This is a genomic window from Nitrospira sp. MA-1, assembly GCA_032139905.1.
Lineage (GTDB): Bacteria > Nitrospirota > Nitrospiria > Nitrospirales > UBA8639 > Nitrospira_E.
In genome coordinates this window covers 1-57,671 of the sequence record JAQJDB010000006.1, presented here as the reverse complement: position 1 = coordinate 57,671, position 57,671 = coordinate 1, and the positions used below count along the sequence as shown (strand labels likewise).

Annotated in this window: 55 protein-coding genes and 1 tRNA gene; 37 read left to right on the top strand and 19 right to left on the bottom strand. The window is 50.2% G+C overall.

Features of this window, described 5'->3' with window-relative positions; translation table 11 throughout:
* Positions 1–436: 436 nt before the first annotated feature.
* Both PJI16_07700 and PJI16_07695 read left to right on the top strand, forming a co-directional pair.
* A complete protein-coding gene (locus PJI16_07700) occupies positions 437–1,291 on the top strand; it encodes a shikimate dehydrogenase (protein MDT3777442.1) in 855 nt (284 codons plus the stop codon).
* A 246-nt stretch (positions 1,292–1,537) separates the two neighbouring features.
* Positions 1,538–2,044 (top strand): shikimate kinase, encoded by a 507-nt coding sequence (locus PJI16_07695; protein MDT3777441.1) that lies wholly within the window; start codon positions 1,538–1,540, stop codon positions 2,042–2,044.
* A 237-nt stretch (positions 2,045–2,281) separates the two neighbouring features.
* On the opposite strand, the gene PJI16_07690 is transcribed toward PJI16_07695, so the two are convergent.
* Positions 2,282–2,548, bottom strand: a complete 267-nt coding sequence (locus PJI16_07690; GenBank protein MDT3777440.1) for a hypothetical protein — start codon at positions 2,546–2,548, stop codon at positions 2,282–2,284.
* 489 nt (positions 2,549–3,037) lie between these two features.
* Between PJI16_07690 and PJI16_07685 the strand changes: the two genes are divergently transcribed.
* The 11 genes from PJI16_07685 (at position 3,038) to PJI16_07635 (ending at position 12,711) form a co-directional block, all read left to right on the top strand.
* Positions 3,038–3,535: an MEKHLA domain-containing protein gene (locus tag PJI16_07685; GenBank protein MDT3777439.1), complete on the top strand. Its 498-nt coding sequence runs from the start codon at positions 3,038–3,040 to the stop codon at positions 3,533–3,535.
* A 166-nt stretch (positions 3,536–3,701) separates the two neighbouring features.
* Positions 3,702–4,763, top strand: coding sequence for a glucokinase (gene glk / locus PJI16_07680; GenBank protein ID MDT3777438.1), 1,062 nt, complete (start codon positions 3,702–3,704; stop codon positions 4,761–4,763).
* Positions 4,764–4,918: 155 nt separating this feature from the next.
* Positions 4,919–5,620, top strand: coding sequence for a ribose-5-phosphate isomerase RpiA (rpiA, locus tag PJI16_07675; protein ID MDT3777437.1), 702 nt, complete (start codon positions 4,919–4,921; stop codon positions 5,618–5,620).
* A gap of 48 nt (positions 5,621–5,668) precedes the next feature.
* Positions 5,669–7,324: a DegQ family serine endoprotease gene (locus tag PJI16_07670; GenBank protein ID MDT3777436.1), complete on the top strand. Its 1,656-nt coding sequence runs from the start codon at positions 5,669–5,671 to the stop codon at positions 7,322–7,324.
* Between the two features lie 93 nt (positions 7,325–7,417).
* Positions 7,418–7,786 (top strand): cupredoxin domain-containing protein, encoded by a 369-nt coding sequence (locus PJI16_07665; protein MDT3777435.1) that lies wholly within the window; start codon positions 7,418–7,420, stop codon positions 7,784–7,786.
* Between the two features lie 181 nt (positions 7,787–7,967).
* Positions 7,968–8,045, top strand: a tRNA-Glu gene (locus tag PJI16_07660).
* Between the two features lie 118 nt (positions 8,046–8,163).
* Entirely contained in the window at positions 8,164–9,255 is a 1,092-nt protein-coding gene (locus tag PJI16_07655; GenBank protein ID MDT3777434.1) for a deoxyhypusine synthase family protein, read from the top strand.
* A 76-nt stretch (positions 9,256–9,331) separates the two neighbouring features.
* A complete protein-coding gene (locus tag PJI16_07650; protein MDT3777433.1) occupies positions 9,332–9,982 on the top strand; it encodes a DsbA family protein in 651 nt (216 codons plus the stop codon).
* Positions 9,983–10,154: 172 nt separating this feature from the next.
* Complete coding sequence (locus PJI16_07645) at positions 10,155–10,415, top strand: hypothetical protein (GenBank protein ID MDT3777432.1); 261 nt, start codon at positions 10,155–10,157, stop codon at positions 10,413–10,415.
* 32 nt (positions 10,416–10,447) lie between these two features.
* Positions 10,448–11,881, top strand: a complete 1,434-nt coding sequence (locus tag PJI16_07640) for an aldehyde dehydrogenase family protein (protein ID MDT3777431.1) — start codon at positions 10,448–10,450, stop codon at positions 11,879–11,881.
* 239 nt (positions 11,882–12,120) lie between these two features.
* A complete protein-coding gene (locus PJI16_07635; protein MDT3777430.1) occupies positions 12,121–12,711 on the top strand; it encodes an arginine decarboxylase, pyruvoyl-dependent in 591 nt (196 codons plus the stop codon).
* A 154-nt stretch (positions 12,712–12,865) separates the two neighbouring features.
* On the opposite strand, the gene xth is transcribed toward PJI16_07635, so the two are convergent.
* Positions 12,866–13,642 carry an exodeoxyribonuclease III gene (gene xth, locus PJI16_07630; GenBank protein MDT3777429.1) on the bottom strand — a complete coding sequence of 259 codons (777 nt, stop codon included), beginning with the start codon at positions 13,640–13,642 and terminating at the stop codon, positions 12,866–12,868.
* A gap of 111 nt (positions 13,643–13,753) precedes the next feature.
* Between xth and PJI16_07625 the strand changes: the two genes are divergently transcribed.
* Positions 13,754–14,374 (top strand): hypothetical protein, encoded by a 621-nt coding sequence (locus PJI16_07625; protein ID MDT3777428.1) that lies wholly within the window; start codon positions 13,754–13,756, stop codon positions 14,372–14,374.
* Between the two features lie 57 nt (positions 14,375–14,431).
* Here the strand turns inward: PJI16_07625 and PJI16_07620 are convergent, their stop codons facing one another.
* From PJI16_07620 to PJI16_07610, 3 genes are all read right to left on the bottom strand, one after another.
* On the bottom strand, positions 14,432–14,977 hold the full coding sequence (locus PJI16_07620; GenBank protein ID MDT3777427.1) for a DUF2726 domain-containing protein: 546 nt from the start codon (positions 14,975–14,977) through the stop codon (positions 14,432–14,434).
* A 39-nt stretch (positions 14,978–15,016) separates the two neighbouring features.
* Positions 15,017–16,168, bottom strand: a complete 1,152-nt coding sequence (locus tag PJI16_07615; GenBank protein ID MDT3777426.1) for an anhydro-N-acetylmuramic acid kinase — start codon at positions 16,166–16,168, stop codon at positions 15,017–15,019.
* A gap of 85 nt (positions 16,169–16,253) precedes the next feature.
* Positions 16,254–16,685, bottom strand: coding sequence for a GNAT family N-acetyltransferase (locus PJI16_07610; GenBank protein ID MDT3777425.1), 432 nt, complete (start codon positions 16,683–16,685; stop codon positions 16,254–16,256).
* 74 nt (positions 16,686–16,759) lie between these two features.
* Between PJI16_07610 and PJI16_07605 the strand changes: the two genes are divergently transcribed.
* The 4 genes from PJI16_07605 to PJI16_07590 all read left to right on the top strand — a co-directional run bounded on the left by PJI16_07605 (position 16,760) and on the right by PJI16_07590 (position 18,654).
* Positions 16,760–16,939 carry a hypothetical protein gene (locus PJI16_07605; protein ID MDT3777424.1) on the top strand — a complete coding sequence of 60 codons (180 nt, stop codon included), beginning with the start codon at positions 16,760–16,762 and terminating at the stop codon, positions 16,937–16,939.
* 106 nt (positions 16,940–17,045) lie between these two features.
* The gene (locus PJI16_07600) at positions 17,046–17,771 is read left to right on the top strand and encodes a hypothetical protein (GenBank protein MDT3777423.1); all 726 of its coding nucleotides are present in this window, start codon (positions 17,046–17,048) and stop codon (positions 17,769–17,771) included.
* Positions 17,772–18,068: 297 nt separating this feature from the next.
* Positions 18,069–18,317, top strand: coding sequence for a BolA family transcriptional regulator (locus tag PJI16_07595; protein ID MDT3777422.1), 249 nt, complete (start codon positions 18,069–18,071; stop codon positions 18,315–18,317).
* Between the two features lie 4 nt (positions 18,318–18,321).
* The gene (locus PJI16_07590; GenBank protein ID MDT3777421.1) at positions 18,322–18,654 is read left to right on the top strand and encodes a glutaredoxin domain-containing protein; all 333 of its coding nucleotides are present in this window, start codon (positions 18,322–18,324) and stop codon (positions 18,652–18,654) included.
* A 298-nt stretch (positions 18,655–18,952) separates the two neighbouring features.
* Here PJI16_07590 and PJI16_07585 read toward each other — a convergent pair whose 3' ends face one another.
* Positions 18,953–19,090, bottom strand: coding sequence for a hypothetical protein (locus tag PJI16_07585; GenBank protein ID MDT3777420.1), 138 nt, complete (start codon positions 19,088–19,090; stop codon positions 18,953–18,955).
* Between the two features lie 168 nt (positions 19,091–19,258).
* Between PJI16_07585 and PJI16_07580 the strand changes: the two genes are divergently transcribed.
* From PJI16_07580 to PJI16_07520, 13 genes are all read left to right on the top strand, one after another.
* On the top strand, positions 19,259–20,038 hold the full coding sequence (locus PJI16_07580; GenBank protein MDT3777419.1) for a tetratricopeptide repeat protein: 780 nt from the start codon (positions 19,259–19,261) through the stop codon (positions 20,036–20,038).
* Between the two features lie 138 nt (positions 20,039–20,176).
* Positions 20,177–20,860, top strand: coding sequence for a prepilin-type N-terminal cleavage/methylation domain-containing protein (locus PJI16_07575; protein MDT3777418.1), 684 nt, complete (start codon positions 20,177–20,179; stop codon positions 20,858–20,860).
* A 130-nt stretch (positions 20,861–20,990) separates the two neighbouring features.
* Entirely contained in the window at positions 20,991–22,673 is a 1,683-nt protein-coding gene (locus PJI16_07570; GenBank protein ID MDT3777417.1) for an ATPase, T2SS/T4P/T4SS family, read from the top strand.
* Complete coding sequence (locus tag PJI16_07565) at positions 22,666–23,877, top strand: type II secretion system F family protein (GenBank protein MDT3777416.1); 1,212 nt, start codon at positions 22,666–22,668, stop codon at positions 23,875–23,877. The genes PJI16_07570 and PJI16_07565 overlap by 8 nt, the downstream gene beginning before the upstream one ends.
* Positions 23,878–23,954: 77 nt before the next feature.
* Positions 23,955–24,680 (top strand): hypothetical protein, encoded by a 726-nt coding sequence (locus tag PJI16_07560; protein ID MDT3777415.1) that lies wholly within the window; start codon positions 23,955–23,957, stop codon positions 24,678–24,680.
* A gap of 278 nt (positions 24,681–24,958) precedes the next feature.
* Positions 24,959–25,879 (top strand): type II secretion system protein, encoded by a 921-nt coding sequence (locus tag PJI16_07555; GenBank protein ID MDT3777414.1) that lies wholly within the window; start codon positions 24,959–24,961, stop codon positions 25,877–25,879.
* Positions 25,869–27,365 carry a hypothetical protein gene (locus PJI16_07550; GenBank protein ID MDT3777413.1) on the top strand — a complete coding sequence of 499 codons (1,497 nt, stop codon included), beginning with the start codon at positions 25,869–25,871 and terminating at the stop codon, positions 27,363–27,365. The genes PJI16_07555 and PJI16_07550 overlap by 11 nt, the downstream gene beginning before the upstream one ends.
* On the top strand, positions 27,362–27,949 hold the full coding sequence (locus PJI16_07545) for a hypothetical protein (protein MDT3777412.1): 588 nt from the start codon (positions 27,362–27,364) through the stop codon (positions 27,947–27,949). The genes PJI16_07550 and PJI16_07545 overlap by 4 nt, the downstream gene beginning before the upstream one ends.
* Positions 27,916–28,431: a hypothetical protein gene (locus PJI16_07540; protein MDT3777411.1), complete on the top strand. Its 516-nt coding sequence runs from the start codon at positions 27,916–27,918 to the stop codon at positions 28,429–28,431. Before PJI16_07545 ends, PJI16_07540 begins: the two co-directional genes overlap by 34 nt.
* A 28-nt stretch (positions 28,432–28,459) precedes the next feature.
* Positions 28,460–30,073: a secretin N-terminal domain-containing protein gene (locus PJI16_07535; GenBank protein ID MDT3777410.1), complete on the top strand. Its 1,614-nt coding sequence runs from the start codon at positions 28,460–28,462 to the stop codon at positions 30,071–30,073.
* Entirely contained in the window at positions 30,073–30,897 is an 825-nt protein-coding gene (locus tag PJI16_07530) for an AAA family ATPase (protein MDT3777409.1), read from the top strand. The genes PJI16_07535 and PJI16_07530 overlap by 1 nt, the downstream gene beginning before the upstream one ends.
* Before the next feature lie 28 nt (positions 30,898–30,925).
* On the top strand, positions 30,926–32,311 hold the full coding sequence (locus tag PJI16_07525; protein ID MDT3777408.1) for a tetratricopeptide repeat protein: 1,386 nt from the start codon (positions 30,926–30,928) through the stop codon (positions 32,309–32,311).
* Positions 32,312–32,779: 468 nt separating this feature from the next.
* On the top strand, positions 32,780–34,156 hold the full coding sequence (locus tag PJI16_07520) for a DUF3391 domain-containing protein (protein ID MDT3777407.1): 1,377 nt from the start codon (positions 32,780–32,782) through the stop codon (positions 34,154–34,156).
* A gap of 80 nt (positions 34,157–34,236) precedes the next feature.
* On the opposite strand, the gene PJI16_07515 is transcribed toward PJI16_07520, so the two are convergent.
* Complete coding sequence (locus PJI16_07515) at positions 34,237–34,608, bottom strand: hypothetical protein (GenBank protein ID MDT3777406.1); 372 nt, start codon at positions 34,606–34,608, stop codon at positions 34,237–34,239.
* A gap of 295 nt (positions 34,609–34,903) precedes the next feature.
* Here PJI16_07515 and PJI16_07510 point away from each other — a divergent pair, with 295 nt between their 5' ends.
* The 3 genes from PJI16_07510 (at position 34,904) to nhaB (ending at position 40,248) form a co-directional block, all read left to right on the top strand.
* The gene (locus tag PJI16_07510; protein ID MDT3777405.1) at positions 34,904–36,625 is read left to right on the top strand and encodes a GAF domain-containing protein; all 1,722 of its coding nucleotides are present in this window, start codon (positions 34,904–34,906) and stop codon (positions 36,623–36,625) included.
* A gap of 123 nt (positions 36,626–36,748) precedes the next feature.
* Positions 36,749–38,458, top strand: a complete 1,710-nt coding sequence (locus PJI16_07505; GenBank protein MDT3777404.1) for a SulP family inorganic anion transporter — start codon at positions 36,749–36,751, stop codon at positions 38,456–38,458.
* Positions 38,459–38,655: 197 nt separating this feature from the next.
* Positions 38,656–40,248, top strand: coding sequence for a sodium/proton antiporter NhaB (nhaB, locus tag PJI16_07500; protein ID MDT3777403.1), 1,593 nt, complete (start codon positions 38,656–38,658; stop codon positions 40,246–40,248).
* 151 nt (positions 40,249–40,399) lie between these two features.
* On the opposite strand, the gene PJI16_07495 is transcribed toward nhaB, so the two are convergent.
* From PJI16_07495 to PJI16_07445, 11 genes are all read right to left on the bottom strand, one after another.
* Positions 40,400–41,479, bottom strand: coding sequence for an OmpA family protein (locus PJI16_07495; GenBank protein ID MDT3777402.1), 1,080 nt, complete (start codon positions 41,477–41,479; stop codon positions 40,400–40,402).
* A gap of 469 nt (positions 41,480–41,948) precedes the next feature.
* The gene (locus tag PJI16_07490; GenBank protein ID MDT3777401.1) at positions 41,949–43,457 is read right to left on the bottom strand and encodes an NADH-quinone oxidoreductase subunit M; all 1,509 of its coding nucleotides are present in this window, start codon (positions 43,455–43,457) and stop codon (positions 41,949–41,951) included.
* Between the two features lie 137 nt (positions 43,458–43,594).
* Positions 43,595–45,772, bottom strand: a complete 2,178-nt coding sequence (locus PJI16_07485) for an NADH-quinone oxidoreductase subunit L (GenBank protein ID MDT3777400.1) — start codon at positions 45,770–45,772, stop codon at positions 43,595–43,597.
* Positions 45,773–45,801: 29 nt separating this feature from the next.
* The gene (locus tag PJI16_07480; GenBank protein MDT3777399.1) at positions 45,802–47,271 is read right to left on the bottom strand and encodes a proton-conducting transporter membrane subunit; all 1,470 of its coding nucleotides are present in this window, start codon (positions 47,269–47,271) and stop codon (positions 45,802–45,804) included.
* Positions 47,268–47,648 carry a cation:proton antiporter subunit C gene (locus PJI16_07475; GenBank protein MDT3777398.1) on the bottom strand — a complete coding sequence of 127 codons (381 nt, stop codon included), beginning with the start codon at positions 47,646–47,648 and terminating at the stop codon, positions 47,268–47,270. Before PJI16_07475 ends, PJI16_07480 begins: the two co-directional genes overlap by 4 nt.
* A complete protein-coding gene (locus PJI16_07470; GenBank protein ID MDT3777397.1) occupies positions 47,638–48,087 on the bottom strand; it encodes an MnhB domain-containing protein in 450 nt (149 codons plus the stop codon). The genes PJI16_07475 and PJI16_07470 overlap by 11 nt, the downstream gene beginning before the upstream one ends.
* Complete coding sequence (locus tag PJI16_07465) at positions 48,084–48,617, bottom strand: DUF4040 domain-containing protein (GenBank protein MDT3777396.1); 534 nt, start codon at positions 48,615–48,617, stop codon at positions 48,084–48,086. Before PJI16_07465 ends, PJI16_07470 begins: the two co-directional genes overlap by 4 nt.
* Complete coding sequence (gene mnhG, locus PJI16_07460; protein MDT3777395.1) at positions 48,614–48,913, bottom strand: monovalent cation/H(+) antiporter subunit G; 300 nt, start codon at positions 48,911–48,913, stop codon at positions 48,614–48,616. Before mnhG ends, PJI16_07465 begins: the two co-directional genes overlap by 4 nt.
* On the bottom strand, positions 48,914–49,180 hold the full coding sequence (locus tag PJI16_07455; GenBank protein MDT3777394.1) for a monovalent cation/H+ antiporter complex subunit F: 267 nt from the start codon (positions 49,178–49,180) through the stop codon (positions 48,914–48,916).
* Entirely contained in the window at positions 49,180–49,671 is a 492-nt protein-coding gene (locus PJI16_07450) for a Na+/H+ antiporter subunit E (protein MDT3777393.1), read from the bottom strand. Before PJI16_07450 ends, PJI16_07455 begins: the two co-directional genes overlap by 1 nt.
* 478 nt (positions 49,672–50,149) lie before the next feature.
* Positions 50,150–53,176, bottom strand: coding sequence for a DUF2309 domain-containing protein (locus PJI16_07445; protein MDT3777392.1), 3,027 nt, complete (start codon positions 53,174–53,176; stop codon positions 50,150–50,152).
* A 518-nt stretch (positions 53,177–53,694) separates the two neighbouring features.
* Here PJI16_07445 and PJI16_07440 point away from each other — a divergent pair.
* Entirely contained in the window at positions 53,695–54,066 is a 372-nt protein-coding gene (locus tag PJI16_07440; GenBank protein MDT3777391.1) for a DUF2294 domain-containing protein, read from the top strand.
* Between the two features lie 184 nt (positions 54,067–54,250).
* Positions 54,251–54,904 (top strand): hypothetical protein, encoded by a 654-nt coding sequence (locus tag PJI16_07435; GenBank protein ID MDT3777390.1) that lies wholly within the window; start codon positions 54,251–54,253, stop codon positions 54,902–54,904.
* 346 nt (positions 54,905–55,250) lie between these two features.
* Here PJI16_07435 and PJI16_07430 read toward each other — a convergent pair whose 3' ends face one another.
* On the bottom strand, positions 55,251–56,825 hold the full coding sequence (locus PJI16_07430) for a di-heme oxidoredictase family protein (GenBank protein MDT3777389.1): 1,575 nt from the start codon (positions 56,823–56,825) through the stop codon (positions 55,251–55,253).
* Between the two features lie 443 nt (positions 56,826–57,268).
* Between PJI16_07430 and PJI16_07425 the strand changes: the two genes are divergently transcribed.
* Positions 57,269–57,655, top strand: a complete 387-nt coding sequence (locus tag PJI16_07425; protein MDT3777388.1) for a hypothetical protein — start codon at positions 57,269–57,271, stop codon at positions 57,653–57,655.
* Positions 57,656–57,671: the final 16 nt, after the last annotated feature.

Here is a 57,671-nt window from a genome sequence, read left to right as displayed (position 1 = left end):
CTCAATACCATTCCCTCAGAACCCTTTCCTCTAATCGACCTATCACAGGTCGGCAGAAAATTCCTTCCAATCCCTCAGGATTTTTATCGCCCTACCGATAAACGTGGATAGTATTGCTTACGACATTATTGGAAGGGAGGTGGAACCATGAAAAAAGTCGCGAAAAAGAAACCGGCAAAAAAAGCCGCCGTGCGAATGAAAAAATCTCCGGCAAAAAAAAAGGCGTCACGATAACGCCCCCGGACATCACACTGTGTAGATCCGGGGAGTCGAATCTACTCCCCGGATTACACGCTCCCTTCTCTCAACCCTAATTTCACTTCCTCATTCATCTCGACCTCCCAGACAACGTTCGCATTCACACAAGTTGAGTTTCCAGCCAGGTTATGTGATAACTCTCGATCACTATTTCCCATCTATTTCGAGAGCACCTGTTATGGACATTAATACACAAACCCAACTCTGCGGCCTGTTAGGCAATCCTGTTGATCACTCCCTTTCTCCCGCTATTCATAATGCAGCCTTTCGTGAATTGGGATTAAATTTTGTCTATCTGGCCTTTCCCGTCCAGGATCTTGAACGAGCCGTTCTAGGCATCAAGGCATTAGGCCATGTCCGGGGACTCAGCGTGACCATTCCGCATAAAGTCACCATTCTACCTTTGTTGGATACCGTCGAAACCACCGCGAAGCACATTGGCTCGGTGAATACCATCATCAAAGACCGTGGCCTGTTAGTGGGCTCCAACACTGACGCATCCGGCGCCCTCCAAGCCTTAGCGCAAGGTGGAGTGGAACGCACCGGACAACGGGTCGTCATTCTAGGATCGGGTGGAGCCGCTCGCGCCATTGCCTTCGGTCTCTGCGTGGAAGGCAAAATTGAACATCTCACCCTCCTTGGTGTTGATGATCAGGAACGGACAACCTTGGCGAGAGACCTCAAAGCCAAAACTCCCATCCTTTTGCATGACGCCTCCCTAACACCCGAAACCTTGCATTCCGCCTTGGGGCAAGCCCAACTACTCATTCATTGCACCCCCATTGGCATGCACCCAAAGATTGATGAAAGCTGTGTCCCCAAGCATCTGTTACACCGTGATCTGACGGTGATGGATATTGTCTACAACCCGCTCAATACGCGTTTATTACAAGACGCGCAGGCCGCCGGATGCCGCACCATCCAAGGTATCAACATGTTTCTCTATCAGGCTGTCGGGCAGTTTGAACTTTGGACTGGCAAATCCGCACCGACCGAGGTAATGCGTAACGTGCTCACCTCCCACTTCACTTGAATAATGAATTCGAGTCCGGATATGGCTCCCAGCGTCAATGAGAGTCCTTTCCAGGGAGATTTTCAGAGGAGAAAGAATAGCCGTGGCGACATTCTCGCAAAGATGTCCCCTGCCCGAAGGCTGGAACAAAAATTTCCCTGGTGCCCTCTCCGGTATTGCCAACCGCTTTAAAGAGAAATTACTTTCCCGTTACGGGCCAATCTGTCCGAACATGTTTTTCAACCAACACTTCAAAGCAGGAGATGTATGAATATTGTCTTAATAGGTTACAGAGGAACAGGAAAAAGCACTGTGGCAACAATTTTGGGACAACGCCTCGGACGAACGGTCATCTCCACTGATGAGGAAATCGTCAAGGAGGCGAAGCAATCCATTCCACAGCTTATCGAGCAATTCGGGTGGGATCATTTCCGCAATCTTGAAACGGGAGTATGTCAAAAGCTTACCGGTCAGGAGAATCTGGTCATCGACACGGGCGGGGGACTCATCCTGAAGGAAGAAAACGTCAGAATGCTGAAAGAGAATGGAAAGATTTTCTGGTTGACTGCCGAAGTTTCAACGATTGCCAGCCGGATATCCGGCGATACGCAGCGGCCCTCGCTGTCAGGAACTAAGTCCTTCGTGGAAGAAATAGAAGAAATTCTTGAAATTCGCACACCACATTACCAAGCCGCCGCCGACCATGTGATTCCAACCGACCAAATTTCCCCTGAACAAATTGCTGATGCCATTCTTTCCCACATTTCGATCTAGAATTTCAGTCAGGGGACTGGACAGCAGGGATCGGTCAGTACTAAAAAAAAGAGCTTAAGAAACTGCGCTGAGCTTACATACTTGTCCGCCTTTTCTACGGTGTCGGCTGTACGGCTTCGCCACGCCACAGACCAGGTTCTCTTTCAATCCTCGCCCCATTGGGGAGAGGAGAAGCCAAACAGTTAAGAATTGGGTAATAAAGCAAACTAATGCAGTTAACCAACTATGGTATCCATGTCATTTTTGGAGATGCCGGGTTTCGCCCCGGCGAACGAGGTCCTTTTGTTTCGGCAAAAGGACCCAAAACCATCGTGGCCGTGGCGTGGCCCTTCGAGTGCCCTGCGCCGTATCGCCGACTCCGGCGGCGCGCAAACTCGCTGCGCTCAAACAATGCGCGCCTTCCTCCGAAGTCGGCAACACGGCTTGGCCTCGCCACAAGGCCACGGGATTCCAATGATGCTCTGACCTTCTGTGACGAATCTCGGCATCACAAAATTCGCTCATGCTGCTTTGGAACGTGGGAATTGAATACCCACTTCACCCTTCTTTGCCTCATCCGACGCCTGCTGACAGGCTCAAGGGACGGACGCTCTGATGATTCAGCAGACCTTGTCTGAGCGCAGCGAGTTGGTCTGCTCTCCTGAGGCTCGCGTCTGTCCCATCCAATGAAGCCTGTCTGGGCGTCACTGGTTTTGGCCACTTTTGCCGAAACAAAAGTGGCTCGGCTGGCGGGACGAACCCCCGCACCAAAAATATCAAGAAGGCGCCGGTTCCTTTTTTAGATTCAAGTCATCCTGGCCCAGGGAAACATACCCCAGCATTGCCACCACCGGACCACCTCAGATGGTTTCGAATTGAAAGATGCATGATTGCCAGCCCTGTGCCCGAATGCGCTTTTCGCTGGTTTGGAAAATTAGTAATGCTTGGTCCTTTTCAACGAATAAATAAGAGCATTACACTGCTTTTGATTCGACGCTCCGCATCATCACCTGTATGAATCCCCTCACTGACAAACAAATGAATCCGTTAACCGATCATTGGCGAAGACCATGGGTAATCGAATGGACCCAATACTTGTTGGATAGTTATGCCTATTGGCTGAAAAAAGAACTGATTCCCCGTGAAGGTACTTTACTGGAACAGGCGGAAGGCCTGTTTACCTGCCCATTTGTGGTGGTCTCTCATGGACTGCAGGATGATCCTATCCTCAATTATGGAAACCGGACCGCGTTAACCTTGTGGGAAATGGATTGGGACCAACTGACCCATACGCCCTCCCGGCACACGGCCGAGCCTGTGAATCGTGAAGAACGTGCCCACATGCTGCATCAGGCCAAAACCAAGGGGTTCATTGCTGATTATCGTGGAGTCCGGATCTCCCGATCCGGAAAACGGTTTTTAGTGGAACGCGCCACGGTTTGGAACATTCGCAAACCCGATGGAACCCCGCTCGGACAGGCGGCCACCTTTTCAACCTGGACGTTCCTTTAGGTAGGCGAACGTCTCCTTCTCACCTCATTTTCTGACCTTTTCCTTGGCATACCGCTCTGCCAGGAGAGGCTATCCAGACTCTGGCTTGCCCTGAGTATTTTACCTGGGCTATGGTGCCGCAAGACTGATAATTGATGCTTTAAGTAATATTTACGGGAAACAAGTCATGATTTTAGCAGCTGATGTTGGTGGGACAAAAATCAACCTGGCCCTGTTTGACTGGGATAAGGAACGGGTCGACCCTATTCGGGAAGATACGGTTTGGACCGCTGATTACGAGTCTTTCGAGGAAGTGTTGACCGAATTTCTGGAAGAACCGACTTCTACCGACACCGAATCGGAGGAAATCCCGGACGACAGCGATGCCCTTTCGTCTGAACCCACTACTCCTTCTCCACTGGGACCCCTAACCGCCGCTTGTTTTGGGGTGCCGGGACCGGTCTTGAATAATACCTGCAAAACCACAAATATTCCGTGGATCATTGAAGGCGACAAACTCGCGGAGTTCCTGAATATTCCACATGTCCGTTTGTTAAATGATTTGGAAGCCACCGGCTATGGACTCCAGCTTCTTCGACCGGATGAACTCGAGGATCTCAACCCGAACGCTCCTTCTCCCCCACCTGACGGCACAAAGGTGTTATTGGCCGCTGGAACAGGTCTGGGAGAATCGCTGTTGCTGTGGACAGGGAAGGATTATCACATCTGTCCGTCCGAGGGGGGACATTCGGATTTCGCACCCAATAACGATCTGGAGATCGATCTGCTGCGGTATTTGCGCACCAGCTATTTACATGTGAGTTACGAACGGGTTCTTTCCGGGCCCGGGCTCCATAGCATTTATCAATTTTTCCGGGACACCAAGAAAAACGAGCCCACCTGGTTTGCCGAAAAGCTTCCCACCGGCGATCCCGCAGCATTGATTACGGAAGCCGGATTGACGGGTAAACCGGATATTTGCAAAGAAGCCCTCCAGCTCTTCGTCTCTATTTACGGGGCCGAAGCCGGCAATATGGCACTCAAAACCCTGGCAATGGGCGGCGTCTATCTTGGCGGGGGCATTGCCCCAAAAATCATATCAGCCTTACGAGAAGACACTTTTATGAAAGCCTTTCTGGCAAAAGGCCGGTACAAACGATTACTGGCCAAGGTACCCGTTCGGGTGATTTTGAATCCCCATACCGCGTTGCTCGGAGCGGCCTCCCTCGCTGCCCGCATGGCCGGCTAATAGCATGGATTCAAAACCTCTCCTGGGCATTCGTCAGGACTCACAACCTCCCTCCTCAATCCGATGCAATGATGTCAGATCTCTTCATCTGTTTTTTTCTAACCAATCGTATTCGGTCGTTTGCCATTGAATAATTCTCGTGAGTAAGACCCTCTATGTCATCTTCATCGACGCCATTGACACCCGATCAACAAAAAGCCCAAGCCGCACTGAAAGCCCTGGAATTTATACATGATGGGCAGATCTTGGGACTCGGCACCGGTTCCACGGTCCATCATTTTTTGGCGGCCTTAGGGCAGCGCGTCCAACAAGGATTACGAGTCCGTGGCGTGCCAACCTCAGAAGCCACAGCGGTCTATGCCAAACAATTGGGTATTCCTTTACTGAACGATGAGGAAACCTGGGACATTGATGTGGCGGTGGATGGCGCCGATCAGGTCGACCCTCAACTGAATCTGATAAAAGGAGGAGGAGGGGCGTTAATGCGGGAAAAAATTGTGGCGAACGCTGCTCGGCAATTCATTGTTATTGTGGATCAGGCTAAACAGGTGCCCCATCTTGGACTTCCTTTTCCCTTACCAGTTGAGATTGTGCCATTTGGCTGGCGAACAACTCAACGGCATCTTGAGAATCTGGGATGGCCTTCACCTTTGCGTTACAAAGACGGCCAGCCTTTTCTCACAGACAATGGCCATTATATAGCGGATCTCCAAATTCCTGAAATTAACGACCCTTCCGCACTCGATTCATCCATCAGTCAAATTCCGGGGGTAGTTGAATCTGGGCTCTTCCTGATGATGACATCCTTGGTGATTACAGGCACGAATAGTGGTCCAATGCTCCATCGCGCATCTTGAGTCAGGGGGCTTTTTTGGTAAAATAAAAAGAATTTTGGTGGCCGTTAAATGCCAGCACCCTTGCATCCTGAGCAGGGACAAGGCTCCCGAAATCAACAATTTGCGTTTGATGACTCTCCTCACCAACATAAGGAAAAGGAATTCTGCATGAGAGGACAATATCCGGGGAAAACATCCCCTGGGAGAAACAGATACCATATTTGGGTGGTCGCGATTGCGGTGGGCCTCCTTGGAGTCACCCAGATTCAATGCTCCCAGGCTCCATCCTCCACCCCTGCTGAGCCTCCCCCATCCATAACCGCAGCCCCAAATGGAACCGATGTGCCTGTTGCGGTCGTCCATGCAGCTGATTCGTCTCCCGTGGTTAAGGCATCCACCCCTCTTCTAGCCTCCAACGAAACCTTTGTTAAAATCGCCAAAGAGGCTATGGCCTCGGTCGTGAATATCTCCGCGACCAAACGCACCGTCCAATCTCAAGGCACGAATCCCCTGCTTGAAGATCCATTTTTCCGGAGGTTTTTTGGAGAGGAATTTGAGCGGCGGTTTAAACAACCACGCGAACGGCAGGAGCAAGGCTTAGGCTCCGGAGTGATTGTCAGCGATGACGGATACATCGTCACCAATAATCACGTCGTGGAACAGGCCGATGACTTAATGGTCCTCTTAGGAGATAAACGGAAACTTCCGGCGACACTGATTGGCACCGATCCCAAAACCGATTTAGCGGTGATCAAGATTGAAGCCACCGGATTATCTACCTTACCTTGGGGAAACTCTGTGGCACTGGAAGTTGGAGAATTGGTCCTGGCGGTCGGCAACCCCTTTGGGTTGAATCAAACCGTTACGATGGGAATTATTAGCGCCGTGGGCCGGGCCAATGTCGGCATTGTCGACTATGAAAATTTCATTCAAACCGATGCCGCCATTAATCCAGGCAATTCTGGAGGTGCTCTCGTCAATCTGCAGGGCCAACTCATTGGTATAAATACCGCCATTTTTTCCAGAACAGGCGGCTACATGGGCATTGGCTTTGCCATCCCCAGCCAAATGGTAAAAAGTGTGATGCAAAGCCTGATCGGGCATGGGAAAGTCATTCGTGGGTGGCTGGGCGTGTCGATTCAGGAATTATCCCAAGACCTCGCAACCCAATTTGATGTGCCTGATACCCAGGGCGCATTGGTGGGTGATGTGTTTAGCGAAAGCCCTGCAGGACAAGCCGGATTGAAACGTGGCGATATCATCCGCACCTACAATGGTGTCACCGTGAAAGATCCGAACCATTTGCGCACACTTGTAGCCGAGACGACACCGGAGAGCTCCATTCCCCTTGAAGTGTGGCGAAACGGAAAAATTGTCAATCTCTCGGTTTCCATCACTGAAATGCCTAAAGATACTGCAGGATTGACAGGAGAGTCTCCTAGTTCGGTCTCAGGTAACCACGCCCTTTCAGGGCTTTCTGTAGAACCCGTCCAGCCCGGACAAACACGAGATGGTCAGGGTGTAGTCGTGACCCAAATTGCCCCGAACTCTCCGGCTGAACGGGCCGGCGTTCAACCGGGTGATGTGATATTGGAACTGAATCGCTCTCCCATTGGGTCCGTGAGGGATTTCGAACAGCTTGTGAAGCGATTGGAAACTGGAACCTCCGTCTTAGTGCTCTTGCAGCGCGGAAAAGGGGCCATTTTCCTGACCATCAAACCATAGCGAAAGGGCCGGAGGCTCTCCTTCGCCAGACCTGACCACTTGAGGGCCGAACAAACCATGACATTACTTTGTTCATTCAGAACATTCCTTCAAATGAGTCAACTGCTCTGCTTCCTGGTCCTTCTGCTATTCCCCGTTTCCACGCAACCAATGTTGTGGGCCTCTTCTCCACAGATTGATATTCAATCAGCACCCCCATTTTTTTCTCCCAACCACCTGATGATCCGCTTGGATACCGCCCTCACGTGGAAAAATAACACAGGTGAAGCCCATTCCATTGTCGCAGACGACTGTCAGTCCCGTTCACGATGCTCATTTGACTCAGGAGTCATTCGTCCCGAAAATCAGTATGTCTTAACCCGGTTAGCCCCTGGTCGCTATCCTTACCATTGTGGACTCCATCCCTTCATGCGAGGCCTATTAACCGTCCAGACAACGGCCTCTCCATCCTCTGATATCTGATTTAAGATACATTTTTTTGTTCTTGCGACCGTGTTCTCCCTAGTCAACACTGGTGATTTACATTCTTGGCCCATGCATCCGCCGTTTTTTCATTGCATGCAATAAGTCCCTAATGGTACATTTCGGGCATCCCTGGTAAGGGCAGAAAAAACAAATATCAAGTAACGAACAGACTCAGACTGGTCCCATCGTCTAGGCTGGTCTAGGACGGCACCCTCTCAAGGTGCAGACACGGGTTCAAATCCCGTTGGGATCACCAATTTCTATAGGAACGGACGTTCGCCCCCTTCCTGGTTGTTCGCATTCGCACCCGTTAGAATCAGACTCCTCGTACTCCCGTCTGGTTATTTCTTTAATCTATGCCGTAAGGATCTGTGATGACGACGAGAACTTTTCACGATGGCGAAAGCGACGGGCTGGAAGCCCTGGAGGCTCTGGATCCGGAAGCGATTGAATCTTTTTCCGATCTTCTGGCGGCCATGAAAAAAACGGCCTTTGGCGGGCGCCGTCTTGGCGATGCCTTTGAGATTTTAAAAAAAATGGTCGAGGATCCTGATTGTACTGTGATCTTGACCTTGTCCGGGGCCATGACCATTGCAAAAATGGGAAAGATTATCTGCAGCATGATCGACCGAAACATGGTGCAGGCCGTTGTATCCACAGGGGCATTGATTGCTCATGGCCTGAGCGAAGCCGTAGGTAAAACGCACTATAAGTATCACCCATCCATGACGGATACCGAGCTCTATGAAAAAGGGTATAACCGGGTCTACGACACGCTGGAGATGGAAACAAATCTCAACCACGTCGAACGGGTCGTCAGTCAAACCTTAAAGCGGATGACTCCGGAAACCCCCATCTCCTCGGAAATCCTGACTCGAGAAATCGGGAAAACCCTCCACGACGATTACGAAGGCCCAGGTATTTTAAAAAGTGCCTATGAGCAGGGTGTCCCGGTCTATATCCCTGCATTTACCGATTCTGAAATGGGGCTGGATGTCTCCATTTGGGCGATGAGGGAAAAACGACAATCTCAAGCCCAACCTCCACCCGATCTCTCCGATCAGGAAACCTGGCAGCTTTTACAGCAATCTCGTCCGGCGTTTAATCCATTCTTGGACCTCAATAGTTATACGGAAAAGCTGCTGTCTGCCAAACGGCTAGGGATTTTCACCATTGGTGGCGGCGTTCCCCGGAATTGGGCGCAACAAACGCCCCCCTACATCGAGATTCTCAATCTCCGGATGGGTACACAATTAACCCCTCCGCGATACCAGTATGGTGTTCGCATTTGCCCGGAGCCCGACTACTGGGGTGGCCTCAGCGGATGCACGTATGAGGAGGGTGTATCATGGGGAAAATTTGTGCCAAGAAAAGAGGGCGGGATGTTTGCTGAGGTTTTGAGTGATGCCACAGTGGTCTGGCCACTTCTGATGATGGGACTTCTGGAAAGTGCCCGTCGCAGGTAATTCAACACCTGGCAGACGACCAACTTCTTATCTCGACATGGTCCGTCAGGAATGCAACAATATTGGTAAGGGAGTGATGATGAATATTGGCCAGTCCCTCAAATCCACCATAGCCTTCGCGATCCTTCTCGGCACCCTGCTCATCAGTCCCATGACTCATGGGAAAACTCCGGATTTTTTAATCCAGGATGATGATGTGGTGCGAGGGGATCCTAAGGCTCCGATCACCCTGCTGGAATACTCGGATTTTACTTGTGGGTTTTGCGAAAAGTTTTTTCATGAGACCTTTCCCAAATTGCTTTCAGAGTATATTGAGACCGGAAAAGTGCGGTTTGTCTATCGGGACTTCCCTCGAGGCATGGGAAGCCCACTCCGGGCAGCCGATGCGGCCCGATGCGCAGGAGAGCAGAATGCCTATTGGCCAATGCATGATCGTCTTTTTAACAGTGATGGCCAGTTGGCTCCGGATAATCTCAAGCAATATGCCAAGGACCTCAACCTCCACGTCGAGCAATTTTCTGAATGCCTGGCTTCCCATCGCTATTTGAAAGATATTGAGAAGGATTTACAGGATGCCGGATCCTTAGGAATTCGTGGCACGCCGGCATTCGTCCTCTTTCCCACAACCCTTCCGGAAGATCCTCATCTCATTTTAATTCCAGGGGCCTTTCCCTATGAGACATTCAAGGAAGAAATTGATAAGTTGCTCACGCTTCATGGAGCCTGAACCTCCTCGATTTTTTTACCGGTACCGTCCTCTACTCACATCGAAGAGACATAAATCCTTCATTCATTCGCTCTCCACGCAATTCCTCATTGATCTGACAGCGTGATTAGGTGTACATTTGCACAGGTAATTTTGACATTCATGTTTTAACTCAGAGGACGGGTTTGATGTCATGACTGAATCCCAATCTTTCTGGCCTGTTGAATGCGCACAAGGTGAACCGGACTTATTTGTGTGCTTAACCTGTTTTGATGAAGTATTCAAAGCCAAGATGCCGGTCGACGGGTGTCCGAGTTGCGGAGCCATTGCCGCATTCGAACCGTTTAGTTTAGACGCGATCAAGGAATGGGGAACGGAAAATCTCATTCAGAAAGCCGAACATTTGCCTTCCTCGTCTGATCCCGGTTCTGACCAGCCACCTTCATCAATCTAATCACCTCTATTTCACGAGGTTCTCACCTACTCATGACTGTGGCCACGGCAAAGCCAATCCTTATAGGCGGTCAATGGGTCAAGACCCCATCTGCGGAGCCGGTACGTAATCCCTACTCCAATGAGGTGTTAGCCATGGTCTGCCAGGCTGAGCCTGAGCATATACACCAGGTCACCAACTCCGCCAAACAGGTCTCATCCGAATGTGCCAGAATACCGGCACATGCCAGAGCAAAGGCGCTCCTGCACATCGCGACCGGCCTATCCACTAGACGGGAAGAATTTGCGTCCACAATTTGTCAGGAGGCTGGCAAGCCAATTTCCGACGCACGGCGTGAAGTCGACCGAGCCATTCAGACTTTTCGCCTGGCCGCAGAGGAAAGTACTCGCATCCCGGGAGAAATCCTGCCGATGGATCTCACCCCAGGAGGGGAGGCATACTCAGGATCTGTCACACGCTTCCCGATCGGAACGGTTCTTGGCATTACCCCATTTAATTTCCCTCTCAATCTGGTAGCCCACAAAGTGGCCCCTTGCCTAGCGGCGGGGAACGCGATGGTATTGAAACCAGCCCCGCAAACCCCATTAACTTCGCTCATGTTGGGAGAAGTTTTTTTGACGACGGAACTGCCTCCGGAAATGCTGACGATCATCCCCTGTTCCAATACCCTGGCAGAACAGATGGTGATCCATCCCAACTTTCAAGCCTTGAGTTTTACCGGCTCTATGACGATTGGATGGATGCTGAAAGGAAAAGCCGGATACAAACGGGTTCTACTGGAACTCGGAGGCAATGCCGGGGTGATCATAGAACCGGACGCCAATCTCGATGTAGCCATAGACCGTTGCGTGGCGGGAGGGTACGGATATGCCGGACAAACCTGCATTTCTGTGCAACGAATTTTCGTTCATGAATCGCGGTACGACGACTTTCTTAAGGCCTTTGTCGACCGCGTTCGATTATTGCCGATGGGCGATCCCTCGCTCGAGAACATTGTCGTCGGTCCCCTCATTAGCGAACAAGCCGCACGCCGAGTGGAGGCATGGATCCAAGAAGCCGTTTCGCAAGGGGCAAGAGTCATGACCGGCGGAACGCGAAAGGATTCATTCATTGAACCTGCAGTTCTGACTCACGTCAGCAACAACATGAAGGTCTGTTGCGAAGAAATTTTCGGTCCAGTGGTCACTGTCACGCCCTATGCAAACCTCGAAGAAGCATTTGCCCTTCACAATGATTCTGATTTCGGCCTCCAAACAGGAATATTCACCAGCAACATCGATGCGATGTATCAGGCATACTCACGATTAGAAGTCGGTGCGCTTCTGGTGAATGAAATTCCGACTTTTCGAGCCGATCACATGCCCTATGGAGGAATCAAACAGTCAGGATTAGGGCGAGAAGGTGTTCGATATGCTATTCAGGAATTGACCGAGCCTAAATTGTTGCTGATCAAAAGATCTTCTTGAGGCCTTCTTGTTTTTTCTTGAACGTTGAGTCCTCACGATCTTGCACCTTGCCAATCACTCTTGGTAAAAATATCCGGCTAGGTGACAAGGTTGTTCTTTCCCGTGGCCGTCCGAATCGTCCAGGATTTCGCATTTTCATACACAAATTGGAAAGCGAGGTCGGGAATCAGATTCGACGATCAAACAGGCATGTACTGCCTAACCCATTCCACCACTAACTGATTAATGAAGGAGTAGAGATGGTCCCAACGCAAATGTTTCTTACCAGAGGTGTGGGCGTCCACAAGGAAAAACTGACCTCTTTCGAAGAAGCCCTCCGGAGCGCAGGAATTGCGTATTGCAACCTGGTGACCGTCTCATCCATTTTTCCTCCAGATTGTAAAATCATCCCGAGAAAACGCGGGGAACAGTTACTCAATCCAGGCGAAATTACCTTTTGCGTCATGGCCAGATCGGACACGGATGAGCGGAATCGCTTGATTTCGGCCTCAATCGGCCTAGCCATTCCCTCTGGCAGGAAAGTCAATTACGGCTACCTGTCGGAACATCATGGCTATGGGGAAACGGACGAAGAGGCTGGAGAATATACCGAGGACCTCGCAGCCCAAATGCTCGCAACCACTCTTGGCATCAAATTCGATCCAAATGTGGCCTGGAAGGAACGTGAGCAGGTGTTTAAAATGGGAAAGGATATTGTTCGAACTCAGAACATTACCCAATCCGCCATCGGAAAACCGAACCTCTGGACTACGGTGGTTGCCTGTGCGGTCTTCATTCCTCTTGAAAACATTACTGAAGATCCAAAGCCTCGACACAAAAAATCGAAATAGGTTCGTTGATAGGGTAACCATTCGGGTGAATGCTTACTTCTGCCCTTAGGTCTTTAGCCACAAAACAAGATCCAATTCGAACATCATTTCCACGCAATAGGCTTAGGCCTTATTTACCAAGGGTCGGTTCTGAACAAGAACCGACCTTTTTCTCTTACAGTGAAAATTCCGCCCATAAAACCGTATGGTCAGATGGTGACTCCTCCCGTCGAGGCTGAACATCCACCTTCACCGTATGGGAATGGGAAAGGAGTGGAGGAGTGACCAGAATATGGTCGATTCGCCATCCACGGTTCGCCTCCAGAGCTTCTGGTCGTCGATAATCCCAAAACGTAAATTGCTGTTGATGCGGAAAATGATGTCGAAACACATCAACGAATCCCCAGGACACCGTCTCCTGATATGCCCGACGCACATCTTCATGGAAACACACATGCTTAAGATGTTTTTCGGGGCTATGCACGTCAATCGGCTCAGGAGCGACATTCATATCTCCACACCAAATCACAGGTTGACCTGTTGAGCCCACACGCGAAAAATACCTTCTCAACCTCTGGAACCACTCTAATTTATAGGCATATTTCGGGGAATCAATCAAAAAGCCCTGCGGAATGTAAGTGTTAATAATGGTGATGCCGTTGATCACCACCCGAGCCAGGCGTGCGGGATCTTCTTGTGGCTCCCCGTCATCTAAACCGAATGACACCAGTTCCGGTGGTGTGCGGGTAAAAATGGCGACCCCATTGTAGGATTTCTCACCACAAAAATTGATGTGATAGGGTAAATCGGCAAACGCTTGCAGGGGAAATTCATGATCTTGCACTTTGGTCTCTTGAAGACACATGACATCCGGATTGTGTTGCCATAACCACTTGTGAAGAATACCGATCCGTTTTCGTATAGAATTGACATTGTAGGTCGCAATTTTCATTCGTCCCGATTCTCCCCCCATTCACCATTCACGCCGCAGACATTCCTCAAAAAAGATAAAGGCCGATTCTCTTCCACAAACCATCCCTAAGTATGTGAGGTATATAAACTTATGACCACTAGTCATTCCTTCACTCCTGATGAATTAACCCTCTTGGCCGATCGCGAGTTTTTCCGTAAGAAAGCCAAGGTTTCGCTTAAAATCAAACAGATCCTGGAGGAACTCCAGGAGCGCCTTGAGGCTGAAATCGCGTTACAGCCCCTTCTCGCTCCAGAAGGATTCGATTCTCAAGCCAGGCAATTTGTCAAAGGCGAGCATCTTGAAGATTTCCCCTATCAATATGTGGATTTCCCCAGATTGTATACACGTGAAACCAAGTTTGCTTTCCGATCCTTGATCTGGTGGGGGCACCACATCGTCTTCGCCCTCATGATTGAAGGCCCGTTGATCAAACAATATCGACGCAACCTGTTTAATCGATACTTAGAGGTAGCAGACCGGGATCTCTGCCTCTGTCTCAGCCCGTCTCTCTGGGAGTGGAAATACGGACCAGGCCTCACTCTTCCCATCACACGCAGTCGACGATCAGAAATCGCCGCAACACTCGACCATCGCACGTTCTTTAAAATTGCGCGGTTTCTTCCAATCGATGATTCGGCAGTGGAAACCGGCACCATCGTTGATGAAGGGTTAAAAGCCTTTAAGGCCATCCTCCCGGTCATAAGGCCATAATCTCAGACGCCATTTCCCCCAATGGTCATTCCCACAACATGACTCCTGGTCCTATTTTTATTCTTCTTCAGCCAGGCCAAGCAATTCGGTCAGTTGATCCACGGAATAGGTCTGTGTGACCTGAAGAGTAATCGATTGAATTCCCGCTGCCTTCAACAGGGTCTCCACAAATCGATCCCGGTCCTCGCGTCCTGCCGCAGAAGGAACCTCCTTCTCCAAGGTAACCACCGTCATAGTTTTTAGGGTGCCAGGATGCGCAAGAACGACATCGCAGCGAACAGGCTGAATCGTTCGCATAACCGCTTTTCGAGCTTCTTCATCTTTATCGACAACAGACAGGACACTGAGGAGGGGGATTTTAGCCAAAATCAACATATGGTCACGGGCCGCTAGGGTAATCAGATTGTACAGTGTCGCTTCTTCCGGCGACATGAGGGGTCGAGCGGTCACCACGCTCTCAGCAGATTCAGGATTCAAAGGTGGAAGAGCCCCCGCTGGAAGGGGACGGCGCCAGATCCATCGCAACAAAAACACGGCTCCGAGTACGAAGCCAGCCAGGAGAATTAGTGAGAAGCTGTTCTGAGACATCAATTCGTCAGTCATTTCGCCAACAGGAACAATCCTTTACCAATGAGAAGCATTCTAAGGAAGTCCGTGATTGCCGGGAGTGACGGTCCCCAGAATAACCGGTTGACGAGCCCCCGTGACCTTAGGAAGATTGGCACAGACACCGTGAATGGTTTGATACGCCAGCACCGCAAAGGCCTGCGCTTCAAAGGCTTGGCTGGAGGCACCGCATTCGTCCATACATCTCACGGGAATTGGATCGAACACACCGGACAGTTCTGACCAGAGTCGAGTATTCCGCACTCCACCCCCGCCAAACACCAACTCATCAGGGATCTCCTTCGTCCATTTTTGCGAATCGTGAATTACCTGAGCAATAAACCGACAGCTCGTCGCTAAAAGGTCGGAAAAGGCCAAATGGCGACGCTGCGCCTGAGCCCACACTCGCTGGATATAGCCTTCCCCAAACATCTCACGCCCGGTGGATTTTGGGGGACGTCGAGACACATAGGGATGCGCAAGCAGCCATCGAAGCAGGCCCTTATCCACCTGACCCTTCAGGGCAAGACGACCACCCCGGTCAAATCTGGCTTGCCCCTGTGTCTCCATAGCCACCAATCCATCCAACAACATATTGCAGGGTCCTGTATCAAACGCCCGAACCGCTGCAAAGTTTCCCCCGCCGGGTAGTACGGTCACATTGGCAATCCCTCCGAGATTGACCACCATTCGTGTCGCACGTTTCTGAGCAAAAAGAAGAGCATGGACATAAGGCGCCAATGGAGCCCCCTCCCCCCCCACAGCCAGATCTCTAGCTCGAAAATCCGATACAGTCGTGACTCCGGTACGTTCCGCAATCACATTGGGATCTCCAATTTGCAGGGTCGAACGGATCTGCCCGATACCAGGCTCATAAATTGCGGCGGGCCGATGATGAATCGTTTGACCATGCGAACCAATCAACGCCACTCGTTGAGGAGAAATGCCGGAATGTTTGATGGCTAACAACGCGGTTTTGGCAAACACTTCGCCCAGGACCACATTGAGGTGACAGATTTGCCCTACGGTCCCATGCTCACACGCTTGTAAAATGAGTTGACGAAGCCTGGGAGAATAAGAACGGCCAACATGTTTGAGTAGTGAACTCTTGAGACGATGTCCGCTTCCTCGAATATCCACGACCGCTGCGTCGACCCCATCCGCCGACGTCCCTGACATTAATCCCACAACAATCACTGGTCACCTCGTTTCTCGATCTGGATACCGCAATAGCATAACCATGGACAGGTTCCAATTTCTCCAGACCTCATCTCTACCTATTGAATGGTTCCGTGGGAGGAACGATATGCTTGCCCCGGTCCCAGACCATACCAGTCTGCTCTTTATCAGAAAATCCCAAAGAGGCGTAAAATCCCTGATAGCGCCTGGTGCAAAGCCAAAACAACTCCACCCGTTCCAGCTTGGGATGCCTTAATATTCGTTGGATAATGCCTTTACCGATATCCCGATCCTGATAGGCACGATCCACGATCACATCCCAAATCGAGGCGCGATAGATGAAATCCGTCAACACCCTCCCAAATCCGACGAGTCTGGGGCCATCCCAGGCGGAAATTGCCACATCCGTATGTGCCAGCATCCGTTGAGTATCATCCAATGAACGAGCACAAGCCCAATCCGTTTGGCAGAACAATGCCAAAAGCTCTTGCGCCTGAATATCGTTGGAATCCAAAAAATTGATCATGCGTTGGCAGATTGTGGCAAGATGTATTACACTAAGTCTACTAGAATTAGCTGACAAAAACCGGAGTCGTGCCGATGTCGATGTTAGTCAGAAAATGCCCAAAATGCAGTAAGCTATTTTGGAAAAAAGAAGAAGAGATCCAATATGCCGACGAGAATACCTTGAAAGTCGTCTGCAATCACTGCCACCAGGTCTTGCGGATACCGCTCATCACAGAAGGCGCCAATGCCGGCGCCCCGAAAATGGGCCATTAGGATTTTAAAAATTTCGCCTTCCAGTATCGCAGTCACGGATTTACCAATACACAACCAATCAAAAATTTCCTCCTTCTCTCGTCTATTCCACTAGACTTCTGACTGTATGCGACACGAACATTTGGCCGGTTTAGATGTATGTATTACAGGTGGAGTGGATCGCCAGGGAAGCGGCGACGGACCACTTGTGGTTCTCTTGCATGGATTCGGTGCCCCAGGGGATGATTTAGTCGCATTATGGCGCTATCTCAATGTCCCGGATGAAGTCCGCTTCCTTTTTCCTGCTGCTCCACTCGAACTGGGCATGGGCTTTGGTAACGCTCGAGCCTGGTGGATGCTTGACATGGAACGCCTCACACAGGCCAGAGCCCAAGGGCAGTGGGATGCGTTGTCACTAGAAATTCCTCGTGGCCTGCCCCCGGCCCGCACACAAATGCAGGACGTCCTCTCTCTCGCCCTAGAAACCTTGTCGGTACCGACTCGATCACTAATCCTTGGAGGGTTTTCCCAAGGGGCCATGCTGGCGACTGACCTGGCCCTTCATACCGATTTACCTTTGGCAGGCTTGGCACTGCTATCCGGTACACTCATTGCCAAGCAAGAATGGCTTACCCGCCTGCCCACTCGCCAAGGTCTTCGGGTATTTCAAAGCCATGGCACTGACGACCCCATTTTATCGTTTTCCATGGCAGAGCAACTTCGTGAACATATCCAAACAGCCGGATTACCTGTCAGTTGGGTAGAGTTCCGTGGGGGTCATGAAATTCCCATTCAAGTGTTGAAGGGCCTCGAGGCCTTTCTGCAAGCAAGTCTCTACCCTCCTCCGCATTAATAAAAAAAATAAATTCGGTAAACAGTTAGGACAGAAGGCAAAATCAGGGTTCCCTCCTCCCGCTTCTCTTCTCATCTATCCTCTTACTTCCGCCATTTTTCTCCCTGACGTTTCACGCCTTACCCCAATTCGGACCAGGAACACTCGTCGCCCAGAATAAACAAGTCAAAACATCGGAACCCCACAAGGAACCATTTATTCTGGGAAGGCCCCAGAACCACATTGCGTAGAAAATTCTTTCTCCGGTATAGTGGGGACAGAATATTCCATCATTTTTCACCAGGATCAAAATTTTCTATGATGACATTTGAGGATCTCAGCACTCAACTTCAGCAAGCCTTAGGCGATGCCGAAGTCTCGGTTCTCGATCGAACAGGTACCATGGACCATTTTACGGTCAAAGTCATTTCCAATGCCTTTGAAGGAAAGAATTTATTAGACCGTCATCGAATGATCTACCAAGCCCTCGACGCGCCCATGAAAGACGGACGCATTCATGCCCTAGAAATTCAGGCCAAAACCCGCAATGAAGCCCAAGGAGGATAAGCCAATGAGTACACCCATTGAAGACGAAATTAACAAGGAAATCGCCCAACACAAAATTCTCATTTACGGGAAAGGCACGAAGACTGCCCCTCAATGCGGATTTACGGTGGAGACCATGGAATTTTTTAACAAATTCGGCTACCCCTATGAATTGATCAACGCCTTGCCAAACCCTGAAAAACGGGAGGCCCTTTCAAAAATGACCAACTGGCCGACTTTGCCAAAAGTCTTCATCAATGGCCAGTTTTATGGTGATACGGATGTCTTGGGTCCGATGGAAGAAAAAGGGGAATTGCAGCCACTGTTAAAGGCCGCCTTTCCCGATCAAGCCAAATAGGCATTGAGCCAAAAGGCCTTCGGTCCTGCAAGGCCCACCTCAATAAAGGGTGGGTCTTGTTGCTTGTTTTAGACCTTACCTGCGTCGGCACACTCTGCCACCAAGCCTAGACTTTTCCCATTGTCGATCACGCACCTTCACATACATAGCCCAGACTCCTCAGTACATTTATGCCTTAGGACATTGAGGGAGTGTCGAATAATAATTTCCAATGGCATGTTGCATATTAGAGGTTTCGGGGGCGGTTCAAAAAAGCATGCCCTGAGCCTTTCGAAGGGTTCGTCCAGCAAGGCCGCAGTCATTTTTGCGCGCAGAGCATACCTCCAGTACGTGAGCACGGCAAAATGACGAGAACGCCGCTGGCGGCTTTTTTCAACAGACCCATTGTTACTTCTGCCTGACGCAGAGGTTGAACCATCGCATGGGTTTCATTCATCTCTAAGCTCTCCATCAACTCTCAGGCACATATGTTCTCTTGTTGGCCGTTGCGAACCTTTTGATCTGTGTTTTTTTGAATTGGTTCAACACTTCACGCGTAATTCCTTAAGCATGTTGCCTATTGTCCGATATGTTCAATCTGGAACCACTGAGGCAATGAGCAACCATGAGACGTCCCATCTCAAAACCAAGGGCAAAAGCCAAAGGAACATCAAGAGCGCCAAAAGCATCCTCAGGCACCTTCATTCTCAGTATGATCATTGGTCTGGGAATGTTGACCTGGTCTTCCGCCTTGGGAAATCATTTGACCCTACCGGGCTCCCAAGACTTGAGTCATGGAGATGAATCTGACCCTCAACCTTTCATCCGGCAACTAGAAAAGATCAACAACTATATTCCCCCCCACGCTCAGGCTGATCTCGAAAACACCACCTCATCAAAAATTGAACATTCCGCCCTTCCCACCAATCCCCTTCACCCGTCAGCCACCGAACTCAAAGCTGTAGGATCTCAGCAATCCCATTTCACTCCCACAAAGAAACCCATTCACACAACAGTCCTATTTCACAACAATGCCACACAAGACCTTTCAAATTCGGGATGGCGGTCATTGCTTAATGGTCGGCCGGAAGACGCGATAACTGCGTATCGAGAATCCCTCAAAACCCATCCCAAATCAGCCGATGCCTATATCGGAATGGGCATCGCACTTAAAAGTCTGGGCTTTATTGAAGATGCCAAAGACGCCATACACCACGCTCTTGCCATCAACCCTCAACTCTCTTCCGCACTCGTTCATCTGGGATACCTCTATGCGGATGGCCAGATCGGACCTTCGGATCCCAAGGCCGCCCACCGGCTTTTCCATCAAGCATCCCAACTCGGTGATCCATTTGCCTCCATCGCACTTCTAGACCTGCAATCCCGCTCACGACCGCAATCCTAATTTCCGGGGAACGCCTGCCCTTAAGAAGGCCATACCATATGCCGATGGATTTTTTATGGACGTGTCATCCATACCATTTTCCCTATTTCACCTGAAACACGGCCAAATGAAGCACCCTTCGTAAAGGAGAACTAACAGATGCCAAGAAAAATTTTTCGGCCACTTCATCATTCCCAGGGGTTTACCTTGGTGGAAATGATCGGGGTCTTGGCCATCATTGCCATACTGATTGCCCTGTTATTGCCAAAGATTTTCACCCTGATTGCGTCGTCTAAGGCAAGTTCCCTGGCTGCCGCAGTAAGAACGTACGAGACCGCCGTCGCCAAATATTATGGAGACATCGGAACCATCTGGCCTCTCAATGCGGCTGGAACTCCAGCACAAGAGACCGGAGGAAACAGTGCCACTGTCACTTCCCTTGCCGCCCGGTTAACGCTCGACGCCTCGGACCCATTGAATACCGGCACCAATCAATGGAGCCGATTCCGAGGACCCTATCTGGAAAAATTTAATACGAATACGCCTCCGGGATTAGGAACAACCATGTACATTCCAGCACAAGCGGCAATCGCACTCGGAACAGCGACCACCGCAACAAATGTGGGATGGGACTTGAAGGGCGATGACGGAAACAGCGATCTCCCTACCGGAGCCCGAGTCGCCTATCTCAGGGTCGATGGAGTGTCTGATACTGAATTCAATGAAATCGATGGCATCATTGATGCGGGTATAGGATCAAGCTTGGCCGAACGCCAACTCCGCGGACGCGTGAAGTATGCGGCGGCCAATGATCGCCTGTATATTTACCTGACGCACCAATAAGTCGTGTCCTCCCTCAATGAGGAAAGAGTGAGGAAATTACAACGATGGCTGTGCTCCTCCCTCCAAGGTATCCCTCACAGGACAACACCCATTTCCTTGCGCCCATAAATTTCTCCTGACAGCCTGGTCTATGCCAACCACACCTACCACAGCCGCACGGCCTCTCCTCGGAACGTCTCTCCTTCAAGACGGCTGGATCACTCAAGAGCAATTGGACCTGGCGGTCCGAGAGACTAAGAGAAAAGGCGTGATGTTAGGCCAAACGCTCATTGGCCTGGGATTCATTACCGAAAAAATCCTGGCCCATTATCTGGCCGAGGGCACCCAAACCGGCGTAGTCGACCTCTCCACTATTTTCATCCCACCGGAAATTATCAATCTCATCCCCTACGATATCGCCACCCAGTTTCAAGTCCTCCCTCTTAGCAAACAGGGGAATGTGTTGAACCTGGCCATGGCAGATCCATTGAATATTGTCGCGGTGGATAGCATCGAAAGTCGCATCGGGCTCAATGTACATACTCACACCGCCCCTGCCCAGGAACTGATCGAAGCGATCGAGCGGCACTATGCGCACCGGGAGTCCATCAAGCAACTGCTTGATGAATTAATGGCTAAAGGCATCTCCGATCTTGGAGAAGATGGAAGCCGGGTGGCCCCAATGATTCGCTTGTGCAATCAACTCATTACCGCCGCCATTCAATCCCGGGTGACCGACATCCATGTCGAGCCGGATGAGTACTATTTACGGGTTCGGATGCGCATTGACGGCATACTCACACAAGAAATTCTCATTCCGAAACCCCTTCAAGCGCCTATTACCGCCCGGTTTAAACTTATGGCCAATCTCGATCTGACGGAAAAGCGAACTCCTCAGGACGGCCGTATCCCCTTTACCTTAGGCACCCGCCGGATTGACCTTCGCGTGTCGACCCTTCCAACAAATTTTGGAGAAAGCATTGTCCTCCGAATTCTGGATAAAGGGGCATTAAAGCTAGAATTCCTGGCGTTAGGATTTACACCCAACGACCAATCGCGCGTCCAAGCACTGATCCAACGTCCCCATGGCATTATCCTCGTGACCGGTCCCACAGGGAGTGGAAAGACCACGACATTGTATACGGCGCTCCGCCATGTCGATGCGAAAGAAAAAAGTGTGTTTACGTTGGAAGATCCGATCGAATATCAGATGCCTCTGATTCGCCAAACGCAGGTCAATCCGGACATCGGGATGACCTTTGCGGCCGGGCTTCGTGCACTCCTTCGGCAAGATCCCGACGTCATACTTGTTGGTGAAATTCGTGACCAGGAAACGGCCGATCTGGCCATGCGTGCGGCCTTAACCGGACATTTGGTTTTTTCCACTCTTCACACCAACGATGCACTGGGAGCCATTCCTCGTTTAATCGACATGGGTGTGGAAGCCTTCCTCCTCGCCTCCGCCCTGACGGCCATTATTGGACAACGCCTCGTTCGGTGTATTTGTCCGGAATGCAAGGTTGAACGGACAGATGCCTCCGCCATCCTTGCGGATCTTCGAGTAGAATTACCGGAAGGTCCACTCCCTAGCCTTTGGACAGGAAGAGGATGCCACGCATGTAGCCAGACAGGGTATAAAGGCCGAGCAGGTATTTACGAAATTATCCCGATTTCAGAGGAACTCCATGCGCCTATCGTGCACGGACCGGATATGGCAGGGATTCGGGCCATCATCCGGAGAGATCAGATGCCAACCATGTTTGATGACGGACTTCTGAAAGCCCTTCAAGGAATTACCACCATTGAGGAAGTGTTGAGGGTCACCGGTGGCTAATTTTCAATACCGCGCCATCGACGACCATGGGAAGCCGGTTGAGGGAGAGATGACAGCCCCGGATCTTTTCCACCTGGAACGCCAGCTCCAGGACATGGGGCTCTGGCTGGTGCGGACATTCGAATCCAAACCGAAATCCCTCGCACGAACCACTCAAAAAAGAGGGAGAGTCAAACCCCGTGATCTCATGGAATTTTCCACACACATGTTTACACTCCTCGAGGCCGGCATTCCCCTAACTCAGGCGTTAAAAAGTTTGTCGATCGAGACACCCAATCTTCATTTACGCGCAACCTTACAAGCCATTTTCCAACAAGTCGAAGCCGGGAATACATTGCATGATGCCATGAAGCAACACCCCAGGATTTTTCCTCCGCAAATCACCAATCTGGTGCATGCGGGAGAAGACAGTGGCACCTTGACCGATACCTTCAAAGAATTAGAACGATATCTGGATTGGCTTGATCAAATTCGTGGAGATGTGCGTCAGGCCACCATTTATCCGAGTATCGTCATCATAGCCGTGATCGGATTAGTGGTCTTGCTCTTTACCTTCGTCATTCCGCGATTTGTCCCTATCCTGGAAGGTCTGCATGTGCCCCTTCCTACTATCACCCTTATCATCATCACCCTCAGCGAACTCTTCGTCGGGAGTTGGTGGCTCTGGAGTTCATTCCTCCTGCTCGGCCCAATGGTGTGGGTTTTGGGACAAAAATACCTCCCAGAATTTGCTCACTGGCGCGACCGCATGATCTTACAACTCCCCGTCCTGGGCGAACTCATCCGGATGCTCACGATATCGAAGTTTGTTCAAAACTTTGCGGTCTTGTATCGAGCCGGCATCCCTGTCCTGCAAAGCCTGCAACTGTGCCAGGGCCTGGTTGGCAATTCCGTGATGGAACGGGCGCTACAGGACACGCAACGCGCTGTGTCCGAAGGCTCCACCATCAATGAATCCTTAAACCGTCATCCGGTCTTTCCGCCAATGGTGATTCAAATGATTTCGGTCGGGGAAGCCACCGGGACATTACCCAACACACTGATGAACGTGGCGAATTATTATAATCGTGAAATCCCGCGCCGAATCAAAAAAGTCTTTGGCATTCTTGAGCCCATGATCACCCTGGGATTAATCGGGATCGTGGGAATCGTCGCCCTAGCCCTCTTTTTGCCCATGATGAGTTTAATGGGTGGAATTCATTGACAAGCCTCATGGACTTCCGTGGCGTCTCAGTAAGGTCCCCAGCCGCCCACCAGGTTCCCTCTGACCCGGAAGCCGGAATGACCCTCATTGTCCTCATCGGCTTGTTGGCCATGATATCTATAGGGCTGGCTGTGGTGTCGCCCTCTATGGTCAGGGTCTGGGATCAGAATAGTGAAGACCGTGAGACCCGTGATCTTCAGATGATCGCAACCGGTGTGATCGCCTATCTTCGACAGCACCACACGTTCCCCCCTTCGTTACTCGCCCTTTCCCCTGACTATGTGCCATTGCCTCTAGCCCAACTAACGCGAAATGCACGGGGGTTCCCACGCTATTATTCGGTGCACCCCTCGATAGCCGGATTTCAGAACTCGACTGGACTGACTGGCGCGGAAATCATCAATGCTCGTTTTCTTCTCCTTTCCAATCTCTCACAAGATGCCGCCCCATCCATCACGACTCCCGTCTCTTTTGAAACCTGGTGGAACACGAATGACAGCATAATTCCCGCCCTCACTATTCATCGTGGGACGATTAGCCATCTTTTTTATACCGTGAGCCTGATTCCCAAAGGCAATGGGGGAAGTTTTTCTATTGACCACCAACCAACGCATTCCAACGGCGACCTTCTTCCCACGCATAGCAGATTTCACCTTATAGGCACCGAAATCGGTATGGACGAGGACGATAGCTACACCCCCCCCCCTGACGTGCGGTTCGCTCTCACCACCAATACCAGCTATTGGTTCCACCCCTTGTGCGTCTTCACCAAACGATGGAATCCTCTGTCACCGCCCTGTTAAGTCGAAACATCGTCGGGACCCCCGCCCCATGACCGGGAAAAAATGACGGCATTTCCCATCTCCATAAACTGACTTCCGTGCGATCCTCCTGCCCCCTGTGATTCAGGCAAACCCACCATGACCATTTGAAAAGTTTAAGAAAATTAAGATTGGCTTTTCAAACACCGAAAGAAGGGTTGGTGGACCACCAGGCTGGATATGCCCGATGGAGGGAAGAATACTCACACGCCCCCCCAGGCAGGAGCCTCTCTAAGAAGGAGCAAGACAGGATCGGATTCATGAAAAGACGCGATCACTTTTTTACTCAGGCCATAGGACTCCATACGGACTCAATCTCCTTCGAAACAGACTGGCGTCCCGGCACAACGCTCCGGTCCAGTCAATGCAATAACCGGAACGCAGTTAAAATTATTGGCCGGAGTTTGTCCGCATTCATTCGCACCTCACGATGCCTAGCCACAAGCGGATTTACGCTTGTGGAAATGATTGGCGTCATGGCCATTATCGCCATTCTTGCCAGCTTCATCGCACCAAATGTGATCAATCAACTGGCGACGGTGAGGCGGGATTCGGAGGATGGACAATTGACGACCATTGCCCAAGCAGTTGAACTCTACGTGCGGCAAACCCATTCCTTTCCAACAACCCTTACAGCGCTGAGTCCGGATTATGTCGCAATGGCTTCAGGGCAACTGACGACGAATCCCAATGGATTCCTCCGCTATTATTTCGTGCAACCCAACATCAGTGGATTCACCAACTCCACCGGTCTCCCAACGACGGCTTTGGCGGATGCGCGGTTTATGGTCATCACCCATCTCGCACAAAATGTGAACCCCTCCATTACGACCGATGCAAATTTTGAGACCTGGTGGAGCACCGATGAAACCGGTACGCCCGATCTTAAAATTCACCGTGGACACGTTAGCCATTTGTTTCATCTCCTCAGTCTTTCTGCCAATGGCGCCGGAGGCAGCTACGCAATCGATGGGAGCCAAACCGTAGCCGGTGTCGGCACGCTTGTGCCGCATATTCGCTATCATCTCACTGGAACCCCAATCAGTTTGGATGAAACGAATTCATTTACTGGTCAAAAAACGCAATTCACCCTGACCGCCGAAGCCGGATTTCAATTCGACCCCGACTGCCCGGCAGGATCCCAATGGCGACTCAACAGTAGCGGGTGTTATGGCCCCTAAGACCATGATCGACACTCTTCAACATCCCACATCGTATTCAGAGGTTCAGACACCCATTCTGGAGATCCCACCAAACCTCCGAAAGACTCTGCAGAGGAAAAAACAGACGATTTTAAGCGTTAGCCTTTCCAATGGGCGATTGAAAGCCTTATCGATCGTGAAAAACACGATTGGACAGAGTTGGGAACAACCGGGACGGCTCGTGTCCCTACACACTCTTCGCGACGCATTGGAAGAAGCGATCCATCACACCCAATTTCCAGGTACGCACCTCGCCATGCTCGTGGACCATCCGCGGCTTGCCACGCGGACCATTCAAATCCCTCCGATGCTCCCCACCGACCTCCTTTCCTTTCTGGAACGAAAGGTCCAACAGGAAAAACCTTGGGAAGGACCGGCGGCTTGGCGATATCGGGTTGGCCTGGAAGCGCGAGGGAAATTACATATTCACCTTGATATATGGCCACAGGACTATATCGACAAGATCGTGCACATCTGCCAAGAGTTGAATTTGTCTCTTCGTCAGTTGGCTCCTCTTTCCACTCTTTCTGAGAGTCAACTCAGCGCCTTGCCCGTCGAACCGGGAAAAGGTTCGATGCTGATAACCATGATCGAAGGCAAAATCATGATCGTCGCAGGAAATGATGATGGAACCCTGATCTGGACTCGACATCTGTTCCCGGCCCAAGACTGGGTTCCACTTGGGGAGCGGGTCGGAACCGAGGCCAATCGAACGATAATGTTTATCACACAACAAACCAATTTAAAATTTCCCTGCATCTGGTTTTGGGACGATGAAGAACGATTGACGGCTGGTGAAATTCAGCCACATTTGAGCACTCCCCTTGTGCCATTCCCCATTAAACCCGACTGGAATTACTGGCTGTGGGTCGGCGCGATGCTTCCGGTCAATCTGTCCAGCAATTTCACGCCCACGCAGGTTCTCCAAGCCCCGCTACGAAAGACCCTCACCAAGGCTTTCGTCTCCATGCTTGCGGTTTTTATTCTTTTTGGAGTCGGAACAACCAGCGTCATCGAAGGGTATTTAGCCAGACATCGCACAGCGATGCAGACCATGACCGACCAGGTCACCTCCCTCCAGCAGGATTACGCGCAATGGGAAAGTCGTCTCATGTCGTTAGACACGAAACGGCAATGGGCTCATTCCGTCAGCGAAACAACCACGCCGGAATTAGAAGGCCCGTTTCTCAGCTATTTGGGATCCATTATTCCCACCCAGGTCATTTTGCGCAAAGCCTTTGTGGAGCGAACCCCGGACGGATGGAACGTGGAGTTGGACGGCAGCACTTCTACCAATCTTGCTGCCACATTGCTTGTGGTGGATCAATTCGTGCAACAGCTGGCGGATGGACCATTTCATGTGTCCCTTCATAAGGATTGGCGAGATCAACTCTTGACACAAACCGCCACCCCAACCAATGAACGCCCACTCTATCGATTCACTTTGAAGGGAACCATATCATGAAGTGGCTTCCCCGCTTTGAGTGGCCCAAGCCCCAACAGCTCAAAAGCACGGCACTCGTGGTGCTACTGTTTGGAACGTTATCCATTGTGGGCTGGGTGAGTCTGGATAAACTTTTCACCATTCAAGAGCGTCAATCGTTAACTCAAGATACGATCGGCCTGGAACAACAGGTGTCGGAGCTTCGCTCTCAATACCTTCAGGCTCGTCCGGATGCGCTTGACACCCATCTTCAACTGGCTGAGCAACGCTTACTCCACAACTTCACCCATTTGGCGCAATGGGCGCAAACGCTTCAATTCGACGGCAAACAGCGGAATCTCCTCATTCAATATCGGATTCTGAGCACAGACCGAAACACCACTCCAATCCAGGGAGTTACATTGGTTCCGTTGGAAATTCAAGTCAACTCGCAGGGAACCGCCCATGCGTATCATTCCTATCTTCAGTTCCTAAAAGCCCTGACACGATCCGGACCAAGAGTCGACATTCAGAATGTGACGGTCATGGGTGATGGTCAACAAGCCACTCATTTAACCATTGGATTGTCGGTATGGATGAAAACCAACGATTCCGTCGAGCTTTAAAAAATCCGTTTGTCGCGATTGGTCTGTGCCTTCTTGCAGGATTCGCGGTCTATACCAATTTCGTGGACACGGCATCCGATGCACCGGGCATCCTCTCCGTGGGACTGAATCGACTGCTTTCTGCCCCGACACTCCCTCCCCTTACCCCTACGGGGCAACCCCATGACGATGAAGCTGGTCAATGGATCGAATACTCCAGTCGTGATCCTTTTGCCCCCATCGTGGCGGCCTCTCAGGTGCAATCGGCCCCAGCTTCGATGGGAGCGAACCAAACAGAGGAGAAGCAGGTGACGAATACGTTCACTCTTAAAGCCATTGCCGTCGAAGGTGAACAACGAAGTGCAGTGATCAACCGGACCGTGGTGTATGAAGGAGAAATGATTAACGGGTATCAAGTCCTGTCCATTCTGCCCAAAGGCGTGTGGCTCAAACATGGTGGCAAAAACCAATGGTTAACATTTCCAAAAAAAGCCACGTCATAATTTTCCTCATCACTCTATGAAAGACGACATGCGACACAACACCATAGTGAATCCTCAGACGATCATTATTTCCAATCGACCGTCCAACGGAGCATCCATCACCTATGGCGTACGAGTTTTTCAAAGTCTGGCTCTTTTGGGCATGCTCAGCCTGTGGGGATGCACCATCGCCAATCCAGATGCAGACCGGTCAATCTCAGATGCCAACACCACACAGACTTCACAGAGCCTTTCCCTGAGTTCAGATTTGGCGGCATCATCCGTGAACAACCTTCGGGCCACATTTTCCCTGGAGGATCGTATGTTGCTCACCAGCGATCTCCCCAAGCCTCCGACACCCCCACCTGCCCCTTCTTTGGGCCCCTTGTATTCGTTTCGCGCACAAGATCTTCCTGTCATCGACGCGTTGGCGTTGTTTGCTCGGAGCAACCATTTAAATATTGTGACCGGGCCAGACATCACCGGCACCATTACGGTGGATTTTCATCATCTGCCTTTGGAACAGGCGATGTCAGCCATTTTGGAAGCCCATGGCTATTACTGGGAACACCACCAGAACCTGATCCAGGTCAGGCAATTCAAAACGAAAACATTGAACGTCGATTACATCCGTCTCGTTCGGAGTGGAACAGGACAAAACCGCGCGCAGCTCAGCTCCGGTTCCAGCGGGGGGAGCGGAGGCGGCGCATCACAAGACACCGGACAAATCACGGTGAACCAGGAGGACGAAATAAAATTCTGGGAAGAATTGGAAATGCAAATTAAAACTCTAATGTCCGAAGAAGGACGACTCGTGGTCAATCGTCTTTCAGGCACTATTCAGATATCCGATCGGTATAAACGGGTCGATGAAATTGACGATTTCCTTAAAAGCGTTCACCAGGCCCTATACCGACAGGTAGAGATCGAGGTGCGGATTTATGAAGTCGCCCTGGATGATCAGTACAGTCTGGGCATTGATTGGAGCAGGATTAATTTTGATGGCACAAATGGGGCCATTGCTCTCGCAAATATAATTACTGCGCCCTTCGGAGGATTCATGGCGAAAGCAGCCACGACCACTATCTCCTTCGAGGATGGGAGTTTTGATGGTGTTCTCGAAGCCCTGCAAGAACAGGGCGACATTCGTGTGATCTCTCAACCTCGCGTGGTTACCATGAATAACCAACCGGCCTTAATTAAAGTCGCCACCGATGAACCTTTTTTTTCCTCAACCGTTGCTCAAGGAACTGCCGGGAGTGGCAATATTGTCACTGAGCAGGTGCGATCCGTGACGGTAGGCTTGGTCCTTTCCGTTACACCCCAAATCTCCGAAGATGGATGGATTATGCTGGATGTGACTCCTATTCTTTCCCGTCTCCGTGAAATTAGGGAATCGCCAGGTGCTAAAAGGGGGGATGGCGGAGGAGCCACTGCTCCGGTTTTGGATGTCAAGCAATCCTCCGGTTTGGTTCGATTGAAAGATGGAGAAATGGTCATCATCGGTGGACTCATCCAAGAAGAAAGCTCAGAAACCGAGCGCAAGGTTCCTCTCTTAGGTGACATTCCCTATCTTGGTCGCTTATTTAAGGGAACGTACACAGCTAAAAAGAAAAGTGAGCTGGTCATCTTTCTCTCCCCTAAAATTATTCGAGCCTCATAATGACGACGTTAGATCTCAGCATGTGCTATCAGGAATTGGGGTTTTCTGAACCCCCATTTCGCCTGACACCGGATACCGATTACTTTTTCCCCGGCAGCCACCATCTGGAAGCGCTGGACCACCTCAGATTTGGTATCGCCAGTGGTGGACTCACCATGCTGACTGGAGAAGTTGGTCTCGGCAAAACCCTGTTGTGCCGGCACCTGCTTCGCCATCCGCCGACCGGGGTCCGGTTTGCATACCTCATGAATCCGGATCAGTCCTATTCTGATTTACTTGTATCCATTTATGAAGATTTGACCGGAACACTGCCTGAGGATCAGTCCCTTGGGGCCTTACAACGGGAACTGCCTAAGCTGTTGCTCCGTTTGGCCGTGGAAGGAGAACGGGTCGTCGTGTTGGTGGACGAAGCGCACCGGCTCAGTGGAAAAGTCCTGGAAGGACTTCGGCTTCTCTCCAATCTGGATACCGAAAAAGATAAATTGATGTGTCTCCTGCTGGTTGGACAACCGGAGCTGGAACAAAAGTTGGCGACTCGGGCCTTTCGACCATTGCGGCAGCGCATTAGCGTACGCTATCGCCTGGAGTCATTTACCTGGCAGGAGACTCGTGCGTACATCCGACACCGACTGCACATCGCCGATTCCGGACACCGATTTCATCTTGGTGTGGGAGTTCTCTGGCTCATTTATGCTTGGAGTCGTGGAGTCCCACGCCGCATCAATCAACTGTGCGACCGGGCCTTGTTAGCTGCTTATGCTCAAGGCCGACATACGGTGACTCCCATGATGATCTGGCGCGCAACCAAGGAATTTCTCCCTTAGTGAGAGGATCACGGAAAACCAACGGACCATGAGTATCATTGCAGACACCCTCCAGCGACTTCAGACCCAGACCAAAAGGGAAGGGACTGAGACGACCCAACAGGCCGCCCCCCTTGTCCTTCCAGCTAGAGTGAGAAGAGAGCCGGGTTGGCACCGCCGGCCCTCTCCATTAAAGTTTTGGTTGATCGGGATCGGCATGGCAATCGGATTGAGCAGTCTAGGTCTGGGTGCCTACTGGATCGGCTTGCATTTGGACTTTGGAATGCCAACGGAGGCCTCCCCTTTTCCCAGTCAGCATGTGGCTCTTTCGAACTTCTCTCCACTAGCGGAGACTCCGCCTGCTGATTCAGTTTCTTTTGAAACCTCGCAGATACCAACTGCTGACCCAGTTGAGAGCCTTCCAATATCAGCTACCCAGGAACCGGATGGGGAATCGCCCACATCTCAAGAGAGTATTTCATCGCAACTGCCCTCTCCATTGAATGTCAAACATGCTCTCCTCACACCTGAAACACCAGTAGTCACCCCCACATTCAATGACCCACAGCAGAAAACCGTGCCCACGTCCCTCTCAATGTCACCACAAACACCAGATCCATCACCGAAACACCAGAGCACCGATCCGAAGAAAATCGGGACCAGCTCTCCTGTCACAATCGTTGCCCAGACAGAACAATCAGATTTGGACCTGGACGAATCCACATCCGTCAATGAGACAGATATTGCCATTCCATTGGAAGTCGATGTAGAAGAAGAAAAAATCATCATAGATGAGCTTGCAAACACCACAGCTCTTGTTAACGACGAGCCTTCTATCCCTAGTAATACGATAGCCCTTCCTCTGAAAAATGAGGGGACTCAGGAGAATGGTCAGGTCACAGACCCGGCTCAGCGATCTCCAGCCAATAGGCTTCATCACGCCCAAGAACTCATTCAAACCGGGAAATACGAAGAGGCACAGGCGATACTCTCCCCACTCTTCCATGATCCCCCCGTCACTTGGGAACCATGGTTTTGGATGGGAACGGCGTATTTGGGAACAGGTCAGCTCGATCAGGCCGATCAGTATTTTTTGAGCGGCCTCGCACGAAACGACAAAGTCCCACAATTATGGATTCAACGAGCTCTGGTGGCACAACAACAGGGAAGCTTCCAACTTGCGGTACATGAACTTCGGCAAGCCGAGGCACTCCAACCGGATTTGCCCCATATCCATTTGAACATGGGCTATGTCTATGAGCGAATGGGGAATAATCGGTTAGCGAATAAATATTTTGGTAGATTCTTACAATTAACAGAAGGCCAGCCGGAGTTCTTTCCTATCAGAAAAAAATTATTTGCCAGCTTAACGTCCATGACCAAAACGCAGATCTCCACCCCGGACAAACCTTTAAGTCTTCGGGGAGAACGATAATACCCCTCATCATTGTGAAGCGCGTGATGACGTTTTCATCCACGGGACTGGCAATGAGTTTTTTCCAGACTTTCTTTACATTTTGAGGTTTTTATACCGGAGCGAATGGGATTCCGTTGTAACGTGGTCGGGAACAGGAATAAAGCAATCAGGGCATCGCTCAAAATTCTCTAGCAGCCCAGAGTGATTGATCGGCACTACCGCCTCATAGAGGGGACACCCATACTGACTCACCCAACATCTTCGATTGCACTCCCCTTTCCTCTATTTCCCACACATTTTCCGAACTTCCCCTTAATTCCTGGCTCATTCCTTCCGACAAATATCAGTGGCCACAATTTCAATAGGGAAACGGCCTACAACGGCGCAAATAACCCGCACATGCGATTTCTCATGCCCACGGACAAAACCGGGGATCAACTGTGAGACCAGCCCAGTCATGACAAATGACTGAAATAAGGAGCTACCATGGCCTTCGTTCCACTTCATACAACCGCTCTTCGACTGGGATTGTACATCAAGATCGAGGGATCCTGGTTCAGTCATCCATTCCCAACCAATTCATTTAAAATCGAATTGACGAAAGATCTTGAAACCATTCGTGAACTCACAAATGTCAAATTGTATTTCGATCCGGACCGCTCAGACCCGGAAATGGCTCATTCCAATTGCACGGAAAAACCAGACCGGGTTCAGGTCAACAACATAAGGAAACCGGGGGAAGAATCCTCGGACGAATCTGAGGCCGACCTCACTACCAATTCCTCAGAAGAAGATGCGGTTCCTGAAAATCCTATTCAACGGAAGATTGCACAACATGAAGCTTTCCAAGTTTACCAGGAACATCTGCAAGCAGTTGGTGGACAATTCCAGGAGGTGGTGCAAGAAGCCAAACAGGTCATGCAGGACGTGATCTCCGGCCGACCTCGCGGACTCCGGACAGCAGAGAAAATTGTGGGGGAGCTTTATGAGATTCTTGATATAGCTGACAACTCAAGAGCGCTACTGAATCTGATCGGTTCCAACGAACCGAACGAGGAATTTTTTCTTCATGCCCTCAACGTGTGTTCATTGTCTCTCATGGTCGGGCAGGACTTAGGATTTTCGCGTGAAGACGCTGAAAAACTGGCGCTTGGGGCTCTGTTTCATGATATAGGCGAACTCAGGTTTTCTGCAGAGCAATTATTACGAAAAGGGTCGATGTCTTCTTTCGAACGGAAAAACTTTTTGAGTACTCATCCGAAATTCGGGGTAGAGATGGTCGAGAAATTGCCTAATTTCCCCTATGAAGCAATTGACGTGATTTGCCGGCACCATGAACGCCTCAATGGGTCTGGATTCCCAGCAGGGAAAAAAGACCCGCAAATCAGCATGTTCGCCAAAATTGTCATGGTGGTGGATGAATACGATGAACTATGTCATCACCCGGATCCAACCAAATCCCTCGTTCCCTCAGAGGCCCTCTCCTATTTATACGTGAAATGTCGACACACACTATGGCAAGACGCGGTCGTCTCATTAATCAGCCAACTGGGTGTCTACCCTCCAGGCTCACTGGTCAACTTGAGTAATCAGAAGATTGGGATTGTCACCAGCGTGAATCTCGCGAATCGGCTAAGGCCCGTCATCCTCGTCTATGATGAATCAAACTCTTCAAATGAACCGATTATTCTGAATCTGTCCGAAGAGGATGAATCCCTCTCTATTGTCAGTGCCATTCGACCGGTTGACCTTTCTCCCAGAATTAGGGAATGCCTCAATCCTCGTCGAATTATCAGCTACTTTCCCTCAGCTTCTCCCGCAGAATCCCGAGTCGGAGCCCTGAACTCTCTGGCCGGATCCTGATAATCACTCCAAGGTATGTCTCGCGATCCCGTCCTCACTCACAAAACCTGATCTTGCGATATTATGTGATTCAAGGAGCCCTACGATGGTGAAGAAGAACGACCAAGGATTCGGCGAAGCCAGGCCACCCAGGTGTTCCTCGTTTCAGGAGGAGCTTCGGGATCGGGATATTCCACCCACATCTCCTGATTCCCAAGATACTGTTCACCAATAAAGATACGTTGGGTTCGTAATTGCCGATAGCCTCTATCATGCAACAGGTGAATGAGACCTAGCAGGACCTGGTCTTCGGTAGGCACGGGGTCGACATCTATCTGAAGCGATTCATAGCGGAGTCTGGCCTGAAATCCTCCTTCACGGGGAAGAACCTGGATTTGTCGACTAAACCCGCGATCACGGTCATCCAACCCGGCAACGTGATAGATATGGACCTGAGGAGATGTGGAACTCATACGCGTAAAAATTATCCTACCTCAGTTTGTCCTCTTCGCATAAGAGGAAAAAAGCCGTCGAGCCTTGGGATCCACTTCTAGACTTTGCCTATTCCCGAACAGATCCTCTGCAGATCAGAGAATGCCTCCAATCAATAGGATGCTCTCCCCACGGACGGCCCGGGCAATCAATTCCCGCTGATTCCTCTTGCACTCTGTGGCGTCCTTTTCGTATCGTAGGGTCGAGGTATTGAGACTGAATGCTGGGGATAATTTCTCTAATTTTCCGTATTTTCATGAATACTACCATTACTCTATGCCAAGTCCGCTGACTCTTCAAAGCTCGGGGGAACGTCCTCAAAATAATCGGGGACAAATCTTATCGCTTGCCCTCATGGTGGCCAGTGTAGTTTTCGTCGTGGACTTTTTCCTTCCTACTGGAATTGCGGAAGGTGTCCCCTATGTTGCCGTGGTATTAATTGGCCTTCGGTCACCAGAAAAAAATGACTCTTTGCGTCTTGCCGGCTTGTGTACGGTCTTAACAATCGTGGGTTACGGTTTATCCCCAGCCGGGACAGAACCTTGGATTGGCATGATCAATCGCTCCATAGCCTTGTTTGCCATTTGGTCCACCGCTCTATTAGCCATGCAGGTAAGAGAGGCTGATGCGGCAACTCGCGATCAAAGTTCCATGCTAACAGGCATTTTATCAAATATGCCGGCCGTGGCATTTCGAATCGATCAGGAAGGGGTCATGCATGATTCCTTCGGTCGCGGCCTGACTCGTTTCGGATTAAAGGAACTTACCGCCATTGGACGAATTCCATTAGAACCACCTGATCGGATAAAAAGCGAAATCAAGGAAGGAACTCTTGCCAATTCGGTATTTTATGAGAGCAATGGCATTTTGCAGGGGAAGCCCTGGTGGTTTTTAAATTGTCTGTGCAAATTGGAAGGCGACCAACCTGGCCTCATTGGATTTGGCATTGATATCACTGACCGTAAGCGTGCGGAGCGACGCTTGGCCTTGCACGATGCCATCGCAGACATCTTGACGACCGCGTCCAGCATTTCAGAGACATATCCTCAAATTCTCAAAGCCATTTGCCACACGCTGGATTGGAGGGTGGGCATCCTCTGGCGAATGGACTATCAACGGCAGGCTCTGGGAGCCGCCGTCATTTGGCCACAGGACTCTCCTCAAGCCCAAGCGATGTCATCATCAAACTCCGGTTGGGCGCTCACGCCAGCTGTAGGATTGGCTGGGCAGGTGTGGGACAATCGAAGCCCCCTGTGGATCAAGGACCTTGCCGACTATCCCAAAGACCCTAGAAACCAGGCAGCGCTGGCAGTGGGACTTCACGCCGGATTCGCCATTCCCATTTGCCTAGCTGGGAATACGAGAGCGGTTCTCGAATTTTTCTCGCCATTCCCTGAGGAAGCAGATGATATGTTGCTTCAAAGACTTGCGAATATCGGATTTCAAATTGGCCAGGGTATCGAACGGGAGCATAAAGAACGTCGACTGGCCACCCATCACGGCTTAACCAATGTTCTCGCCGAATCGGCTGGAATGACTCAGGCTGCTTCCCTTATTCTGGAAGCCATTGGTGAAAATTTAGGATGGGATCTCGGAGCTATTTGGATACTCGATTCCTCACAACAGGTCTTACGTTGCCTCAATGTCTGGCATTCCCCTCACTTAAATCTGGATGCCTTTCGGCAGGCATCCCATGCAATCACGCTTGCACGAGGGGTGGGATTACCCGGCCGGGTTTGGAAAGGCGGCGAACCATCCTGGGTCACCGATGTAGTGTCCGACCCGAATTTTCCGCGCGCTGACGCTGCCGCACATGAAGGTCTCCATTCCGGATTCGCCTTTCCCATTAAATCGGGAAACGAAATTCTTGGAGTCATCGAATTTTTTCACCGGGATATCCAAAAGCCCGACAAAGAACTGTTGGCCATGTTTGCATCCATTGGTCTTCAAATTGGCCAATTCATCCAACGGACCACCAAGCCAGGTCTCAATGGATAATCGAGGTTCACAAGAATCACTTTTCGGCCTGATTCCTTGATACCCAACGACATACACGTAACATTTCTTTTCCTGGTAGCATTTGTGACCCATCATCGAACCCTACGGCCTCCCTCCTAAAAAATGGCAGCTACCTTTCCAATACTTTCCTGGGTTCACGGCCTTCATTTCAATAACATACGGGGAGACCTGTATGGTGGATTAGTGGCAGCGGTCGTGGCTCTACCCCTAGCCCTAGCCTTTGGAGTGACATCCGGACTCGGTGCCATAGCCGGCCTCTATGGGGCTATCTTTGTGGGGTTTTTCGCAGCGCTCTTCGGCGGGACGCCTGCACAGGCCTCAGGACCGACCGGTCCGATGACCGTGGTAATGGCCGGCATCATCTTGAACTTTGCCGATGAACCGGCAGTGGCATTTACGGCCGTCATTCTCGGAGGTGGATTTCAAGTCTTATTTGGATTGATGGGGTTTGGTCGTTATATCACCTTGGTCCCTTATCCTGTTATTTCAGGATTCATGAGCGGCATCGGAGGAATTATTCTCATTCTTCAGGTTGCACCCTTTCTCGGACTGGAAGCGAAGTCCAAAGTCGTGGCCAACCTCATGGCGATGCCCGAGTACCTCGCATCTTTTTCTCTTCCCGCCATGTTGGTGGGTTCTCTCACACTAGCCATTGTGTATCTCACTCCTGCCTCTATCGGCAAACGTCTTCCTCCGGTGTTGCTGGCTCTCATCGTTGGAACGACTGTCGGTGAGATGTTCTTCCCGACCCTTCCGGTAATCGGAGACATTCCTTCAGGATTTCCCACGCTAATTTGGCCAACCATGCATACCAGTACACTCTTACTCATGGTTGAGGAAGCCCTTGTCCTGGCATTATTGGGAACAATTGATAGCCTTCTGACTTCTCTCGTCTGTGACAACATGACGCGGACCCAACATGACTCCAATCGGGAATTGATCGGCCAAGGCATTGGGAATATGGCTGCGGGATTTTTCGGAGGCCTTCCTGGAGCCGGCGCCACCATGAGATCTGTGGCGAACATTCGCACTGGAGGCCGTACGCCTATCTCTGGCATGTTTATGGCGGTCGTCCTCCTAGGTACATTGCTTGGCTTGGGTCCTCTGGCCGAAAAAATTCCACTTGCAGTCCTCGCCGGCCTGCTTATCAAAGTCGGATTCGATATTATCGATTGGCGATTTCTGAAACATATGGTGCAGGCTCCACGAACCGAAGTTCTGGTGATGATCGTGGTCTTGTTGGTTACTGTTTTAGTAGACCTCATCACGGCTGTGGGAATTGGCGTGGTCTTGGCCAGTGTAATGTTCGTGAAGCGCATGGCCGACCTGGAACTTGAAAATCTCAGTGTGATCACTGGTGCCTCGAACGAAACACCACTGTTAAAAGAGGAGCAACGCATCCTCGATCGAAACTGCGAGCGCATTATCATGATTCATGTGAATGGGCCGATGAGTTTCGGATCGGCTAAGGACATGGTTCGTCGGTTAGAATCTGTGAAAGGGTTCAATTCTTTTTCCAGCGTGGTTCTTGATCTCACATCGGTGCCGTCTATTGACGGAACCGCTGCATTAGCCATCGAAGACATGCTCCTGATGGTGAAAACTCATCAGCAGCATGTTTTTTTCGTGGGTATGCGTCCGGGAGTGGCTCGAGTCCTCAAAGGACTCGGGGTGCTGGATCAGGTCCCACCCGAGCATCGATACCCTCTTCGGTTGGATGCATTACGCCACGCAGCTCATATCGGCGGATCCACCCATCCGTTCGATACCCCTCCCACGAAAGTTCTGTCTAAAAATCCGGAACCCTCCTAATGTAGGTTTTTTAACAATGTCGCCTTCCCTGTTTCTGAAAAAGCCTTCATTGTATATGCTGAACTCCTCACTCCATCCGCCCTATTAAAGGCCTGGATACGAAAGAGATCACTACCCAACGAATTGACCATAGTGATATTGGATTAATGAGTCAGACTCCATCTGGGACCACCGGTCCGAAAGGTCACCTAACTGAAATGAAAACGACAGTCCCTCAGGCGCTCATACAGAATTTCTTGAACCACACTCCAACCTGGTACAAGCTGACTATCCTGGGATTTTTAATCCTCAATCCCATTTTATTAATGAGCATTGGTTCCTTTTTCACCGGGTGGGTGCTCATCCTGGAATTTATCTTTACCTTAGCCCTGGCTCTCAAAAGTTATCCGCTACAACCCGGTGGCTTGCTCGCACTTGAAGCTGTCCTATTGGGGATGACCACTCCGGCAACGGTCTATCATGAAGCACTCAATAATTTCCAAGTGATCCTGCTATTGATTTTCATGGTGGCCGGGATCTACTTCATGAAAGATTTACTCCTGTTTCTGTTTACCAAAATTTTATTGGGCGTCCGTTCAAAAGTTTTATTGGGACTCTTGTTTTCCATTATGGGTGCCTTTCTTTCGGCATTCCTCGATGCCTTGACGGTCACAGCAGTCATCATTGCCGTCGCGTTGGGTTTCTATAACATTTACCACAGGGTGGCCTCCGGCAAATCGTCGCAGACCTCTTATGATTCGACAAGCGATCATGAGATCGACTCTCTCCACCGTGAAAATTTAGACAATTTCCGAGGCTTCCTTCGCAATTTATTAATGCACGGAGCGGTTGGAACAGCCTTGGGCGGAGTCTGTACTCTTGTAGGTGAACCCCAAAATTTATTAATCGCGGACAAAGCGGGCTGGGAATTTCTGGAGTTCTTTTTGCGCATGGCCCCCGTGACGCTTCCTGTTCTGGCCACAGGATTGTTCACCTGCATCATCGTTGAGAAATTACGATGGTTTGATTATGGCTTTCAACTCCCAGATCCCGTTCGCCTCATCTTGGTGGAATTCGAGACCGAGCAACAGAAACGACGAGATTCCGCGGACACGGCGAAGCTTATCATTCAAGCCATTGCGGGCATTTGGTTGATTTTTGCCTTAGCCTTTCACCTGGCGGAGGTCGGAATTATCGGACTCACGGTGATCGTGTTCATTACCGCCTTTAACGGGATTATCGATGAGCATCAACTTGGAGAAGCGTTCAAGGAAGCGCTTCCCTTCACGGCGCTCCTCGTGGTTTTTTTCGCCATTGTGGCCGTGATCCAGGACCAGAACCTGTTTTCGGGCATTATCGGCTATGGATTAAGCTTGGAGGGATCGCATCAAATCGGCATGTTTTATCTGGCCAATGGCATTCTTTCGGCCATCAGCGACAATGTCTTTGTTGCGACGGTTTATGTCCAGGAAGTGCTCCGCGCCTACCAGGCGGGCACCATTACCCGTGACCAATTTGACCTTTTGGCCGTTGCCATCAATACCGGCACGAATATTCCCAGTGTGGCGACGCCAAACGGACAGGCCGCATTTTTATTTTTACTCACCTCTTCACTCGCTCCGGTTATCCGTTTATCATATGGGAAAATGGTCTGGATGGCGCTTCCCTATACGTTGACCATGGCGAGCGTCGGTCTGTTTGCCGTGTATTTTTTATTAGATCCGGCGACAGCATATCTCTACGACACCGGACTCCTCCAACATCATAGCCCGAGTAGCTCCGGCAATCCCACAGAACCGGCAGTCCATTAGTTGTTGGAAAGATCCGATAGTGGCAGGGGAGAAGAAACTCCATCTCTGCTGCAAGGCTGACCAACGACTCCGCAGGGAGGAGAAAAGGGATGTGAAGGCTCAGAAGCACCACTTCTGAAGCCATATCGACTATTGTGGTTCCCGGCTTGTATTACCGGGCCAGCGTTGCAACAGTTTCATTACCCTGAACGACCCGTTCCGGGTACAGAACAATTTCCACACGACGATTTTGCGCTCTCCCCTCCTCGGTCTCATTGGTCATCACCGGTCGCCTATCCGCATAGCCCGTCGCTGAGAATTGGTTGGGATCCATGCCGGTTTGCTCAATCAGATACCGCAATACCGTGGTAGCCCGGGCGGTTGAAAGTTCCCAATTCGTGGGATATTGTTTTTGCAGCTGTCCATAAATGCGGTGGTTGTCCGTGTGGCCTTCAACTTGGATGTTTTTCCCTGGCAAGGTCGCTAACACCTGGCCCACCTGTTTCATGATTGTAAGCCCCAGAGGAGTCAAATCCGCCTCACCGGATTCAAAGAGGACTTGACCCAGCATGGTCAACACCAATCGATCATGGTGTTGAGTCACCACAAGACTTTTGCCAAATTTGTCCTCAAGCGCTTTGGTAATGCGATCGATCTCTTCTCCGACTGTGAGCACTTCATACTTGACCTTCGCCAGTTGCGCTTCCTGAGCCTCTCGAGCTTTTTTGACCAATTCCAACTCATGTTTTAACCGTTCCACTTCCTTGAGCCTAGCTTCCAAAGCCGAAAGCTCCTTCTCCAACAGACTATTCTCTTCACGAAGGTGAGACACCTGGCCAATTTGCCCATCCAAACCCGACCTGATCCTTGAAAGTGCTGCCCTCAAATCTTGGAAATCCACCGGCTCTCCCCCGAAAAAATGATCCGGGAGAGAACCGACTCCTTCCGTGTTTCCGAGTTTCCGGATTTGGGTATACAGCGCTTCGACTTCTTGTTGAACCGCGGCTAGTTGTTCTTCTTTTATTTGATCTTGCACCTCAACGGTATGCTCGAGGGCCATCTTGGTTTCTTGAAGCTGCATGACTTCAGTTTGCTTCTCTTCAACAGCCTGCTGCAACCGTTCAAGTTCCACGGCGGTGGACTCTTGGCTCTTTTCGTATTCTTGAAGAGCACGTTCATGTGATTGCTGACTCACACACCCGACCACACCCGTACACGCCACTGCCACAAGTAAAACATTGATCAGTTTCATGGTCTGCTCCTCCACGTTTACCGCCCCTCCTCACCTCAATTTCTCTGCAATCAATGAAACCTGAGGATTCAAGACTGATTGGTACGCATTGGTCTAAATTGATTCGATCTACTTTTCTGGGTACGACACTCATCCTTCCTCTAGTGACTGGAAGGTGCCTCCACCCCCCAAGAGAGCAGAGAAGATTATTCTCGGCATTTTTGACAGGCCACTTGAGAAAACGGCAAGAACACTGTGAAATTTTGGCAAAAACGTCAGAATGGCCTGTCAACATCAAGGTCCACAACTGAGTCTGCGTCAATTCCCAGGGGATTTAGGAGGAAAGATGAAGGGGAAAAATATTGGCAAGAAGGGATTCGGGGATAAAAGAAGTCTGATGGTCATCCCTCGGGGTCACCAACCGAGAAATCTACCAACAGGAGCTTTTCGGAGGATTAATCTTTGTCGCGCCTGCTGCCAGTTAAGTCTTTTACCGAATGGCCACCTCATGGATCATCCCCACCTGATACTGTGCCATATGCTGAGCCAAGTGCGTGACGCTCGAATCCATCATTTCCATAAGTGGTGACGGGTACAAACCGATCCCCAAGATTAATACCGCAAGAGGGATCACCGTGGCCAGCTCACGCATACTGAGATCCGGTAGTTGTGCGATGGTGGAATTTTTTGGTTGTCCCAACACCACCCGCTGGAGCATCCAGAGCATATACGCCGCCGCGAGGACAATGCCCCCCATGGACAACAACACCATGACATAGCTTTCAAAAGACGTTCCGACCAAGACCAAAAATTCACCAATAAAATTACATGTGCCAGGCAGTCCGAAAGATGCCACTGAAAACAGGCAAAAAAGTGCCACAAATCTAGGCATCGATTTTTGCAATCCTCCGTAATCCTGAATCGAACGGCTATGGGTCCGATCATACAATTGACCGACAGCCAAAAAGAGGGCTCCTGTGGTTATTCCATGGTTCACCATCTGCAAGATGGCTCCTTGAATACCATGGTTATTGAACACGAAAATTCCCAATGTCACGAATCCCATATGCGAAATGGACGAATACGCCACCAGCTTTTTCAGGTCCGATTGGGCCAAGGCCATATACCCCCCATACACAATAGCCGCCACGGATAACCACAGGATAAACGGGGCAAAGGTCACTGAGGCTTCAGGAAACATAGGGAGACAAAATCGTAAAAAGCCATATCCACCCATTTTCAAGAGCACCCCAGCCAGCAGGACGCTTCCGGCGGTGGGAGCTTCGGAATGGGCATCCGGTAGCCATGTGTGAAAAGGCAGCATGGGTAATTTAATGGCAAAGGCCAGGAAGAACGCCAAAAATATCCAAAACTGGGCGTCGGGGGAATAGGTCTTCTCCGCCAACGCTAAAATATCGAATGTCCGCCCTCCTTCCACATACAACCCGAGTATCGCCAAGAGTAAAATCAGGCTTCCCGACAAACTGTACAAGACGAATTTGATGCCGGCGGCTATGCGCTGGGGGCCACCCCATAGAATGATCATGAAATACATGGGAATCATGGTGACTTCCCACAACATGAAGAACAAAAACAGATCCAGAGCGGTAAAGACGACGATCATGGCCCCTTCGACCAACAGAATCATCGCCATAAAGGAGCGTACACGGGTAGTGATCGATTGCCAGGAACAGAGCACGCAAAACGGGCAGAGCAAAGTCGTGAGTAAAACCAGGAGAAGACTAATCCCATCCACACCGACAGCATATTGAATATTAAAGGTCGGCATCCATGCCATCCGCTCCACGAATTGCATGCCTTGAATGGAAAAATCGAACTCTTTTAATAGCACCAATGAGAGAGCACCATCCCCCATGGTACACCCGAGAGCCACGCGCCGAATCCATTCCTGATTCTGAATACAGGCGATAATCGCAATGCCCACAAACGGGACGGCAATCATGACACTCAAAAGATGTTCAATAAAGATTGTGTTCATAGTCTCCCCTTCATGAAATGCCGATCATGACACCACCAAAACATGAAAGACGTCCTATCGCTTTTTTTAAACCCAGAGTCCTTGTTTGTTCATGCCGAACGCGTCTTCCCCACATTGCTGAAAAACCCCCTGTTGAATCACACAACAAGCCAAAATAATAGCCCAATGCCTAAAATGAGCCAGAAAATCATGACCAGTAAGTGGTGCTGTAATGTGCGGGGTTCCAATTCCCGCATCAAATTCCCGGTAGTCTCTGCTTGATTCCCGGCACGATTTACATTCTTGTCGAGAACTTTGATCTCGATACTTTTCCATAGCCAGTCGGCGATACCAAGGCTACGTTGACCGATACCTACCACGACCCGATCGACACCTCGAAGATCCACCACCCGCCAGAGCCACCCGGCAATTCCTACGCTGTTTCGACCTAAACCCACCACCAGCCCGTCAATTCCGCGAAGGTCCACCACCCGCCACATCCACTTCGCCGCCAACACCGACACATTCGCGATTCCCATGATCAGGGCGTCAAACACTTTCCGGTCGACAACCCGCCATAGCCATCGGGCAAACCAGATAGTGGGCGCCACAACAAAGGCTTCATACATTTCGTCAAAATACAATTTATTCAGGAAATGGACATACCAGCGCTTGCCCATTTCTGATTGTTGAAACCAGGATCCGGAAAATTTTGTCATGGAAAAGAACCCAACCACGATACCGCATACAGCAACGGCAAAAGCTAGAATACCTTGCAAGCCAGGCCCACTCGAAGATTTTTCTGGTATATACGGCATCCGATGTCCCACGACCGGGGATAGAAATTCGGCAAACCAACTCCATAAGATCAGTAATAGGCTCCCGACAATTCCAATGATCGCCAAGATTCCCAGAAGATGAATGGGGGAAAAGAAACGAGGCTTCATGGCCTGGCTTCCCATTCCATCTTCACGTGCGGTGGATAGAGGTTGATTAAACAACAACAGAGCACCGCGCATGACATACATGGCGGAAAAAAATACCGTCAAAAGCCCCAGTATCCAAAAGGTCCATTGGCCTGAGGACCCCGGTTGAATCATCCACAATTGCTCATATGGTCCGAAAAAAATAAGGAAGGGGGGGAAACAGGCTAACACCAATGCCCCTGATACGATTGGCCACAAGGAATGGTTCGAGGACACATGTGGGGAAAATGAAGTTGGTTCATGTCCATGAGAACCAACCACACGAAGCGCATTTCCCGTCGATAAAAATAAAAATCCCTTCAAACAGCCATGGGCCAGCATATGGAAAATAGATAACACAAAAGCCCCGACTCCACAGGTCATGATCATAAAACCGATTTGACCAATCGTGGAAAACGCCAGCATGCGTTTAATGTCCACCTGAGTCAGGGAGACCAGAGTCGCAAAAATGGCCGTGAGGCCCCCAATTACCGCAATGACAGTCATGGCATCAGGCGAAAGTATCACGAGGGGACTCATGCGAACCAACAAGAAGGGCCCCGCATTCACCATGGTCGCGGCGTGAATCAAAGCCGAAACTGGCGTAGGCGCTTCCATGGCAAAGGGTAGCCAGACGTGAAATGGCATTTGTGCGGATTTTCCCATGGCACCCAAGAATAAAAAGAGTGTAATGAGCGTGATGATATGAATCGGGAAGTCCAACCCGATCCAGCCGAACAGGTTGATGGTGTTTCCCTGTATGGATGGGGCTTCCGCTAAAATCGTCTGGATATCCAATGTTCCAAAAGTGGAATAGCTCAGAATGACCCCGAAACCAAACCCCACATCCGCAACCGAATTCACGAGAAAGGCCTTGGTTGCCGCCTGAGCAGATGGCTGCCGCTCACCCCAATGAGAAATCAACAAATAGGAACAGATACCCATGATTTCCCAGAACACAAACATCATGAGCAGGTTATTGCTCATGACCAGCATGATCATCGAAAACGTAAACAACGCGATGACGGCAAAGAATCGGTTATACCGGGGATCGCCGATCATATAGCGGGACGCGTATACATGCACCACGCTGCTCACACCGGTCACCAAGAGCAGAAGCAACACGGTGAGTTGGTCGACATACAACCCCAAATCGACAACCAGGTCGCCAGAATGGATCAGGCGATAGAGAGGGATGGAAAAGGCCCCGTCGGTTGCCACTTGAGCAAACGCGATGATGGAACAAGCGAAGGAGAGGGCCATCGCCGGGATCCCGATTTTATGACCTTGCTCGCCTAGCCAGAGTTTCCCCAGCACGAGAATCAGAACGGCCATCAGAGGAAGGAGGGGAATAAGGATGAGGAATGCCATATCAGAAATACACCATATGCCCAATTCTCCTAAAGCCCAGGCGGAAGCGCATTCTTGAGGAGAAAGCTGACAATGTGATCGCTCATCACTCCCAACACAATGACCCCTACTGAGGTTGCGCCGAGACCAATTCGCACCGCCAACGGAATCTCACGTATGGGAAGAGGCTGCTGGGCGGACCGGTCCCGAAACAGCCGTTCAAACAATTTAGCGAAGTAGGCAAGAGTTAACAGAGTCGCAATCAGCACCGCGACAATGGCTAGGTAGTTCTGCGCTTCCACGGCGCCAAGAATAATATACCATTTTCCAAAAAATCCCCCTGTTGGAGGAATTCCGATCATCGACAGGGCTATGACCACCAGAGCAACCGACATCCATCCCGCTCCTCCTTGCAATCGCCCAAGATCCTCAATTGTGCGAACCCCATACAGGTGAATAATCGCCCCTGCCCAGAAAAACAAACCCGCCTGCATCACAGCATCATTCAAGAGATAAAACACTCCTCCGACAAAACCGGTTTGATTCCCAAGACTAATGCCCACCAGAATCAATCCGATATGCGAAAGCCCTCCATAGGCAAACATGCGTTTAATTTCTGTCTGGGACAAAGCCAGGAATGCGCCAACCAAAGCAGCAAGAGCGCCCAACACTCCCACTAAAAACAGAACGGGAATCCGGTAGACTACCGCATGGGCTCCGAGCACCCAAAACATGATACGGATCCATCCATAGAGGGCGACCTTGGTCACTAGCGAAGCCAGCATGGGTGATACGCGGTCCGGAGCATATGTGTAGGCATCCGGCAACCACCCGTGGAGCGGTACCAACGCCATCTTGATCCCCAGACCGATAAACATAAATAACACTCCGACAGCGATGGCCTTAGAGCCCACCAAGGGTGGCACCCGCTGCGCCAGATCCGCCATATTGAGCGTGCCCGTTTCAGCATATAAGTACCCTACCCCCAGGAGATACAGGGAAGCTCCGAACGTGCCTAGAATTAAATACCGGAATCCTGCGACAAGAGCTTTCCCACCAGCCAATCCAACCAAGGCATAGGCACACAAGGCGGATACTTCTAAAAAAACGAAAAGATTGAACAGATCTCCGGCAAACACCATGCCGATCAGACTGGCGATCAATAACAGGACCAGGGTATAAAAAGGGACAATCCGACTGCCGAGATAGGGAAATAATACCGAGCTGAGGAAGGTGATACATACCAACCCGACGAGACTTAAAGCCACAGTCATGATGCTGGCCAATCCGTCCGCCACCCACTCAATCCCAACCGGGGCCGCCCATCCCCCAAAGTCATAATGAATGGTCCCGTTTTGAAGAACTCCTGCCAGACTGGCGAATGAGACCGGGACCATGGCAGCCAGCACACCAATCGCTAATGGCCGGCACCACTCCCGACGCCTGACACCGATTAATGGTAGACAAATGGCCAAACCGAGAGGTAAGAGGAAAAGGATTACGGGAAGGTGTCGCGTCATTCCATCCTTTTGAGAATTTCTTCTTCGTCCAGGCTGCCGTATTTTTTATAAATGGCATCGGCCAGGGCCAAAGATACTCCCAGGGTGGCAACGCCCACGACAATCGCCGTCAATGTCAGAACATGAGGGAGAGGATTGGCGTAGACTTCCGGCTGAATAATCTCCGTAGTGGAGAGCAAAATAGGCACCGTAGCGTCTCGCTTGGCACTTGTCGTGACGAGAAAAAAAATCACACTTGTTTGCATGAGATACATCCCGATGAGTTTTTTCACCAGATTGTACCGGGTCACCATAATATAGATGCCCCACAGAAACAGAAGAACAAAGGCAATATAGTTGGGGCGCTGGAGCCACCCCCCAATCAACTCAAACATCATACTCCTGCTCAGTATCGTGATAGGCCAAGCTGAGAACAATAGAGATTCCGGTCACCGCCACGTCCACGGCCACCCCGATTTGTGCTAATAGAATCCCCATGTACCGACGTGCCGGAGCATCCAAACCCGGAATTTCCAAATTGGCATAGTTTAGAAATTCCCCACCTCCGATGAGACATAAACCACCCACTCCCACAAAAATAATCAATCCGATCCCATCGCCATGCAACACCTTTTCTACCAGACGCCCCTGAGGGGACTTCAGCCCAAACACCAAAAAGGCCAGGATCATACTGGTCGTCCAAATGACGCCAGCTACAAATCCTCCTCCCGGGCCGTACTGGCCGAAGAACAAGACATAAAAGGCAAATAACTGTGCCAGAGGAATGAGCAATCGACTCATGCTCTGAACAATGATGCTGTCATGGATCTGTTTCATGAGCCTGGCTCCCTTAATAACAACGCACAGGCAATGCCAGCCGTAAAAATCACCACGGTCTCAATCAACGTATCAAATGCCCGATAGTCCATCAGCACCGAGGTGACCACATTCGGCGTGAGCGTGTCCGCATAGCTATTCTGTAAGTACACAGGAGAAATATGCACGTTGGGCGGTGAGGTCGGGTCGCCAAACTGAGGAAGATCATTAGCCGCGAGTAACAACAGCAGGCCCAACAAGGGCAAGCCCAGCACTCCTGCCAGAGGAGGAGGGGGACGACGAAGGCGGCTATCTTTTGGAGCGGTATCAAACAGGGTGATGAGGAACAACACCGTGCCCAATCCAGCCCCAATAACCGCTTCCACAAATGCCACATCCACCGCACCCAGCCAAGCCCAAACTAGAGATAGGAAAAAACTATACGACCCGAGAATAAACACTGAACTCATCAATTCCTTGACCAAAAATGTTGCGCTGGCGGCCGTCAGGACCAGGAGTAACAGCAAAGCAATATTCACTGAATACATCATGGGTCTTCCTTCGTCTGAGGTTTGAGGCCTGCCCGATTGGCCGCTCGAATGGTGGCATGAGCAATGACGGGATTTAACAGGATGAGCAAGACCAGGACGACCAGGATCTTCAGCATATTGATCCCGAATCCCTGGTACAAAGCAAGGCCCGCAAGGACGCAAATGGCACCAAGGGAATCAGTCAGAGAGACCGCATGGGATCGCGTAAACACGTCGGGAAGGCGTAGTGTGCCAATTGCAGCTACAACTAAAAAAAACACCCCTACTAGAATTAACCCGATGGCAAGAACGACCATTTAGGGTGTCCCTCGTTGCTCAAGAAATTTGGCAATGGCAAATGCTCCAACTAAATTGAGAAGCGCATACCCCGTGGAGATATCCACGAACATTTCTACCCGGTCATAGACTGTTCCCATCACAACACCCAGAATGATGGCTTTGGTCGAAATTCCCGCTAACCCTAATACCCGATCAAACACGGTGGGACCCTGAATCACCCGGTATAGATACACGAGAATCAGAAAAGACAAAGTGATTAATAAAAACAGAAAAAAATCACGCATCAGTGATTCGTATCTTCCTGAAAGACCCAGGCGAGTTTACGCTCCATCCGGCCTGTCGTGAGGTCCTTTGCTGCTGTCCCATCTATCGCATGCACCAGAAGCGTATTGCCGTTGGCTTCAACGGTAATGGTGCCAGGCGTCAAGGTCACAGAATTTCCAAGCAGGACAATGGCACCCTTATGCTTTAAATGAGACTGATAGGTAATGAGTCTGGGACTAATGGGTAATGAGGGATTGAGAATGAGTTTCGTCAAGTGCAGACTACTCTCAACAATACGAAGAAAGAGCCAGGGGCTGTACAGAACCACACGAGCCCATGGGAAATTATGGAAGGGAGAATGAGGGAATCCCGTGTTTAACCACGCCACTCCACAAGATGCCATGAATCCAAGTACGAGGTGAAAATTGTCGTACTTCCCCGATAACACAAGCCAGACACTAAAAAGGGCCAAGGTGTTAGCGATAAACTGTTTCGGATAAGAAGACTTCATCCTGCGCTATTCTCAGACCAAAATCTAAACTCAATGAATCCGATTCGGTAAAAAAAAAGCCAACCATATGTTTTTCGAATGAGGTATTCAAAAAACCTGGTTGGCATGTACTGTCTCCAGCCTATCGGAACAAACAAAATGCTGGGAACCCTACGGCCATGATGCAAATGACATTTCGGAAAACCGGATGCTCCCACTCTCCCTACTTGGTCTGCGCCAAATACAAAGAGGAGCCTCATCCTTTTCAACAACCCACAAGCCTCTGACCTTATACCAGGCACCCTCTTCCATCCACAACTGCGAATCAAGGGAAGGGTTCGATCGGAGTCTTTTAGCCAGCCTTCTTAGGACAACTGGATCCTGTAGGTGGAACCGAAATCCCTGGGAAACAAACATCTCTCATCAGAGATGATGCGGGATTCGCTCTGCCATTCCAAGCACGGCAAACGTCCAAAAGACTTCCCTTCCCATCGCAAAATTATATTGTAGTCGTGACGGGTTCCCACGTTGAATCCGAGAGATAACGTGAAAATCCTTTGGAATCTGGATCAAACGCTATGACATTCATCCATTGGTTATGGAAGACATGTTGAAGCAATGTATGCTTCTGAATGATAGACCGGATTCGATCCGGCGGTGCCTCAATGATGGCGAGCAAGCGCATGGGTTCATGATAATGCCGCGCCCCATCGTTTACCGATTGAAGGGGAAGGCCTTTTTGCAGATCACTTTGACTCCCCAACATCACCCCAACTCCGCCAACCATATTGTGAATGACTTTGCTTCCACTCCCATAGGCCCAAGGATCCACCCCGGAAAAGTAATACGTTAAGCTAATCAATTCACCCACGATGAGGGGTGCGGTCATGATTTTTTCAAGAAGGCTTCCATCAAGATCGGATCCGGGATCGTAGGAATGCAAAAAAACTCTCCCTCCCAAATCCAGCCCCTTGGTAAGGGCCCGCCTTCCAATCAAAAAGGCAGCGTTCCCTGACAATCCCCATTCAGGACGAGAATTCGCCCAATCCATGCTCCGTTGCCTGACATGTTTAAACGCTTCATTGGGAGACACGGCTGTCGGAGCGCCGGGAATTCGTCCACATCGTTCCAATGCCTGATGTGTGCCAGCCTGCTCCAAGTCTCTCACCAACAGTCCTAATTCCTCTAAATGGATAGCAGGAACATCGACAAGGTCATACAACATCACTTGATCTGTGGTGGTGTTATGTTTGGCGGGAAGAAACCAGGTGTCCTCCGGAATAACCAGCCCATGATCGTTCAGAATCTGTCGGACCTCTGGATTATTGGCCATGGCCGAAAAGGCACGAGCATTCGGGTCACCATGACTGCCCCCACATGCCCCACAGTCCAGGGCCGCGTAATAGGGATTATTATCGGATTGGCTTCCATGACCGCAAACCATCACAAACCGTCCAAAATTTTTCGTGAGCCCGATCACACGCAATCCACCCTCCACAAAGGCCGCTTGCTCCAATGTGGTAAAACCTTGTGCCAGTTCTCCCACAGGGGGATTTTTATGTTCGTCATCACCTGAAGGCTCAACAGGAATGTGCGTGACAACGGTGCTCCCCAACCACTGGTGCAACCACTGTTTGATGGCATCGAAGGAGGTTCGAAAGAGTGTTTTTCCGACCAATCCAACACTAAAAAAGATTCCTAACACATCAATCAGCATAAAGGAGGCAAATGGATTGTGTTTCAGATCGTGAAAGAGGTGATGACTGAATTGATGCCATCTGGTTCCGGAAAGATAGCTCTTCACCCTTTCATGCTGCCCCATTCGGGGAACTTCGATCACTTCCGCTTTCGGTGTCAACAGAATTGGACACAATGCTAAGTGGTCGTGGCTATCAAATGCCACATGACTCATGGGCACCCCAAAAAATCCCGCATACCCAAATGTTTCATACGGTCCCTGAGCTTCAAGATGACGACGAAACGATTCTGAGCGGGCATCAATACAAAAAATCCCTTGCGCCCGAGGCCGTTGATTGCTAACGGGAGCCACAGCCTGATGTCCGCTGATGTTCCTCAGCAATGACTCACGATAGACGTCCTCATACGCTTCAAGCCATACCGGTCCATGTGAAGATTGGGGAAAGAGATCCAACCATTCCAATAAGGTTGACGTGTCGCTATAAGACAATTCGTGTACCTCAATTGGGGTCAGTTCCAAAAACTGAGCCAGGTGAAAAAGACGCCAAGCTTGATGGCACACCGCCTGATCATTAGCAACAGTGGCGTGAGAAGAAGAGAGACTCAACGCCTGTTCATGCGTACCCTGTTTGTTCCAATAGGCAAGGAGTCCAGGTAACGTCCCCTTGATGCCCCATTCCCGTTGGCAAAGTCCCTCCACCATTCCCGATTCATAAAAGAGCCGGACGGCCAGATATTGCAGAGGATCAATGGGGTAATGTTGCTGGGCGGGATACCCAGGATGGTCTCCACGCCAGCGAATAAACCCTGCCCAACCTGGCAATTGAGCCAGATGACGGCAGAGATACTCTTGCCAACGTTCCTTCGGGATATTGAGATTCTGCAGATGTTTGCACAACATCTCTTCCGGTACGTCGGATAATTCGCGAAACTTTTGTCGAAGATCGGGAATCCCGAGAAATTTGCCTGAGAGGTCCCCTTCGGCCAATTCTCGCCATGCAGCAAAAAACCCCTTATCTCTTGAAGGCATACTCCATCCCGCAACACCTTCGTCTACAAATGCCGCAATCCATTTGATCATGTGCGTATTAATGGTCTCAACCAGCGCGCTCCCCGTCTCACTGTCCAGCCAATCACTCAGCGTTCGGTCTTTAGGTAAGTCAACTGTGACAGAATGGGCCTCTTTTCCTGATAGATGGGAGCTCCGACCAAGGTCCGATGCATGGAAAGAACCCTCACCCGACACAGGGTCGAACAATTGGCAGGCCGCCAACGAACTTTTCCAGAGGTTGTGCAGATAGGCCGATTCCGGATCATGTCGGCACTTCTCGCACTCTCGAATAGTTCGGTTAATAATGGATGTTCGAGAATTCTCCGGAAGATCAGATCGAAATCGTGTGTTCAGACCTTCTAGTTCCAGTGTCCACGTCAGCAGCACAGCAGGTAAAATTTCAATCCCGTATATAGCATGAATGCGCCAGACATCTTGGACATGGATGCTACGGTCACCAACCTGCACAGTGGTTCGAGACGGCAGGGGAGGTCCTACGCGCCGAAGAGCCTGGTCAATGGCCGAAAGAGTGATTCGACCTTGATGAAAAAGTTGGCGATACTCTCCAACAGGCAGAAACCCCTTGGCACCCAACAACTGATTTGCGGCCTCGATCGCACGGGCAAATGGTAAATGCTCGAGGTCTCGAATGGGATTATAATAGGCAAATGATTTCATCGGCCAATATGGACCGATGGGCTGACACGCCTCATCAACGATGTCTCGAAGCCATTTCCAACTCTTCACGGATAAAGGATCTTGCTCAACCTTGTTCATTGCCCCATTTCCACTTTTTTTAGAGCACGGATGCCTACCATCCTCAAATCAAGTCATAGAGAAACCATTTGTGCTCTCACCGGATAAGATAACGGGAATCAGGGTGAATTGGCAGAGGGGAAAACCTGACAGGACCATACACCCAACTCATGAGAGATGTCAGTCAATTGTGCAGTACTCGATTAACTCAATTGACAATAAAAAAGCCAACCGAAGGACGCCCCCTTTTACTGTCTTCAGGAGTTCACCCGATTGGCTTATTCTATCGCTTTTCACTATCACATGGTGAATGATGCAGGCGATCCGACAAACCCGTTCTACGGTCAAATTCAAAAACAGCACAGAGACCACTCTGCTTGAACATTCGAGAAGAAGCCCTTCCTCTTCTTGACCTCACATCAGTTTTACGCTTATATCAGGGGGACAGGTTGTTCCTCAAGTTTCCGTGATTTTCTTCGGGAATGCGCAAACACCCGATTTTGAAGGGGAAGATCGCTCTTACCAGAAAGCATGACCGCATGAAACACACTGTCACACGAGGGGAAATGGAATCGGCAATTCGAAATGCCATTATTAAATTTGAGCAGGAATTCATGGGCCGCGGCCCCACCGATGTTCGAGCTTCTATACTCCGTGACACCATTCTCATTCGGCTCAAGGGCGTTCTTACGCCAGCTGAACGCCAGCTGGCCAAGAGTGAAGAAGGCATTGGAATGGTCAAGCAGATGCGCCAAAATCTCATTTCCCAAGGAAGAGAGCAACTGTGTCGGGAAATGTTGGAAATCACCGGAGCGGAAACGACTGCTTTATTTACAGATATCGATACCCGAATCGAAGAACGCATCATCGTCCTTACTTTAGATCGGGATTTGGAGGCAACCTTTCGCTGAAAACCATCGATTGAGAGATCAACCACCTTGCTATCTGTAAATGGCTGGGCTAATTGGACCGCTTTCTTGACTGAATTCACGACTCTTTCTGCGTTTCCATTCCTGGCCCATTTGGAGACAGAAATGTTTTACTCTTGACTTCTCAGAAATTTAGCTTATCTTTGAAGGTATGAATCCAGAACGCATGTTAACCCATGATGAGAAAAAAGCCTCCGAGGCGGCCTTTCGCGGATTGCCGATGAATGATTCATGGACGGATTCCGCCAAAGCCGTCTATGAAGGTCTTCTTCAAGCATTAGGGAAGACACCTTTGAGCGATCTCGCTCCTTTAGAAAAAGACGACACCGACTCCCAGAATAGATCTAACCTTTTACCTTCAGACCTCTCTGAATCATCCCAGTTAGCTCTTTCCCTGGGCTCAGGAGATATCCCTTCAGAATTTGAATCACTCCCTATTGGATCCCGCAAAGAAGCCATTGAATCTGGGATACTCAAAGATGTTACGACTATTGCGCAAAGCGTAGGGCTGGATTTCTGTGTGGGCATGACCAATCCGCTCTGGGACAAATACATTACACCTTCTCCAGATTATCCTGAAGAACTTATTCAAACACGCCTACGCGATACGCTGGTGGCTGTCCGCCTCCGGTTGGCCATCCTGAAAACACCAACTCCCCTGGTGGATGTTCCCATCTTGTTACAGTTTTCTCCTGAACCGACCCCTCAGCTCTGCCTCACCTTCGCACTCTTTCATAAGGATCCGGTTGATGGCGATTGCCTGCTCCTGATTCATCCAGGCGAGGTCTTCGCAACCCGCCAAGCATTTGAGAATAATTAACCCATTTTCCTCCCAGGTCTCTGAACATTCTTGAAGACAAGAAATGTCTTCTTTTAATTTCAAATCGATACGTGACGTGATTTTCGCCACCCGATAATTCTAAAAATAGTCCATCAGGATAGGGCTAGAACACACAGCAACGAGAGATGCGGCGAGAGACAAGGGAGGCGTGAGAAGCCACCTGGTTGAAATCCAGATGGTTTTCTTATCCCGTTCGATGTTGGATCGCACAAAAAAGAGAAAGACAATGGGAAACATCCCAAATTGCGAAAGAGGGTTCAAGCCCGTGACCTTACGGATCACGGGCTTGATTCCATTAGGCAGATAAGAATATAGAAAACTTCCTTTATTCCAAATCGCTAGGATTGTTGAATAACGCGGGCAAGGCTATATTTCCATGTCCATATTGCGGAAAATTCTGGGCTTGAGAATCGCCAGGATTTAAATTGGAAGCCGTATCGTCCGGTGGAAACAAAACCAGAGTCTGTAGAAAATCGATAATCTGCCCTTGCTGCTCCTCCGATAATCGGGCAAAGCGATCCCGTGCATCTTTCGCCTCTCCTCCATGCCGCATAATGACCGACCATAGATCGATACTCCGCCCGTCATGACCGTAAGGAGCAGTTGTACCTACTCCCCATAGTGGTTCGGTCATAAACTCCTTAGTCAAAGAACCATCAAAATTGCGCTCCCAATAGGTTGAGCCTAAGTCATGGCGTTTGAAATCCGCATAGATATTTTTGACGACAAAGCGCTTACCTTTGGGTTTTTTCACCGAAGGAGAACCCGAACCCTGGACTTCTTGGAACAAAGGAGTGGCCACGGCGAAAAGATCATTGAAAATCCCTCGTCGACGGTCATAAGTGGTTTCCACATCAGCCACACGACGATCTTTCTCAATGACTAAATTTTGGATATGACAGCTGGTGCATTGAATGTCTTGAAAGAGCCTCTGCCCCCTCTTGCTATCTTTCGTCTCACGCCCAATGGCGGGCTTAAAATAATTCAATAAATAGAACTCAAGATGGTCCACCAGGCTCACGGGCACTTCATTGGCAACCCCATCTCGATCCGAATCATCACTTTCACTGAAAGCCGGAGGCGTTTCGATGGTATCGGTCTTTCCGTTTAACACCATTCCCGATGGTGTGACCACTTCCTCACCGTCAGCAGCCTTTGCCAGATCGGGATCAAATGCCTCCATCCCCATTTCCCCATTCAATGCCCCCACCACAAATTCCCTGATGGAAATGGTGCCACCGTGATGAAAAAATGGCCGTACCCGCAAATCCGGATCGACACCTTCCAGGTGTGAGGGATCGACCGAACCGTCAGGATTGACTCTGATTTTTCCATAGGAAATGCCTTTACTCTTCAACGACACCTCCACGCCTCGTCCACCCTTGGCTCTGGCAATGGCCTGATCCCGGATTTTCCGAAGATCTTGGGTAATTTCATCTGCAAGCATTTCGATAAGCCCTAACCCGAATAAATGCGGGGCATCCCGACTATCCGGGCGGGTAAACACGTCCCCACCAAATCCTGCCGAGCTACGTGGACGTCCGTGGCAGGCTGCACAACTATCCGCTAAACCTGCGCCCAGCGAGGCATCGGCGCTTATATCTCCAAACCCGTCCCCATTGCGTGGGCCCATCCCTTGGGATATGGTGAATTTGCGTTGAAAAAGATTTCGACCACGACGAATCGAGCGGAACGGATCCCTGTTAATAATATATAGCGAGGAATCAGGAGTGTTGATATCTCCCCGGCCAGCCCCAATTTGCTGCTCCAAAGATTTCTTAATCCCTGCCTGCTCAGAATTAGGATGTTGAAAGATGTCGGTTTCCTGTGCCTGCGCTCCAGATAAAACTTTTACAAACGACATTGTGCCCAACACTAGGAACAAAAAGAACAGAGACATACCACTTCTCCCATTCTTTGACATAACGAAACTCTCTTTCCTGGGGGAAACTGTTGAAATTAATGCGGGGGAGGGGGAGGCGGACTTCTCTGACAGACACAATTAAAGTTAATCAGGGCGGCAGCGGACTGCTCCCTAACATGTGGAAAAAAATTTTCACCACTTAAAAAATAAATTAGACAAAAAAGACTTTACTGTTTATTTTTTGTACAACGGAAAAGATCGGAAGCAAATTCAATACCAGGATATAAAATATCAACATTACAGAACTTTACGTCGGTGAATTGGATTGGATTTAAGATTGTGAAATGTCATTCTTCGAAATTCCGTATGGTTCACCCTTCGGTTTCCATTCGCATACTTGATGAACGGTCGATACATTTTTGGTCCCGTAGATATCAGGGTCGCCATTTGCCAGAATTCTTTTGAAAGAGGAGAAAGCCTTGTCCGCCGAACCATCATCCTTTCACGAACCACCGCCCAATCCATTCGGGGGAAAAACGTTACTTGTGGACGCGAAGCGCCCAGGTAGCTTCACTTTACCCAGCGAAGCTCTCGCTCAAGCCCAAGAAGATGATCAAATATTCATTCGACCGGGGGTATATGAAGATCGGTTGGTAATGACTGAGCGAACCATCCATCTTGTCGGCGCCGGCCGGGACCTGGTCACGATATTCAATCGACGAAGCGGCCCTTGCTACCTTCAGCGAGTCTCTGGAGGAAACATTACCGGCATAACGTTTCGGTATGTGGGCAGCGACCAACATTCCGCACTGAATATTTTAGATTCGGAGAAGTGGACCCCGATTTCTGGACAGCTTGATAAGTGAAATTTCTGCTTTTCAT

Coding starts and splice junctions, on each gene's coding strand:
- PJI16_07435 (MDT3777390.1), top strand. CDS start 54,251: ATGTTAACCCATGATGAGAAAAAAGCCTCCGAGGCGGCCTTTCGCGGA.
- PJI16_07645 (MDT3777432.1), top strand. CDS start 10,155: ATGACTGAATCCCAATCTTTCTGGCCTGTTGAATGCGCACAAGGTGAA.
- PJI16_07625 (MDT3777428.1), top strand. CDS start 13,754: ATGACCACTAGTCATTCCTTCACTCCTGATGAATTAACCCTCTTGGCC.
- PJI16_07590 (MDT3777421.1), top strand. CDS start 18,322: ATGAGTACACCCATTGAAGACGAAATTAACAAGGAAATCGCCCAACAC.
- PJI16_07695 (MDT3777441.1), top strand. CDS start 1,538: ATGAATATTGTCTTAATAGGTTACAGAGGAACAGGAAAAAGCACTGTG.
- PJI16_07525 (MDT3777408.1), top strand. CDS start 30,926: ATGAGTATCATTGCAGACACCCTCCAGCGACTTCAGACCCAGACCAAA.
- nhaB (MDT3777403.1), top strand. CDS start 38,656: ATGAAAACGACAGTCCCTCAGGCGCTCATACAGAATTTCTTGAACCAC.
- PJI16_07430 (MDT3777389.1), bottom strand. CDS start 56,825: ATGTCTCTGTTCTTTTTGTTCCTAGTGTTGGGCACAATGTCGTTTGTA.
- PJI16_07445 (MDT3777392.1), bottom strand. CDS start 53,176: ATGAACAAGGTTGAGCAAGATCCTTTATCCGTGAAGAGTTGGAAATGG.
- PJI16_07610 (MDT3777425.1), bottom strand. CDS start 16,685: ATGATCAATTTTTTGGATTCCAACGATATTCAGGCGCAAGAGCTTTTG.
- PJI16_07690 (MDT3777440.1), bottom strand. CDS start 2,548: ATGAGCGAATTTTGTGATGCCGAGATTCGTCACAGAAGGTCAGAGCAT.
- rpiA (MDT3777437.1), top strand. CDS start 4,919: ATGTCATCTTCATCGACGCCATTGACACCCGATCAACAAAAAGCCCAA.
- PJI16_07470 (MDT3777397.1), bottom strand. CDS start 48,087: ATGAAACAGATCCATGACAGCATCATTGTTCAGAGCATGAGTCGATTG.
- PJI16_07560 (MDT3777415.1), top strand. CDS start 23,955: ATGACCCTCATTGTCCTCATCGGCTTGTTGGCCATGATATCTATAGGG.
- PJI16_07620 (MDT3777427.1), bottom strand. CDS start 14,977: ATGACTGACGAATTGATGTCTCAGAACAGCTTCTCACTAATTCTCCTG.
- PJI16_07670 (MDT3777436.1), top strand. CDS start 5,669: ATGCCAGCACCCTTGCATCCTGAGCAGGGACAAGGCTCCCGAAATCAA.
- PJI16_07455 (MDT3777394.1), bottom strand. CDS start 49,180: ATGCGTGATTTTTTTCTGTTTTTATTAATCACTTTGTCTTTTCTGATT.
- glk (MDT3777438.1), top strand. CDS start 3,702: ATGATTTTAGCAGCTGATGTTGGTGGGACAAAAATCAACCTGGCCCTG.
- PJI16_07505 (MDT3777404.1), top strand. CDS start 36,749: ATGGCAGCTACCTTTCCAATACTTTCCTGGGTTCACGGCCTTCATTTC.
- PJI16_07655 (MDT3777434.1), top strand. CDS start 8,164: ATGACGACGAGAACTTTTCACGATGGCGAAAGCGACGGGCTGGAAGCC.
- PJI16_07440 (MDT3777391.1), top strand. CDS start 53,695: ATGAAACACACTGTCACACGAGGGGAAATGGAATCGGCAATTCGAAAT.
- PJI16_07700 (MDT3777442.1), top strand. CDS start 437: ATGGACATTAATACACAAACCCAACTCTGCGGCCTGTTAGGCAATCCT.
- PJI16_07545 (MDT3777412.1), top strand. CDS start 27,362: ATGAAGTGGCTTCCCCGCTTTGAGTGGCCCAAGCCCCAACAGCTCAAA.
- PJI16_07685 (MDT3777439.1), top strand. CDS start 3,038: ATGAATCCCCTCACTGACAAACAAATGAATCCGTTAACCGATCATTGG.
- PJI16_07585 (MDT3777420.1), bottom strand. CDS start 19,090: ATGAATGAAACCCATGCGATGGTTCAACCTCTGCGTCAGGCAGAAGTA.
- PJI16_07550 (MDT3777413.1), top strand. CDS start 25,869: ATGGCCCCTAAGACCATGATCGACACTCTTCAACATCCCACATCGTAT.
- PJI16_07535 (MDT3777410.1), top strand. CDS start 28,460: ATGCGACACAACACCATAGTGAATCCTCAGACGATCATTATTTCCAAT.
- PJI16_07450 (MDT3777393.1), bottom strand. CDS start 49,671: ATGAAGTCTTCTTATCCGAAACAGTTTATCGCTAACACCTTGGCCCTT.
- PJI16_07575 (MDT3777418.1), top strand. CDS start 20,177: ATGCCAAGAAAAATTTTTCGGCCACTTCATCATTCCCAGGGGTTTACC.
- PJI16_07595 (MDT3777422.1), top strand. CDS start 18,069: ATGATGACATTTGAGGATCTCAGCACTCAACTTCAGCAAGCCTTAGGC.
- PJI16_07480 (MDT3777399.1), bottom strand. CDS start 47,271: ATGACGCGACACCTTCCCGTAATCCTTTTCCTCTTACCTCTCGGTTTG.
- PJI16_07530 (MDT3777409.1), top strand. CDS start 30,073: ATGACGACGTTAGATCTCAGCATGTGCTATCAGGAATTGGGGTTTTCT.
- PJI16_07485 (MDT3777400.1), bottom strand. CDS start 45,772: ATGGCATTCCTCATCCTTATTCCCCTCCTTCCTCTGATGGCCGTTCTG.
- PJI16_07555 (MDT3777414.1), top strand. CDS start 24,959: ATGAAAAGACGCGATCACTTTTTTACTCAGGCCATAGGACTCCATACG.
- PJI16_07490 (MDT3777401.1), bottom strand. CDS start 43,457: ATGAACACAATCTTTATTGAACATCTTTTGAGTGTCATGATTGCCGTC.
- PJI16_07515 (MDT3777406.1), bottom strand. CDS start 34,608: ATGAGTTCCACATCTCCTCAGGTCCATATCTATCACGTTGCCGGGTTG.
- PJI16_07635 (MDT3777430.1), top strand. CDS start 12,121: ATGGTCCCAACGCAAATGTTTCTTACCAGAGGTGTGGGCGTCCACAAG.
- PJI16_07510 (MDT3777405.1), top strand. CDS start 34,904: ATGCCAAGTCCGCTGACTCTTCAAAGCTCGGGGGAACGTCCTCAAAAT.
- PJI16_07520 (MDT3777407.1), top strand. CDS start 32,780: ATGGCCTTCGTTCCACTTCATACAACCGCTCTTCGACTGGGATTGTAC.
- PJI16_07600 (MDT3777423.1), top strand. CDS start 17,046: ATGCGACACGAACATTTGGCCGGTTTAGATGTATGTATTACAGGTGGA.
- PJI16_07475 (MDT3777398.1), bottom strand. CDS start 47,648: ATGATGTTTGAGTTGATTGGGGGGTGGCTCCAGCGCCCCAACTATATT.
- PJI16_07570 (MDT3777417.1), top strand. CDS start 20,991: ATGCCAACCACACCTACCACAGCCGCACGGCCTCTCCTCGGAACGTCT.
- PJI16_07495 (MDT3777402.1), bottom strand. CDS start 41,479: ATGAAACTGATCAATGTTTTACTTGTGGCAGTGGCGTGTACGGGTGTG.
- PJI16_07540 (MDT3777411.1), top strand. CDS start 27,916: ATGGATGAAAACCAACGATTCCGTCGAGCTTTAAAAAATCCGTTTGTC.
- PJI16_07465 (MDT3777396.1), bottom strand. CDS start 48,617: ATGATGTATTCAGTGAATATTGCTTTGCTGTTACTCCTGGTCCTGACG.
- PJI16_07640 (MDT3777431.1), top strand. CDS start 10,448: ATGACTGTGGCCACGGCAAAGCCAATCCTTATAGGCGGTCAATGGGTC.
- PJI16_07580 (MDT3777419.1), top strand. CDS start 19,259: ATGAGACGTCCCATCTCAAAACCAAGGGCAAAAGCCAAAGGAACATCA.
- PJI16_07650 (MDT3777433.1), top strand. CDS start 9,332: ATGATGAATATTGGCCAGTCCCTCAAATCCACCATAGCCTTCGCGATC.
- PJI16_07665 (MDT3777435.1), top strand. CDS start 7,418: ATGAGTCAACTGCTCTGCTTCCTGGTCCTTCTGCTATTCCCCGTTTCC.
- PJI16_07605 (MDT3777424.1), top strand. CDS start 16,760: ATGTCGATGTTAGTCAGAAAATGCCCAAAATGCAGTAAGCTATTTTGG.
- mnhG (MDT3777395.1), bottom strand. CDS start 48,913: ATGGTCGTTCTTGCCATCGGGTTAATTCTAGTAGGGGTGTTTTTTTTA.
- xth (MDT3777429.1), bottom strand. CDS start 13,642: ATGAAAATTGCGACCTACAATGTCAATTCTATACGAAAACGGATCGGT.